This is a genomic window from Dactylosporangium sp. NPDC000521, assembly GCF_042898305.1.
Taxonomy (GTDB): domain Bacteria; phylum Actinomycetota; class Actinomycetes; order Mycobacteriales; family Micromonosporaceae; genus Dactylosporangium.
On sequence record NZ_JBIAYW010000006.1, the window covers coordinates 515,302 to 570,184 of the forward strand.

A 54,883-nucleotide genomic window follows, 5' to 3' on the forward strand; every position below is an offset into this window, starting at 1 on the left:
ATCAGGGCGCCCGGCGTCACCTTGCCGTCGGCGTAGTAGGTCGCGGCCGCGACCGGCTCGGCGACGAACTCCGGCTTCGCCAGGCCCGCGATCCGGGCCGCCTCCGCCAGGCGGCCCTGCGCCACCGGCCCCCACGCGGCCGGGTGGGTCAGGACGACCCGTGCCGGGGGCTGGTCCTGGAATCGCCGGCGCGCCTCCGCGACCATCTTGGCCAGGACGACGGCGACCACCTCGGCGGTGCCGACCGTGCGGCCGCCGATGCGGATGTGCGTCGAGGAGGCCAGGGCCCGCTTCGGCAGCCGCTCTGCCCGCTCGGGGAACTGCGCGGCGCGTGCGCTGGCGCGCTGCCCGGCCAGCATCGTTCCGTCGTGTTCGAGGTACACCACCGACGGCACATACCGCGAGTTGTCGACCTCGACGACCTCGATCCGGCCGTCGGGCGTGCGCACCGCGGCCGTGGTGTTGCTCGTGCCGAAGTCGATGGCGAGTTCCCAGTTGGTCATTGCACTCCAGACGTCAGGGCATGCGGGGCGGCCGGGTACGACAGCAGCCGCAAGCACCGCTCGAGCAGCGGCCGCACGAGCGCCAGCCGCTGCTCCGCCTCGGTTCGGGCCTGGGCGAGCTCGGCCGCGGAGATGTTGCGCGCCGCGGCGCTCTCGGCCAGGGTCTGCTCCAGTTCACCTCGGCGCGCGGCCAGCTTCGCGCTCAACGCCCCGTCGAACAGCGTGATGCGCTCCTCCAGCGCCTGGCTGACCGCCACCGGCACCTCGGTGCCGAGCTCACGGAAGACGCTCTGGACGAACCGCTGTGCCTCGACACGAGCCTGTGCGGCGTGTTCCCGGGCCGCACGTTGCTTGTGGATGCTGTGCCCGATGAACCCGCCGAGGCCGAGCAGCAGCAGCGGGTTCACCGAGCTCAGCACGATGTGGCCGAGGGCGAACGCGATGCTCATCCCCGGCCCGTACCGCTCCACCATGTGTATCGGGGTGAGGGGCGCACCGGTGTTGTCGCCGATCACCAGCGGCGGGAGGTCGCGCAGCCGCTCGGGGTAGGCGATGGTGCGCGACAGCGCGTCCACGCCCTGCTCGTCGAAGGCCCACGCCAGCTGGCCGGCCAGCTCGGCGAGGTTCTGCTCGATCGTGCTCTCCAGCTGCATCCAGATGCCGCGCATGCCGGCGTCGAGGTCGTCGGCGAGCGTGGCCAGCTCGTACGGGTCGGCGTGCAGGACCCGGTAGTCGGCGGCGTCGCGCAGATCGGCCGCGAGCCGCTGGTAGGTCAGGCGCAGCTGCCCGTCGAGCTTCTTGAAGTGATCGGCCAGCTGCCGGCGCCAGGCAGCGTCGGCGGCCTGCAGCTCCAGCAGGCCGGCCCGCTGGCGCTCGGTCGATCGCACCAGCTCCTCGTCACCTGCCAGGGCGCGCAGCCGCACTTCGTACTGGTCGACCAGGCGGCGGGCCACGATGTAGGCCGACTGCAGCAGGTTGTCCGAGCGCAGCTCGTCGGCCCGGCCGGCGACCCGCGCCTGCAACGCGTCGGCGAGCTCCGGCACGCCGCTGTCGGCCAGGTGGCGCCCCCCGGCGCCGGCCTTGCGCGCGCTCGCCGCGAACCAGGGCGCGTCCGCGTAGCGAGGTGCGTGCCGCGCCAGCAGCTCGCGGTTGGCGGCGAGCGTGTCGCGCCAGCTCGGGTACTTGTCGGTCTGGGTCAGCACGAAGATCACCGTCGCGATGCGTTCGGTGGCCCGCTGCAGGAAGCGGCACTCGGACGCGGTCAGCTCGCCGCTGCCGTTGACGACGAACATGAGCGCGTCGGCGGCGTGCAGGGTCGCCATGGTGATCGCGGCGTGGCCGGCGACCAGGCCGCCGACGCCCGGCGTGTCGATCAGCATCAGCCCCGACGCGAGCAGGTCGCTCGGCACGCCCACCTCGACACTGCGCACGCCGCCGCGGCGCACCCGGCCGGTGACGGGGTCCAGCGAGGCATATGCGGGCAGGTCGTCGAGGCCGATCGGAATGCCGTCCGGGTGTTCCTCGGTGAAGGCGATCGCGTTCGGCTCGGCCGCGTGGCGCACCACGAGGTGGACGGTGGTGGCGACGTCGGCCTCCACCGGCAGCAGGCCGGCCCGGCCGACGAGGGCGTTGATCAGCGAGCTCTTGCCGCGCTTCTTCTCGCCGACGACGACCACCGTCGCCCCGGTCCGGACCCGGACCAGCTCGTCGCGCAACGAGGCCGCGTCGCCGGCGCTGCCGAGCCGCTCGGCGACCGTGGCGATGCCGTCGGCGAGGTCGACGATCTCGTGCTCACGCGTCATCGCCGGCCCCCTCGGTCCGGTAGACCATGACCTCCGGCGACCGCAGCACCCGGCCGCGGTCGACGTACCCGGCGCGCTCGGTGCTGGCCACCGTCTTCTGCAGGTCCGCGTCGGCGGTCGGCTCCCGGCCGACCGCGTCGTGCAGGCGCTCGTCGTACGGCTGGCCGTCGACGATGACGCATTCGACGCCCACCTCGCCGAGGTGACGGTTGAGCCGCTTCCAGAGCGCGGGATCGCGGTCGCGGAGGCGGTCGCCGATGTCGATCATCGCGGCGACGAGGAGGTCGCGCTCGGGATTCGAGGGCGTCTCCCCGCGCCCCCGGCGCATCCGGCGCAGCCACGCCGGGGCGTTGGCGGTCATCCCTGCTCCCCTTCGAGCTCGAAGTACAGCGACTCGTACGCCTCGCGCACCGTGCGGGCGTGGCGGGCCAGGCTCCGCGACGGGCTGCCCTCCAGCGCCCGCCACCGCTCGATCTGCCGGTCGGCGGCGGCGCGCAGCTGTGCCGGGTCAGTGTCGGGCGGCTGTCCCAGCCGCGCGGCCGGGTCCTCGCCGGTCACCAGGGCGAGCAGTTCCTCGCCCGCTTCGGCGAGGGCGCCCTCACCGGCGGCGGTCAGCACCGTGGCGAGGGCCGCCCGCCGCAGTCGCGGGTCGCGACGCACCTGCGCCAGCTCCTCGCGCAGGCCGGCGAGGACGTCCCGCTCGTCGGCGTCGCGGCCGGTCCACGTCAACGGCTCGAGGTTGGACAGCACGCGGTCGACCCGCAACCAGTCGGCGCTGCCGGCGAAGTGCCGGTCGATTGCCGCCGTGAGCGCGTCGATGCCCGACAGCCGGCGCAGTTCGGCGAGGAGGCGGACGGTTCCGGTGACGCCGCCGTCGAGCGCCGCCAACGCCTGCCGGATGCCGTAGACCCCGAGGAGCCCGAGCAGTCGTTCGCGGGCCGCGGGCGGCAGGTCGGTCACGTCGCCGGCCCGGAAGTCGTCCGGTGAGAACAGCAGCTCGTCACGGTCCGCTTCGCTCAGCGGGACGAGCCGGCGCAGCAGCTGGGTGTCGTCCTCGGTGAACGTCTCGCCCAGCGCCGTCTGGGCCAGCAGCCCGACGATCGGGATCACCTCGGCGACCTGGGTGGTGAGGCGCTGGTGGTACCGCGCGGCGATGCGCCGGGCCACCGGCCACGGGTCGCCTTCGCCGTCGCCCAGCTGGTCGATGCGGCTGAGCACGCCGATGGCGTTGACCGCGCACATGCCCGCGCCGCCGGCGCCGCCACGGAACGCGGCGAGGGCCTCGGCGTCGCGCTCCCCGGGATGCGGCATCACGTACAGCAGGGCATCGGCGTCGGCCAGGGCGAGCATGGAGTACTCGTCCAGCCCCGACAGCGCGTCGAGGCCGGGGGTGTCCACGACGGTGTACTGCTCCCGCAGCCGCCGGTTGGACGTCGCGACGGTGAGGCGCGCGACGTCCTCCGGCGCCGTGCCGAGCTGAGCCGGCACGCCACCGCCCGGCGCCGTCGCGATGGCGTACGGCTCGCCCTGTTTCGGGGTGACCGTCACCCGGTTCTGGTCGCCGTAGACGAACCACGTCACGATCCGCGTGCACTCGGTGGCGTCGGTCATCGCCAGGCCCTGGCCGAGCAGCGAGTTCACGAGCGTGGACTTGCCGGCGTTGAGCCGGCCGCCGACCGCGACGCGCAGCCCGCCTTCGCTGAGCCGCACCTTGGCCGCGGCCAGGGCCTCACGGGCGGGGCCGGGCCGCAGCGCCGCCTCGGCGACCGCGCATACGTCGTGCAGCCGCTCCCGCAGCTGCGTCATCGGGACGTCTCGATCATGTGGACCCGGCCGTCGCCGGTCAGCGCACCATCCTGCTCCAGGTACACGACGGACGGCAGGTAGCGGGAGTTGCTGATCTCGACGACCTCCGGCGCGCCGGTCGCCGTCCGCATCGCCACGGTGGTGTTCGACGTGCCGAAGTCGATCGCCATTTCCCACGCAGCCACTGCCGCCTCCCGGCCGTCCCGCCCTGTCACGGTTGCACGTGATAAGACGCGCGCCGCGGGCGATCTGTGTCTGTGAAAGGCTAAATTTGAAGATTGCTATGCGACATCAGCGCATGATCGGCAGCCGTTGACCCTTCGGGCAGATTCGGACGGCTATTCGGTGCCGTCCAATGCCCGATTGACGTTGATTTTCAGTTCGTGCAATTCGTTGCCCCAGCGCAGGTCCGACTCGTTGCGACTGACGGAGGCGCGGATCCCGTCGGCGAGCTCCTGGCCCTGTATCCGCGCGTCGAGGTACTTGAGCTGCTCGGGGCTGGCCGGGTGGGCCGTTTCCGGATGGTCGACGACGTGCTGGGCGTCGGCGAGCACATTGTTGATCGCCCCAGTGAACGCGTTCATCTGCGGACCGGCCCCGGCGAGGTGGTCGAACCGACCGGGATCGGTGAAGCCACCATGCCAACCGGCACCTGACGCAGGCCAGCTCGACCCGGTCCCGGGATGCCCGTGCACATGCGGATCGGTCACGTGGGCGCTGTGCCCGGGGTGGACGATGTCGTCCACGAGATCACCCAGCCAGTCGAAGATGTTCACGGCGTCCCTCACGAGTGTCAACTTTGGATGGTCGCCCGCGGCCGCACCGGGCACAAGGGTCTCATCGAATTGGACGCGATCAGCTGCGGCCGTGTGCCGGACCTGGTCCCTACGATCCGGCAACGCCGCGTCCTGGGCGGCGTCATCAACGAGTATCACCGAGCTGCCTGATCCACCCGAAGTCCCCAGTTCACAGCCATCGGCCGGGTGCGACTGCGGTTGACGCGGTCATCACCCGGCCGGGCCGAACGTGGTGCTGTCTACCTGGTGTAGACGGGCACGTTTCCGCCGAACGCGACCATGCAGTTCCCCGGCGCTGCCGGCACGGGGTTGGCTTTGGAGCCGTAGTACCCGATCTGCCAGGCACTGACACGCTGTTTGGAAGTGCCGTGGTGGTCGGGAGCGTTCACATTGAGGTCGCCGATGACCGAGAGAGCATTGATGGCTTCTTCGACGTCGCCAGGCTCGAGCAGACCTTCCTTGTAGACGGTCCGTGCCCACACACCGCTGAAGCAGTCGGCCTCCAGTTCCGCGTTGGGGGGAGTGGTGGGGATTCGGAACGCCCCCTGCATCTGGAGCGCGTTGGCGATGTGGTGGCCGAACTCGTGCGCGACGATCGTCGCGGCAGCGAAGTCGCCCGGCCTCTTCGACTGCTTGTCGAAGATGTTGCCGTCCCACATCTTCAGGAACGTGTTCAGTGGCAGGACGATCGTGCCGTTGTACGTCCTCCCGTTCTTGCTGACCACGTCCGCAGGGCAGAAGAACGCGTTCGGGGAGTCGGTGTTGACGACCGTCGAACGTCCGTAAGCGTCGGCGCACTTGCTGATGTACGTGGAGCCCGGCCGGACGATGCGGTAGAAGATCATCGGCTCCTGCAGGCCAACCTGCTTGAACCATGCGGTCCACATGTTGTCCGCACTGTCCATGACCGCGGCGAGGTACTGAGCGGCGGTGTCGAGCTGGCTCATGCCTGGTTCCGGCGAAGTCAGCTCGGCGTAGCTCTCGATCCCATCGCCGTAGCTCTGGATACCCCCCTGAGTCTGGGTCCGAGTCGGTTCAGGCCTGGGGCTCGGCGACTCAGTAGGTTCCGGCGAATATACCGGCTCGGGGGACGTGGTCGGCGGCGGGCTGTAGGTGCTGCCGCTGGTCGGCTCACCGCTAGCTGCGGCATGGGTGCTGCTGGGCGAGCTTTCGCTCGAGCTGCCACCACACGCGGTGAGCAGCAACGAGGCGCCGAGGATGATAGCGGCAACAAAGCTGCGCCAAGGGGATCTGGTGCGCACGTTCGTCTCCATTGTCTCGCTTGTCAATACGGGACTAGCTCGAACGCCGTTCAGTCAGGCGGTTGGGTTGGTCGTCAAGGGTCGACGGTGATGATGTCGATGCCGGTGGTGGCTTTGTAGCCGTGTCGGTCGATGTTGGGGCCGCGGGCATGGCACTTGCTGTTGGAGCGTTTGATCCGGCGCGAACACACCCGACGCGACCACACACTCCCGCGTGATGACGCACCGATCCGACAACGAGGCTCCTCACGGTCCGGAGATCCTTGGTCGGACCCAGACCATCAACGAGCCCCGTTGCCCAACCGCACCAGCACACCCTTGACAAACCCGGCAAGCCGCTATTTGAACGGCGTTGGGGCCCGGTGGGACGAGCAGTGTCGGACTACTTGCCTCGCACCTTTGCGATGATCCATCCCACCACTCCGCAGGCTCCGCCAATCAACGCGGCCTTCCAGACGATGTCCATTGCCAGTCCCTTCAGCTCCTAGCATGTCGGCACTTTCAACCGACTTCGACGTTGCCCGGCCGCGCTGTGTGCCAGCCCGCGAATGTCCGGTAGGCGTCCTGTCGACGACGTTTCCGGTTCGCCGGCGCCGCGGCCGATGGCTTGTCGTCGGTGCTGGCTGCTGACAACGTCGGGCGCAGCGATGGACCGGCGGGCGTCCAACAGGGCAGGACACGTAGAAGGGCGTGCTACATGTGAGGTCGTCGACGAACGATCGCTGGTTCGCGCGTCCGGCCAGTGCCTCATGTATCCGACTGGAGATGTCCTTCTCGATCACAACGCCGCTCCCGGGGTCGTCGGTTGACCTCCTACTGACGGACAGCTCTTGACGGAGGTCGGCCAGTTGGCCCCGGAGACGTGTGCATGGCCGCAGAGGGTCCGTTACGTTGAGCCGACCTTGCGCCCGCCAGCCATTTCGCGCCCGCCACTCCCCCAGCGAACGAGATTGCCGCATCGGAAGTGGCTGCGGGTCGCGGCGCAAACCGCATCGAGCTGGCCACCTATCCGGAGAGGGTCACGCTGACCGGGCTGCTCGCGTCCGAACACTGTTGCTGAAGGGTGTACCCGTTGCCCACACCGATCGGCGTTTATGGGCTCTCAAAGAGCGGTGGTGCGGGGACCCGAACCCCGGAAAGCGTAGACCCTTGCACGCTTCGAAAATCTGCCTGGCATTGTCCGGCGATGTTCGGGCGTGGCGCCCCCGCCCGTGGATCGCGGGCGGGGGCGCTGTCGGCCCGGTGCGGAGGTCGCCCTGCGCCGTTACTCACAATCTCATCCGGGAAGGTGGCTCCAGCGCTGCGTGCTGTTGCCGTCGCAGAACCGCAACCCCACCGGCAGGCCGTCCTGCGATCCCGGTGTCGCGACGCAGTGGCTCGAGGAGCCGGAGATTCCCGATCCCAGCAAGTCGTTGCTGATGCCGTAGCCCCACCTCACGTTGGTGATGTTGGTGCAGAGCCACTGGTCGACAGTTGCTCCGTTGAAGGCCCCCTCCCTGACTTCCATGCAGAGGCCGCTGGCTCTGTTGCGCAGGCGGAAGCTCGTGGAGTTGACCGATTCCTGCGTCCACTGTTGAGCGACGACGCCGGTGCAGGGCATCTGAATGATCAGGTCCAGTGCGGCGTTGCCGGCGGGCTGGAGGCACTTGCCGTTCGCCTTGCTCACGAGCTTGACGATGGGGCTTTCGGCGTGGGCCGCGGGCGTGACCGCCAGACTTGCGATGATCGCTGCTGCCGCAGCGAGCAACAGCGTGGCGAGTCGATGTTGACGCATGTGCAGTTCCTCTCGTAGTAGGTGCGGTCAGCCTGACGTGGGCCGCTGAAACACCACTGAAATGTCCCGGCCGACTCGACCATGCGGCTGGCTGGGAACCCGGCGGCGACGCCATCCCCCAGCCGCGCTGACACGCCTGCGGCAACCGATGCGGGTCCACAATGGATGGTCATTGCGCTTCATGTGCAAAGTGTCACGTGTCGCACAGCGTCAGGTTGGGTAGGGCTTGAAGCGATTGGGACTGCGAAGCCGGCGAAACCCTGGGGTATCTGTATGCGTTTGCCTAGCCGTAGTGTGCTGTCCGCCGTTTCGTCTCTGCTGCTGTGTGGACTGCTCGCCGGCATGGTGGTGGCCGCTGCGACGTTCCCGGCGCTGGCCGTGTCAGGCCTGGCCGCCAAGGCCGGCGCCGACCACTTCGAGAGTCTGCCGGCCACGTTCGACGTGCTGCCGGCGCCGCAGATCTCGTATGTCTACGCCAGCGACGGCAAGACGCTGCTGGCGATGATGTACGACGAGAACCGGCGGGACGTGCCGATCACCGATGTGGCGCCGGTCATGGCGCAGGCCATCGTGGCCGCCGAGGACACGCGGTTCTACCAGCACCACGGGGTGGACGCCAAGGGTGTGGCCCGCGCGTTCGTGAACAACCAGAACGGCGGCGACCAGCAGGGCGCCTCGACGCTGACGATGCAGTACGTGCGGCAGGTCTCCGCCTACACTGCGCGCGTGCCGCAGGAGATCGTGGAGGCCACCGACAAGACGCCGGCCCGCAAAGTGCGCGAGATGAAGCTCGCGGTCGCGCTGGAGAAGAAACTCTCCAAAGAGCAGATCCTGGAACGGTACCTGAACATCTCGTCCTACGGCCACGGCGCGTACGGCATCTTCGCCGCGTCGCACGTCTACTTCGACAAGGACCCGAAGGACCTCACGCTGCCGGAGGCCGCGCTGATCGCCGGCCTGGTGAAGGCCCCGACGACCAACGACCCGGCCACGGCCGAGGGCCTGCCACGCGCGCTGGACCGGCAGAAGTACGTGCTGGGCCAGATGGTGATGATGGGCTACATCACCAGGCAGCAGGCAGACGAGGCGGCGGCCACCGAGCTCACGATCGTCGGCAAACGGACCCCCGAGGGCTGCGAGGCCGTCCGGCGCCCCGACCTCGGCGCCGGCTTCATGTGCGACTACCTGCGCCGGTGGTGGCTCGAGCAGCCGGCGTTCGGCGCCGACGCGTACGAGCGGCAGAACAAACTGCGCTCCGGCGGTTACACGATCGTCAGCTCGATGAGCGTGCAGGCCCAGGCTGCCGCGTTCAAGTACGCCCAGGAGCAGCCGGGCGCCGGCGACTCCGTCAAGATCGGCGACTCCGAGGCGGTCATGATCGCCGCGGTCGAGCCGGGTACCGGGCGGGTGCAGGCCCTCGCGACGAACCGCAGCTTCAGCAACGACCAGACCCACAACGGGCCCAGCACCAACCCAGCGAAGAAGGGACAGAAAGGCAACTATCCCAACACAACGGTCCCGCTCATCACCGGCGGCCCGGAGATCCCCGGCTACCAGGCCGGATCGTCGTTCAAGATCTTCTCCGCGGTCGCCGCACTGGAGGCGGGCCTGCCGCTGTCACACACCGAGAACGTTCAGAAACAGTTCGTGTCCGACTATCCGGTCGACCCCGCCAGCCCGACCGCCTGCAACGGTGCGCACTACTGCCCGAAGAACTCGGGTGACCAGGCCGGCGACTTCAACATGTGGCAGAGCTTCGGCATGTCGCTGAACACGTACTTCGTGCCGCTGCAGCAAAAGGTCGGCGCCGAGAAGGTGGTCGACGTGGCGCAGCGGCTAGGCATCCAGTTCCGGTCCCCGAACGACGCCAAGCTGGCCGCCGACGCCCACCAGTGGGGCGCCTTCACCCTGGGCGTGTCGGACACGAGCCCACTGGACCTCGCCAACGCCTATGCCACCCTGGCCGCTGACGGCAAGTACTGCACCCCGACCCCGATCGTCGAGATCCGGGACTTCAACGGCAACCAGATCGACGCCGGGAGCCCGCAGTGCAAGCAGGCCGTCGACCCGGACGTGGCCCGCGCCGCCGTGGACATGGCCCGCTGCCCGGTCGGCGACCAGTCCGCGTTCAACGCCTGCCCCGCCGGTGGTACGGCCGCCGGCGTCCACGGCCAGGTCGGCCGGCCCGTCGCCGGCAAGACCGGCACCACCGACAGCGAGAAGAGCGCGACGTTCGTCGTGATGGCCAAACAGCTCGCGGTCGCCGGCATCGTCACCGATCCCGACAACCCCCAGACCAACAAGACGATGTCGCACCCGGTCATCAACAACGCGGTCGCATACACGCTCAAGGGCGCCCTCGCCGGCGTGCCCGCGGTGAACTTCACCGCGCCGAGCCATGCCAAGGCGTTCGGCGGCTAACCACGTCTCGCTGAGGAGCAGCGCGGGAGCACAACGGCTCCCCGAACGGCGCCGAACCGAGCCGGCCACCGCGGCGACGGCGACGATCCGGCGACGGTGCCGAACCCGGCCGCGGGTCACGTCGACGACGGCGACGGCGACGGCGTCCGCGACGGGCGGTTGCCGAGCCGCGTCGCGTAGGCCTCCACGTCCCAGGAGGTGACGGTGGCCTCCGCGTCGAAGATCACGGTGTAGGGGCCGCCTTCGTGGGGGTTGTCGTCGTGGCGGGAGGGCGGGAAGAAGGTGCTGTCGAGCAGCCACTTGCCGGTGCATTGCGGCACTTTGCCCCACTGGTGGAAGGCCTTCCCGCGCACGCTGTACGACAGTGTGCCGGTGCCGGAGCACCGCGCTCGGAAGCGGAAGTCCCATTCACCGGGGGGCATCGGCTGCTCCAGCATGCTGCCCTCCAGGTGCAGGGAGTCGGTCATCGTCGAGTGCCACTCGCCGACCAGTTTCTCGTACGACGCGGGTGTCTGATCCGTTGTCGGCACCGGCACGGGCGGCGGCTGCACGGGCTTGCCGCATGCCGTCAGCGCGACGAGCGAGACGAACGCGACCGACGCAAGAGTTCGCATGTTCCTCCGAACGTGCACAGCAGGAGATCCTAGGTGGACGGGTGGAGCGTCAGCTACCGCTGGAGATGTTGGCGATCTCGCGGTCGTTGAGGATGCCTTGGTACAGGTGGACGTCGTCGATCGCGCCGCCGAACATCGATGGGTTGGTGGCGGAGCGGAAGCCGATCATGAGGCTCGTCGACGGGGTGATGCCGGTGGCGCCGTGGCCGGTGGACGCCTGCCGCACACCGTTGACATAGAGCTGCACGTCGCCGGTGGCGAGGTTGAACACGCCCGCGAGGTGGACCCATTCGCCGGGGACGGCGACGACGTCGGAGACCGACTCGATGCTGATCCAGCCGCCGGAGCCGTCGGATTTGCGGACGTTGAGGCTCCACTTGTGGTCGGTGCCGCGGTTGTACAGGTGGAAGTTGTTCTGGCTGACGACCTGCTGGTCGGTGCTCTTGAACGCGTCGAGCTTGACCCAGGCCGTGACGGTGCTGGACTGGTCGGTGCGCAGAACCGGTCGTTCGATGTCGTCGGCGGTGCTCAGGGTGCCCTTGTCGTCGCGGGTGGAGACGTAGCCGGAGACGCCGTCGAGCTGGACACCGCCGTTGCCGTCGTGGGAGTCGTTGGTCAGCCAGGCCGGGGTGGTGGCCGGGTCACCGCTCCAGGACGGGTCGAGGGTCCAGTTCGGCACCAGGGTCGCCTTGCGGCCGAACACCGAGCCGTCCGGGGTGTCGCCGCAGTAGCACTCCCCGTCGGGGAACAGCCACGTGCCGACCTCGAGGGGCCTGGTCAGGCCGTGTCTGGCCGGGACGCCCGTGGCGGGGTTGGCGTTGGTACCGGTGACGTCGTCGGCAACCAGTGACCGGTTCCAGATCCGGGCGTCCGCGATCTGCCCGCTGAACCGCCCGGCGTCGCCGCCGGTAGAGGAGCGGTAGCGGCCGAGGACGACGGGACCGGTGCCGCCGGCTGCCGCGTCGTGCAGCGTCACCCACCCGCTCGACGGGGTGGTGGTGTCGACCAACGCGCCGTCCACCCAGGTTTTGACCTTGTTCTGCGCCTTGTCGTACGAGACGACGACCAGCGTCCATCGACCCGGCACCGCTGTGCCGTCGGCCGTCGACACGCTGGTGAACGTCGGCGAGCTCGCGGCCGGGTCGGCCACGATGTCGAACTCCCACCGCAGCTTGACGCAGTCGAAGGTGAGCTTGAAGGTGCTGGGTCTGCCCGAGGGGCCGTCCATCGACATGACGCCGTACTCGGTGCCGGTCGCGCACAGCGACGGCGTCGCCCGGGACCACACGGCGATGCTGAACGACCCGGCGGTGCTCACGCCGGGCACCGTCTGGCTGGCCTGGCCCGTACCGTTGAACGTCGCCGCGTTGGCGCCGATGTATCGCGCGTCGGGTGTCCAGGTGACGCCGGTCGTGGTCAGGGATGCGCCGGTGACGGTGTCGGTGAGGCCGTGGTTGTCGATGCTGTCCAGCGGCCAGTGCGCGACGGGTGCGGAGGGGGCGGCGACGAGGATGTTGTGGACGGTGGTGGGGCTGGACAGGCCGCCCGCGTCGACGCTGTGGACGGTGAGTTTGTTGATGCCGTACCGGGGTGGGGTGAGCATGATGGTCGGGGTGGCGGCGCCGGCGGTGACGGTGACGGTGGTGGACGGCGTGTCCCAGCCGTAGACGTACTTGACGACGTCGAGGCCGTCGGGGCCGGGCGGTTCGCTGAAGGTGAACCCGCCGCTGATGCCGGGTCCGCCCTTGGGGGTGCAGGCGTTGATGTTGCCGGGGTCGCAGCCGGTGTACACCGGTGCGGTGCCGGACGCTGTCGGGGTGACGACGGGTGCGGGCGGTGCGGTGGTGTTGACGGTGAACGTGCACCACGGTGACCAGGGCGAGTAGTCGGTGCCGTCGTTGGTCCGGGCCCGGAACTGGTACTGCTTGCCCTCGGCGCCGCTGCCGAGGGTGACGGGCAGGCCGGCGTTGTTGTTGGCGGGTTTGGTCGGCCCGTAGGCGCTGTTCACGGTCCCGGACGGCAGTTGCTGCCATTCGAAGGCGGAGGTGAGGGTGTCGCCGGTGTCGGCGTCGACGAGCTGCGCCTGCAGGGTGGGGCTGGTGGTGCCGACGACACCACCGCAGGCGACCTGCCCCAGATGCGGGGACAGGTTCGCGGGCGCACCCGGCACCGTGTTGTAGGTGACGCTCATCGTCGTGCGGTGGTCGACGTAGAACTTCTTCCACCGGCTGCCGGCGGACTCGTTCGCGCCGTTGCTGTCACAGGCGCACAACCCCATCGTGTAGGTCTCCCAGTTGGCGTTGGCGGCGTTCTGCACGTCGACGCGCATGGCCTCGCCGGCGAAGGTCATGAGCATGTCGGGCTGGTTGGCGCCGCAGCCGCCGGCCTTGTTCGCGTGGCCGGTCGCCGAGGCCAGGTGGACCGCGCTCGCGCCGAGCGGCCGCGTGGCCCAGTTCATGCGGCCCGCGTTGCCGACGGTGATGCCGCCGCTGCGGAACAGGTTCGTCACGGTGTCGTTGCACGAGTACGAGTGCCACAGTTCGATGGAGAACGACACCCCGGTGACATGCTTGCCCTTGTACGTCTGGCCGTTGTACGTGGTCGGGAACTCGAAGTAGCCGCGGTACAGCTTGCCGTCACCGTCGTACTCCGGCGGGTTGTAGCCGACCCTTGCCTTGTCGTACGGGCCGTAGTTGGAGTCCTGAGACCGCGAGTACGCCCACCGCGTGGTCACCGGCCCGATCTGCGGGTCGATGAACAGCGGGAACACCGCGGTCGGGCTGCGCAGCAGGGCGGTGTCGGGGCGCAGCAGCATCCCGCGCCCGTCCGCGGCCGCGGCGACAGCGATCGGCGCGGTACGGGCCGTCACACCGGGCCCGTGCTCGGTGGACAGCAGCGCCGGCGTCGGCGCCTGCCGCAGCGCCGACAGGCTCGCGGGGTCGACCTTGATCTCGCCGCCCGCGCCCGGGTTCACCGTGGAGTCCCACATGGACGCCTCGGACGCGACGGCGACGGTGCGGCCCGCCGGGTTCCGGAACCCGACGCGCCCGTCGGCACCGGTCCGGGCCAGGGTGTCGCCGGTGACGTCGTACCGGATGTTCGCCAGGTCCGGGTTCGCCGCCGCGGTCGCCGTCTTCACGACGAGGACGTGGGTGAACCCGGCGGCGGTGGCCGTGGCCCGCAGGTCGACGTCGGGCAGCACGTCGCGGTAGACGGCCGACGACCCGTCGACTACCGGCTTCGGCAGCACGACCGGCAGCGCCAGCGACAGCGTCGACCCGCCGGTGCGGTACGTCACGAACGGTCCCTTGCCACCCGCGGAGAACACCACGTCGGTGACCGACGCACGCGGCACGAGCGAACCGTCCGCGCGCACCAGCAGGTTGGTGTCCACCGGCGTCCAGGTCTTGTCCGCGCGACGCACCCGCGCCGGGACCGCGCTGGACGTGAACGTCGTCGTGCCGTCCGGGTTCGCGAACACCTGCGTGTACTCGCTGCGCCCCGCCGCCACCTCCACCCTGCCGCCGCACGCCTTCGCCGCCACGCCGGCGGACCACTCGTCCGGCCGCTCGGCCACGCACGGCACCGGCGCCGCCGATACCGGAGCAGCCGCACCGCCCGCCACCAGCACGCCGGCGAATACCGACAACGCGACGGAACCCGTTGCCCAGGCGCTGCGCCCGGACCTGGACACGACCACGGTGAATCCCCGTTTCGCTCGTTTGCTCAGCATTGACGCCCGACCGTAATTCCGCCGCTTTCGGTTCGCTCTCAATCGGCTATCAGGCCGAAAAGCGCCGGGAAACTGCGTTTTCGGGCCGCCCCGGGCAATGCCGGAGCGACCCGAAACCATCGACTTCGAACGTCACTGCAGTGGGACGTCCGTTACGCCGCCCGGAAGGCACGCAAAGCACCTTACGGGCGGCGTACTTCCCTAGTGTTTCCCGAGTTCGTCGTCGTTGAGGATGGCGTTCGGAACGTTCTTGCCGGTCCAGCCGAGGGCGGGTGCTTTCTCGCCGGGGGCAACCGTCACGTCGTTACCGACGAAGCGGACCTTCATCCGGACCGCCGTCCCGACCACGATCCTCTCGCCCTTCGGCCCCTTCCTGGTGAGTTCGACCTTCTGCCAGGTCACCTCGACCCGCGGGGCCATGTACAGCTGGTGCCCCTTCGGGACCGCCACGTCGGCGCCGATCGCCAGGCTGTTCGACTCCGTCTGGCTCAACGTGTACGTGTACGACAAGCCACCACCGCCGACCGTGCCGGCCAGTGAGACTTCGGCGGAGCCCGACATCTCCTTGCTCCACTCCGTCGTCCTCGAGATGTCGACCCTTGCCGCCGGCACGTCCTGGCTGCTGTAGCTCTGCGGTGTCGTCAGCGCGATGCCCTCCAGGATCATGACCGGCAGCACGTTCTCGTCCACGACCTCCTCCGTGTACCGCTTCGGGATCTTGTCGGGGTCGCACTTGTAGTTGCCGCAGCTCGCCGCCTTCTTGGGACCTGCCAGCTTCAACGTGTCCTGGTACAGCTTGTTGCGGGCCAGGGCGCACTGCTTGTTACAGGGCTTCCTGATGTCGTAGACGGTGTCCCAGAACTCGCGGAGCTTCGGTCGCTCCTCGGCGTTGGCCTGGGCCCAGTTCTTGAGGCAGGAGCCGGTGCACTCGTTGTCCGGTCGCATGCCGCTGGGGTCGGCCGAGCTCACCGGCGTGTTGTTTGCATACCCGTATCCGTTCATGCTCGCCGGATCCGTCGCCACGAAGGCGGGGTCGACGGAGATGAACCGTCCGGCGGCCGGGTCGTACTCCCGGGCACCGATGTGGGTCAGGCCTGTCGTGTCGCGCTCACCGCCGATGAAACCCTTGCCGTTCGGCCAGGCGGGCGACCCGCCGCGCGGCGCACCGTAGGGGTTCTGCCGGCGGACGGTCACCGCCTGGGTGTTTGCGGTGACGGCGACCTGTTGCGTGTTCTGGTTGTCGCCGATGAACCACGTCACGGCGCCGCCGGTGGTGGACATGGCAAACGTCTGCCCGGCCCAGTCGTAGTAGCGGTTTGCCGTCGTCGTGCCGTTGGACTTGACCCGCCGGATCTCCATGCTGGGCAGGTACAGCGTGGTGTTGACCGGGTCCTCGGCGGCGAGCCGCATGCCGTTGGCGGCATAGGTGTAGGTGTTGAGGCCGGAGCTGCCGTTCACCGTCGCCAGACGACCTTCGGCATCCCAGCCCAGGCTCTGGCTGCTGGTGCCGATCGGGCAGGAGTTGGCTCCGGTGCCGGCCGGGCGGCAGGTCGTGTTGCCGAGGTTGTCGTACTCGTAGTTGAGCTGTGTCGACCCGGTCGTGATGGAGCTGACCGTGTGCGGCTTGGCGCCGCCGGCCGCCGGGTAGTTGTAGGTGGTGGTCGTGTTCCCGGCCGTCGTGTGCACGGTCTCGGTCTTGCGGCTGCCGGCAGCGTCGAACGTCCACGACTGCCAATAGGGTTCCGGGCCGCCGAGCGTGGACGCGGACCGGGTTGCCGGGTTGCAGTCGCCGTTGGACGGGGTCCACGCATCGCTCAGACGAGCCGCGTAGTCGTAGGCGAAGCACTGCTTGTCGGCGCCGGACGCCTTGCCGATGACGCTGCCGTCCTTGTCGTACGTGTAGTGCGTGTCGTCGACGGCCTGGGGCGCGAGCTGCCGGATGGTGACGGCGTCCTTCAGTCGGCGATCGATGTCGTCGTAGGCGAACGAGCGCTGCACGAAGTTGCCGGAGGCCTGCTTGTACTCCACGAACGTCGTCTCGCCGTACTCGGTGTAGTCGGTGTTGTTGACGTACGTGCCCTGGCCGTTGTTGGTCTGCAGCTGCTCCGGCAGGCCGGTCGCGTTGTCGTAGGTGTAGGTGATGGTCTCGGCGCCGAGACCACCGCCCGGCGGGTAGGTGACGGTCGCGGGCGATCCGTCGACCCGGTAGGTACGGCTCACGGTGTGGGTGGTGACCGTCCCGCCCGCCAGCGACGCCGGGACGATGTAGTCCTCGCCGGTGGACTGGTACATCGCCGTGTAGGCCCGGACCTTGACCTTGTACTCCTCGCCGCTGGGGAGCCAGCGGCTGGTGGAGCCGAGCTGACCCTTGAACCCGACCGGGTCCCAGGCCCACGTGGCGAGCTTGTTCGCCGGCGCCACCGAGCCGTTGTACAGGCCGATCTTGCGGCCGAGGGTGTCGTACTCGTACGCCGTGGTCACGTTACGGTCGTCCTTGACCGTGCTGAGCTCGCCGTAGGTGTTGTAGGTGCTGAAGACGTCGCCCTTGTCCGGGTCGTGGACCTTGGTCTGGTGCCCGAGCAGGTCGAACGTATAGGTCCAGGCGTTGCCGGCGTTGTCCGTGACCGAGTCCTGGTTGCCCTTGCGGTCGAAGTGGTACTGGGTCAGGTCATAGGTGCTGCGGATGTTGGAGCCGACATTGGCGGCGTTGTGGTACTTCCGCAGCTCCACGGTCCGGCCGCGACCGTCGATCACGGTCGTCGAGGCGCGCCCGGTCGGCTCGACGACGTTGACCCGGTCGCCGCCGTAGACGTTCGTGGTGCGGTACAACTCCGAGCCGACGGACTTGGCCACCGTCGCGATGACCCGGCCGGCCCGGTCGTAGACGCTGACCGTCTGCGTCTTCGGCTGCCAGTCGGCGATGGTGGACAGCGTCGTGCCGGGCTGCACGAGGTTGTCGTAGTGCTTGGACTCGCTCGCCACGCGGCCCTTGTCGTCGTACTTCGTCTCGGTGAACACGGTGCCGACGTTGCCGGTGGCCTGCGACTGCACCTGCGTCTGCCGGGACCGCATCAGCCCGTCGTACAGCTGGTACGAGGTCGTGTACTGCGGGTTGGTGGCGGTTGCCGCGTTCAACGTGGTGGTGGTGACCGCGTTGACGCCGCCGGAGTTGCGGACGGTGTAGTCGTAGGTGATGTTCGGCGAGGTCGGGTAGGCGGACTTGAGCCGGTTGGCCGACCACACCTGACGGGTCCGGCCCAGGGCGTCGAGCGTGCCCTCGGTGCGCTTGCCGTTGTGGTCCACGACCGCGGTCTTGGTGCCCCAGGACGGCTCGACGGTCGTGGTGGTGGTGCCCAGCGCCGTCGTGGTCTCGACCTTGGTCACCGGCCCGCCGGTGCTGGGCGTGTACACGGTCGTCTCGTGGTTGCCGCGGACATCGGTGATGTCCGTGCCGCGGCCGTAGACGTCGAACACCGCGGTCGAGGTCTGCTTCCACACCGAGCCGCCGGGCGCGACCCAGTCGACGGCGATCTCTGCCGCCGTGGCGTCGCCCTTGGTCGGCATGGCACCGTAGGCAAGCAGGTCGAAGCTGCTCCGGCTGTCGGAGATGACGTCGTCTTTGCTGGTCGGGTTGACCGAGCAACGCAGCGCGTAGGTCTCGACCCGGCCGACCGGGTTCAGCAGGTTGATGCCGGTGTTGCGGTTGTACGTGGTGCGCGCGCACGACTCGTCGCCGGTGACCGCCACGTCGCCCTGGTCATCGACCTCAATCTGCATGCCGTAGGCGTCGACGGTGTCGTCGCGGCGGGTGACCCGCCAGCCGCCGGCGGCCAGCTTCGTGCCGGTCCAGGTCGTCTTGTTCGCCTGGTGCCGCGCGTACACGATGGTTTGGCCCATGTTGCGGGTCGAGGTGGCCGCCGACTGCCACGGCTCGTTGACGGTCCGCGACAGCGGGGCCGTCTCGACGCCGTCGAACGTCATCGTCTGGCGCACCTGGCCCGAGTAGACGTCCTCGTCGTTGACCGCCGGCGAGTCCGCCGTGTCGGTGGTGTCGCCGTCGGCGTTGCCGTCGACGGCCGGGATGGTGACCGTGCGGGTGCCGCCGGAGCCGTTGAGGTCGCCGTGCATGCCGCGGAAGTACGTCGACTCGCTGAGGGTCTCCGAGCCGCTGCCCGGGTCGCCGACGCGGGTGTTGACCTGCGAGTAGCCGCGGAAGTCCGACCAGGTGCGCAGGTTGTCCTTGGTGAGGCCGTCGTCGTCGGTGTGCCGCCACGCCGGGTCGCCGACGTACTCGTAGGAGGTCACGACGTCGGGGCCGTTGCCGGTCCGATCGGCGGTGGTGACCTTGGTGACCAGGTACTTGTGGAAGTACTCGGTCTTGATCGACTTGTCGGGCTGCTCCTCCAGGACCGGGTAGCAGCGCAGGTTGTTCGTCTGCGGCGAGGCGGGCATGCGGCTGCCGCGCACGCAGTCCGGCGCGGTGTAGCGGACGTCGACCTTGCCGCCGGAGTCGGTCCAGATCGTCGACATCCGCATCCAGTTCATCGGGAACTTGCCGTCGGTGACGGTGTCGACGCGGTTGGGCATCTGCACCCAGTCGAAGTTCACCTCCGGCATCGCGATCGCGCCGCCGATGACGGCCGGGCCGGTCGCCTTGCCGTTGTGCACGATGGACTCCAGCCACAGCCCCGCGCGGGTGCCGTCGCCGGGGTCGGGGAAGTTGTGGGTCAGCACCCACTGGTCGACGTCCTTGTAGGCGCTGCCGCTCCACACCTGCGTCGTCACCGAGGCCAGGCGCTTCGTCGTCCAGAACGTCGGCGAGGTCTTGTCGGTGCACGGCGAGGCCGCGCAGCTCTGGTCCCAAGGCGTGTCCGGCCAGTGCGCGGCGTCGTGGGTGGCGCAGGACGACAGGCACCGGTCCTGCGGGTCGAACACGACCCGCATCGGCGCGGCCGTCGAGGTGTTCTCGGTGTCGGTGCCGGACCGGTTGTCGGTGCCGTAGTCGATGTGCTCGAGGTAGCCGCCGCGCACGTAGGACTGCACGTCGGTGGCGCTGTTGTTGCGGCCGTAGAGGTTGGTCTCCGCGCCGTAGAACAGCGACATCGTGTTGCCGTGCAGGTCCACGACGTAGTCCAGGTTCCAGCGCCACGCCTGGCTGCAGAACGACCCGGTGTAGGACGCCGCGTGGCAGGGCTCGCCCGAGTTGTTGCCGGCCACCGGCACGGTCCACGCCGAGCTGGTGGTCTTGTTCGCCGGTGCGGTGCCCGTGTACCCCGGCAGCCGGTTGCGGCCGAAGTAGTACTTGGTGCCGTTGGCGGTGGTCACGACCCAGTACTCGTTGTCGTTGTCGCCGTTGACGGTGTCAGTGCGCCGCTCGATCGTGGTGTTGTCGTCGTTCTTCAGCCGCCACACGCCGGTGGTGTCGTCCTTGACGAGCTCACCCGACGAGCTGTTGAGCGAGAGGGTGGCGTTGTCGGTGCCCCAGCACTGGTCACCGGTGTCGGTGGTGTTGTTGGCGCCGGTGCCGCCCTTGTCGTCCGAGCAGGACTTGTAGCGCCGCTCGATGTACCCGGGCCACCACTCGAAGCCCTCACCCACCCACGACGGCTGGTTGTTGGTCGTCTCGCTGCGCCCGTCGACCGACGCCGACGAGTACGCCAGCGCCACGGACGGCGACGGTCCGCCCAGCGACGGCGGCGTCGTCATCGGGTAGCTCCAGTTGAACCCGCCCGAGTTGCCGCCCGCGGTCCACGTCGAAGACGCCTGCAGCGGGGTGGCCTTGAAGTCGCCCGCGCTGCCCGAGGCGCCGGCCGTCAGGGCCATCAGCGTGCTCGTGCCGCGGACCGTCACGTCGGCGGTGACCTGCTGCTGTGTGGCGTCGTTGCGCGACTCGACCGGGACCGCGCGGCAGGCGGCCTCGCCGGGCGTGGTCAGCGCGCACGCCGGCAGCTCGACCAGGCGCAGGCGCGACGCCCAGTCGCCGCCGTACGCCTTGGCGAACCCGGTGTAGTCCACGGTGACCGCGACAGCTCCATCCGCGGACTGGCCGTCGGCCCGGACCACGTCGAAGACCAGGCCGTCACCGAGCCCCTTGGGGACCACGGCGCGGTCGCGCATGTTGACCCGCACCTTCGAGGCGCGGGCAGCCTTGGTACCGGTGGCCGGACCGACCCACACCGGCAGCGCGCCGGCGCGGGACTTGAAGGCCGTCTTCGACGTCTGCGTCTCGAGGCTGCGCAGCGTCGGCACCGCCGCCTCGCCGGAACCGGCGGGCCACGTCACCTGCACGGCCTGCGGCGCGCCGGCGCCCTGCGAGAGGTCCTTGGGCCGGGTCTGCGGCACCACCCGCTGGCCGTGGATCGGCTCCACGTGCTGACCCGACAGCGTCTGCGGCTTGACCGGGGCCGCCGCAGCGGCGTCCGCGACCTGCAGGCCGGCTATCACGAACAGGGCCGAACTCAGGGCTACCGCCCTGGTTCGGTCACGCAGAACTGGCATCCGAATTCCCCCCGAGAGAAATGGCCGGTCATCGGCCTGGGCTGCGATTCGCAGGGGGGATCGCTCGATTCCGTTTGAACCCCCGTCCACGAATCGATGAGCCGCTATAGCGTATGGCCGTTTGGGGTCCAGCACAATAGCCGTGATCTTCGATATCGCTTGACCCGATTTCGCCGAAAAAATCGGTACAGAGGGCTTTGGACACGAATGTGCGAGGGGAATTGCCGACCGGCGTCACTGCCTCTGAGCCTCGATCCACCGATGAGGTTTCGATGGTCGGCTGGCCAGATCTCGTAATTTTTTGGGTGTTGGTCGGGTGTGGTTGAGGGCCGGCCGGGCTGCCGGTGCGCTCGATGGCTCGGGGGTCTGGCGTTGCGGCCAGGGTCGCGACTGCGGCGCTGGTCAGTGCGGCGATGATGCCGTGGGTGCGGGCTGCGGTCAGGTCGCGGGTTGCGCCGGGCAGGGCCGGTGACAGCCAGACCAGGTGGTCGTGCGGGTCGGCGATGACCTGCACGTTCACGCCGTGCCGCTGGTGCTTGCCCGAGTAGTGGAGTCGGTCCTTGTGCCCGCGGATGCGGTCGATCGCGATCAGGGTGCCGTCGAGGATGACGTAGGAGAGCCGGCGGATGCGGCGCATCGCCTCGGCGAGGGTCGGTGCGGTGGCGGCGAGCAGGTCGACGGCTTCGCGGCTGTACCGCCAGGCGGTGGCGACACCGATGCCGAACCCGGCGGCGAGCTGGGCGTAGGTGTCACCGTTGCGGAGGTGGGCCAGAGCGAGCAGGGCCTGCTGGCCCGGGTTGAGGCGCCGCCACCGCGACCGCAGCGACCGTCGATGGCTGCGGATCAGGCCGGTGAGGTGGTTGAGGCTGCGGCTGTACAACGAGATCGCCGACGGGTAGGACAGCATCGAGAGGCCCCACGGAAGGGCAACGTCCTTGGTCGATTGCTGTCTTACCGGGAGCCTCTCCCCGTCTCGACACCAGTCCATGCCGTAGCGATGGCACCCCACCTGACCAGCATGATCAGGTTGGAAGAGGCTCCATGTCGAGGTCGGTCAACAACAGATTCCCCACCTCGGACAGGCGGGCGCCGCTGTTGTAGTACAGCCGGATCAGCGCCTCATCGCGCAAGTTCACGAACGACTTGCCCTTACACACCTCGAGCAGCTTCTTCGCGTCGTCGTCACGCATCACCGGGATGAGCTTCTTCGGCGTCTTCGGCTGCTTCACCCGGTCCATCGGCGAGCGGTCCATCTCGTCCTCGTCGACGAGGTACTTGAAGAACTGCTGCAGCCCTTTGTGCTTGTTCAAGGCGGTCGCGGCCGAGCGGGTCTCAATCACCCACGCTTGGAAATGTTCGATGTGCTTTCGTCACATCGGTCGGGTCCTCGGCCGCGTCCTCCGCGTCGGGGTCCGGGGAATGCTCGCCGACATACCGGCCGAGCTGCGCCGCGGCGAGCAGGTAGTTGTAGCGGGTGGTCTCCGGATGGTTGGCGGCGCGCAGGGTCCGGTCCCAGTCGCGGAGGTGTCCGGGCCAGTCACCGGCGAGGCCTTCGGTGAGCTTTTCGATCTTGAGCAGGGGCATCTCGTCACCTGTCGAGCCAAGGGGTCCAACAGCGGCGTGCTCGACCTGGACACCTTGCTCAATCACGAAAAAAAGGGCTCCCGCAGGCTTGTGACCTGCGAAAACCCTTGTGCTGTCGGGACGGCGGGATTCGAACCCACGACCCCTTGACCCCCAGGCCATTGGAGTAGGCAAATATGCACGTCAAGCACGGCATGCCCGCGATCAAGTTGTGCAGCCGAGCGCGCGATGTCCGTGAACGCGCACCACGCGTGGTCCCCAACTGGTCCCCGTGGCGGCACACGGCTTAGGAACGGAGAAGCGGCTCGATCGCGGCATGCGGCTGGCCTGCAAGAGCGTCGAAGGCGGTTTCCGCCATTGCAAGGCCATGACACGCATTTGCCAGACTTTGGCGGTGTGGCCCACCCGCAGCCTTCGGTGGCTCCGCGTGTCGCGGGCGCCGTCGTACGCCGATGCTGGTGTCGCCGTGGCTGTCGACTCAATGCCTCCGCCGGCTGCTTCCAGGCAGTCCACTTGGGATCTCCCGGGGATTACTGTCCGACCCAACGGGATACTCGTGTTCATTATCCCTTCGGGGAACGTCGCGCCACGACCCTTTTGGCGTCGTTCGGACTGCGGTCGGAGGTTGGAGACGCTGTCGCTCTTCTTCCTTCGCGTACCGCAGGAGTCTCGGCACGGCCTCCTCATCGCTCGTGGCTCCTGTCAGCGCCCGCGCGGCCTTGATGACGGCGGTATGCAATGCGACGAGTCGATCGGCCTGGTGCGGAAGTTCCAGGCTTTCCTTTTGCGCCTCCGGCGAGCGGTCAAACGACAGGAAGACCTTGCCGGCTTCATCGACCCGCACAAAAACACTCAAGTGCGGCCACAACGGATTCTTTGCCTCGGTCATGCACCGGACCCTAGACCAGACCCCTCGCTGCCGGTAGATGCCGGCGCCGAATCGGCGGATTGAGGCCGAGGTTGGCCTGAAAGGCTGCTGCACGTCGGGGAACACGGTTTAGGAACTGTCGCTGGGTGGTCGTAACGACGCCCGCTGACCTGCTCTGACCTCGGCCTCGATGCTCTGGTCGGCATTCCTCGGTGTCCCCGTTTGACCGTCGTTGACCGGCCTATCGGGGCACGCAGCGGGCATGGCAGACCCTGAACCTACGGATAACCCGCAGCGCCGGCCGGCGGTGCATCGTCCGAGGTCAGGACGTATGGTCGGAGCGCTCGTGCGGGCATTCTGGTGGGTCGGCTGCTGTACTTTGCTGCTGTACTTACTGGCCGTTCGCGAGTGCGTCAGCTGCCGGGATCCGTCGTCCGCAGTGGATGTACCAAGTGGTGTCCAAGACCCGAGGTTCGCCATCGCCCGGGTAAACGACGAGCCTCATCTGGTCGTCGACCTGGTAGACGTCGCCGGCCTTGAGGAAAGCAGGATTCTTCAAGCTGACGACGTAGGCGGTCCTGGCGGCATAGTCAGTGACGTCGAACTCGGTCACCAGCGTCAGCCGCTCAGCTGTGAATGCCTCGGTCTTCATGCCGCCACCATCCCACGACGACCCGCTTCGGGCCACCGCCTATCGGTGGGACCCCGTCGCCCCGGCTTTGCCTCTGGTGTCAACCTCTTGTTGACACCAGGCCTCCCCGCGTCCCCGTCTGCCGTCGACCTGCCCACCGGGGAGCACAACCTGGCATGCACACATGTAGGCATCTAACGCATGCGCGGGCCGAAGATTCAGAAGGTTCAAAACACGATCCGCCGTGCTGAAACCGAGGAAGCCGAGCTGGGCAAGTAATCGCTCTGATTCCTTGACCACCGGTCAAGGTGCGCTACACGAGTTGCACTTGACCGATCTGGTCCCCAGAACGCCAAAATGGGCCGACCCAAGAAGTGGATCAGCCCTCTGACCTGCGTCGGGACGGCGGGATTCGAACCCACGACCCCTTGACCCCCAGTCGTCGGAGGCCCCAGCGACGTGCTCAAGCACGTTCTCCCAGGTCACCGACAGCGTAAACCAGCCGAGTAAAGGGGTCCTATGGCACAGAAGCCGATCGTCGTGGTCTGCGGTCGCCCAGGACCGCACTCCTGCCACGCGGATTCCTGACTCACAGCGGCGGAGGAACTCGGCTGCCTGTGGCCTCCAATTCCTCGATCGCCCAGTCTCGGATTGGTTCCGGCCATTCATCTGTCCAGGAGATGAGTGTCAGCAGCACTCGCGAGTCACGACCGGCAGTCGCCAGGGCGTGCAAGCAACGCCGCGCATTGGGCAAATCTCCGCACGCGTACACGAAACGCCCGAGGAGGCTGCGAAACAGCTCGGCGGCTTCGTCACACTCGATCTGCGCCAGCACATCCACGATGCGGCCGGGACGCGGAGCTCCCGCATCAGACTCCAGCACCTCACACAACACCGGACCGACATCCACGAGCCCAGCCGCACCGGCCACCGTAATGACTGTGTCGAAATCCTCCCAGCGCGCCTCCGCGGCAAGCCTCCGCACCAAACCGGCTACCGCATCCCCGAACTCCGGCACTCGGGCGAGCAGAAGGCTCGCACTATCGGCACTTACCTGCCCCTTTTGCGCTATGTCAAGGAAACGCCGGGCCAAACGGTCCATTCGTTCAGGGTTCGGCACGGACCTGCCAAAAGACCGAGGACCGCCGATTTCGCAGGGCGGCATCCCCCAGTCGTCCACGTTCCACGCGGCTCGCCATGGCGACTCGATCTTCCCGGCCGCGATCAGGGCACGTGACACCCGATCGTTGCGGTACGCCAGCGGGATCACCGTCAGCGCAAGCGGCGCCCCCGTCGACCTGGAACGAGCGGCGACCGGCCGCACGTTTCGGGGGCCCGGGCCGGAAACCATCCATTCGGTCAATGAGCACTCGAGGTCGCCGAACGGGTGACTGATCACGAGCAGCACGTCGTCGGAGTCTCGCCCACCCTCGATCACGTTTACCCAGCCTACTCCGAGCCCTTGGGCCGGGCTCCTCTGCGGACCGACATTTGGCGGTCAGTCTGGTCACCGCGACGCACCGGTCCCGGCAGAGCCGGGACCGGTGCGTCGTGACAGCGTAGCCGTCAGCTAGCGCCTCCTGTACGGATTCTCCGTCCAACCGACCAGGAAACTGCCTAGATCGTGCCCATCGAACAGCTCTTCCGTCTCCTGCCCGGCCAGCTCGTTCTTCGGTGTAACCAACCTGTTCGACGGAACTCGGAAGTGACCGATGTCCGGAGCATTCTGAGTGATGTCTCTAAGTCCTGAATCTGTCGTTTGCGCGGCCCTCGCCGGGTCACGGGCGACCGAGACAAAAGGACTGAAAGTCTTGTCATTGTGCAATGAGTGATCATTAGCGATCTTGTCACGGAATTCCGGGTTGTCCGCAAAGACTTTCCTCGTTAAATCTGCGCGCTCCTCGGAGATCTGCGGCTGTAGGTCCGCCGGCCGATTGCGGTCCGTGAACCGGTATACATCAACAAGGTCTTCATCGCCGCCGACACCGCAGCCGGCGTTGTTGTTGTGGACCAAAACCGGTTTGCTCGCGGTGAGGACGTAGTACGTGTGGGTGTCGGCGATGGTGAGGTCGCGCATGTCCTGGGCGCCGGTGAAGTTGTGAACGTCGGTGACCTCGACCGTAGCGCCGTCGTCGGTTTTGAGTTCGTGGCCCGGGGTCAGGTCGGCCGCGTTGACCCAGGTGCTGGTGGTGCGGTCCCAGAACGGGTGGTGCTGTGTGGTGTGCAGGACGGTCGTGGTCGCCACTGCGATCGTCGCGGCCGCTACCAGGAGCGCTCCGGTCTTGGCGGCTTGCGGCGCCTTGCCGCTGTCGTCTGATTTTGCCGACGCCGTGGACCGGGATGTTTCCGATGACTGCACAGGTTCCGCGGATTTCACCGTGACTGTGACGTCGGTCAGGTCCGTGTCGTGGTTCAGCCACAAGGTTGTGACCGGTTTCGGTTGGGTCGCGCCTGTCGCAGGGTCGGTGGCGGCGACCTCGTCGCCGACTTTGACGTCTTCGATCTTCTTCGTCGAGCCGTCGGCCATGAGCACGGCCGTGTTCGGGTCGAAGCTGTGCCGTCCGCACGGCGCCCTGCGGCCGGCCTTGCCGCCGGTAATGGCACCCGTGATGCCGCCGACCACGGCGCTGCTGGCTACAGAGCCCCAGTCGACCTTGCCGTTGGTGCCGATCTGGCTGACGACGTCCTCGATGGCGCTGCTCACCGCGCCCGACAGCGCGCCGGAGATCGCACCGGCCACGACCTTGCCCACCGTGTTCACCGCGACACTGGCCAGCTTCGTCGCGGCGAAACACGCGACCTTCCCGCCGACCACGCCACCCAACGGACCGGCGAGACCCTGCATCGCACCGGAACCGGCCGAGGTCAGCGCGTCCTTCCAACTGTGGATGTTGCCCTGCGCCGCATCCTTCGCCAGGTTCACCAGCGCCGCGGCACCGACCATGCACGCCACCGCGCCCGCACCGACCGTCGCCGCGGTACACGCCATGCCTGCCAGGACACCACCGACGATGGCGAGACCCTCGATGATCTGGTTCTTGTGGTCCTTGACGAACTGGACGGTGGCCGTCTTGGCATCGGCGATCCGTTTGGCCGCCGCCGCCTTCGCGGTCTTGGCCACCGCGAGTAGGCCACCCTGTTTGTACGCCGCGGTCGCCTGCTGCTTCATCCGCGATATGGACTGGCTGGCGTTCGCCACCAGCTTGCGGCCGGCATTGACGACCGTGGTCGCGACCTTGACCAGCGGCGCCACGAACGGCGCCACGTAATTCCACGCCTCGCGGGCCAGGCTCGCCCCGTACGACACGACGCTGCTCACCGCGTTGTACACGACCGGAGGCACCACCGCCTTGGCGATGCTCTTGGCCTTGTCCCACAGGCTGCTCGGCTTCGGGATGCCCCAGTGCCCTGACGGGTCCGTCGTCAGCAGCGGGTTGGCGTCGCCGTAGGCGTACCGGTTCGCCGCCGCCGAGTTCGGCACCGGGCTGTTCGAGGCGGTGTCACGGGTGTCGAACTGGCCGGTGTCGGTGTTGTACCAGCGGGCCATCATGTTGACCCGGCTCGTCGACGTGTCCGTCCACTCCGACTGGTAGCCGAGGCTGCCCTGCATCCCCGTGGCAGCCAGGACCTTGCCGAGCGGGTCGTAGACCGTCGTGCCGCCCAGCGTCGTACCGGTGGCGGTGAACAGGCCGGTGATGTCGTCGTGCTGGTCGGTGAACGCGTACTGCGCCGAGGCGCCCTTCACCCCGACCACGTCGCCGACCGGGTCGCGGGTGTACGTGGCCGTGGTGTCGGCGGCGAGGTCGTTGTCCAGGCCGGTGTAGGACAGGCCGGTCTTCGTCTGCCGGCCGAGGCCGTCGTAGGTGTACGTGGTGGTGCCCTGCTGCAGCACCTGCCCGTACGCGTCGGTCTTCGTCTGCACCGCACCGGCCGCGGACAGCGTGCCCCGCGGCGTGTAGGTGTACGTGATGCCGCCGGACTGGGTCAGCAGCCGGTTGCGCTGGTCGTACGTGAAGGTCTTCGACCCGTTGGTGAGGCGGTTGCTGGCCTTGTCGTAGGTGTACGACGTCAACGTGGTGCCGTTGTTCCACGACGTGAGGCGGTTGGCGAGGTCGTAGCCGTACGAGTTGGTGACCGTGCCGCCGAAGCCCGCCGTCGACTTCGACGTCTCGTTGCCGTTGGCGTCGTACCCGTAGGTGATCTTCGCGACCGACGTGCCGCCCGACGTCTTGAGCTCGTCGGTGCTTAGCCGGTGCAGCGTGTCGTAGCCGAGACTGCGGACGTTGCCGGTGCCGCCGTAGGTGATCGTGTTGGGCTGGTTGAGGGTGTTGTACGTCCACTTCGCCTGCACCGACGTCGTGGTGTTGGTGATGGTGTCGAGCCGGCCGGCGGTGTCGTAGCTGTAGTTCGTGGTGCCGGCCGCGTCGGCGCGGCTGCCCATCTGACCGTCGGACGTGTAGCCGAACGTCGCCGCGCCCGACACGCCGCTGGTGGTGCGCAGCAGGTCGCGGTCGTCGTAGGTGAACGTGTTCGCGTTGCCCGACACGGTCGCCGACGTGAGCCGGCCGGCGAGGTCGTAGCCGAAACTGCGGGCGGCGGTGCTCACCTCCGCTCCGGCGCCGGTCTGGCCGGTGAGCTTGCCGACCTCGTTGTACGTGTTGGTGATCGTCACGCCGCCGGGCAAGGTCTGCGTCGCCGCGCGGGCCAGGGCGTCATAGGCCACCGTGAACGTGCGGTCGGTCGCGTTCGGGTGCGCCGTGGTGGCCGGCTCGATCTGCTCCTCGGGCAGGTTCCAGACGTTGTACTTCGTGATGAACGCGTTGCCGCGCCCGTCGGTGTACCGGGTCTGGTTCCCGGCCACGTCATAGCCGAACGAGGTGACGATGTTGTTGGCCGCCACGGCGTCGACGGGCTGGGTCTCCTGCTTGACCCGCCCCATCACGTCGTAGGCGAACGTGATGGTCGTGTTGCGCGGATCGGTCTTCGTCAGGACGTTGCCGGCCAGGTCGTAGGTCTGCGACGTCGTGGTCAGCGCCGTGCCGCCGCCGGGCGGGAACTGCTGGCTCATGACCGGCCGGCCCGCCAGGTCGTACGTGACGGTCGAATAGGACGTGTCGGCCAGGGTGGTCTTCGTCGGCCGGCCCGCCGCGTCGTACGCCGTCGTGGTGATATTGCCGGCGCCGTCCTTTGACGTGACCACGTCGCCGGCCGCGTTGTAGGTCAGCTCCTGCGTAACGCCTGACGGGGACGTCGTCTTCTTGAGCTTGCCGTCGATGCCGTACTCGAACAGCGTGTCGTAGTGGGTGCTGTCCTGCCGCACGACCGACGACGTGGTCAGCTTGCGGGCCAGGAAGTCGTACGTGTTCGTGGTGACGGCACCGGTCGGGTCGGTGACCGTGAGCTGGTCGCCGTTGAGGTCGTAGCCGAACGTGGTCACACCGCTGTCCGCGGCGACGGTCTTCGACACCCGGCCGAGCTGGTCGTAGGTGTACAGGGTGTCGCGGTTCAGTGCGTCGGTCAGCTTGATGAGCTGGCCGGTGTCGTCGTAGGCACGGGTCGTCGTCGGGGTCAGCGCCGTCGAGGAGCCCGGTGGCGTGTAGGCGGGCGCGACGCTGGTCAGCACCCGGCCGGCCGAGTCGTACGTGGTGCGGGTTATCCCGCCGCGCGGGTCCTTGACGTGTGTGCGCAGGCCGAACGTGTCGTAGCCCAGGTAGGTGACCGGGCGGGTGGGCACGGGTGTCCCGCCGTCGGTTTCGGCCATGACGGCCGGGCCGGTGATGACCGCGAGGCGGCCCGCCTCGTCGTACGTGTTGTCGGTGACGTTGCCCAGCGGGTCGGTCTCGGCGAGGACCTGGCCGGCGCGGCTGAGCTTCTGGGTGGTGCGGCTGACCGTGGCGCCGGCGGCCGGAGCGGTCCCGCCGTACACCTGACCGATCTCGGCGACGGTCAACGGCCGGGAGTAGGCCTGGACGTCACTGATCGAGCCGTTCCAGTAGTTGCCGTAGGTGGTGTTGCGGTTGCGGCCGATCGTGAACGGGCCGCGCGGTTTCCACGGCTGCCGGACCGTCGCGGTGGTGGGGGTGCCGTTGTTGACGTACAACGCCATCGTCTGGGTGTCCGCGTTGTACACGCCGACCAGGTGCGTCCACGTGTTCAGGGCGGCGGTGGACGCTGACTGCACCAGTGTGTTGACGTTCGTGCTGCCGTCGGCGCTGCGTAGCACGAGGCTCCACCGGCCGCCGTTGGTCGGGTCGTAGCGCAGCGTGAACGCCGTCTGGTCGAGGCCTTCCTGCGCCGCGATGGCCTGGTAATTGGCGCCGCCGGACGTCTTCACCCAAGCGGAGATGGTGAACCCGTTCGTGGTGTCCAGCACCGGGCCCGAGGTCGACACATAGGAGGAGACCCCGTTGAACACGGCCGAGCCTCCGCTGGTCGAGGTCGCCGGGTGGTCGGTCGTCCAGGCCAGGTACTGCCCGGTCGCGGAGGAGTTGCCGACCGAGTCCGTGGCTGTGACGCCGGTGGTCTCGTCGAGCTTCCAACGGGCAACGGGGGTCAGTCCGGCCGTGTTGTACGTCGTCTGCGACGTCTGCCGGCCGAGCTCGTCGTAGGTGTTCTCGGCACGGGTCATGACGTTGCCGGAGCCGTCGGTGACGACGCTGCCGATCACGCGGTCGTCACGCGACATCGTCAGCGTCGTGATCCGCTTGATCCCGGCCGGGTCGAACGTCTCGGTCTGGATCCGCGCGCCCCTGTCGAGGGTGTACGTCTTGGTCGCGGTGCCGTTGTCGCTGACCGTCTTGACGACGTTGCCGGCGGCGTCGAAGGAGTTGTCGACCTGGACGAAGTCCGGCTTGCTCGGGTCCGGGTTCTTGCGGATGATCTGCGCTTCGAGGCCGTTGTCGGTGTACTTGTGCACCGTCTGGAACCCCATCGCGTCGATCTCGACGACCAGGCGTCCGTTGCTGTCGTACTGCTTCTCGGCCAGGGTCAGCGTCGTCGGCGCCGAGGGCGCGTTCGGGTCGCCGGTGTAGTTGAGGACCTTGACGAACCGCAGCCGGTGCTCGGCGTCGTACTCGTTCTGGGTGATGCCACCGTCGGCGCCGATCTCCTTCACCATGTCACCGGAGACGTCGTACTCGTACGTCGTCGTCTTGCCGCCCTGCGTCTCGGTGACCGTCTGCCCGTAGGTGTTGTACGTGCTCGACGTGGTCCGCGAGGCGTCGCCACCGGTCGGGTCGGAGACGACCTGGGACAGCACGTGGCCGTCGACGTCGTACGTCGTCGTGGTGACGGTGGTGTGCGACGCGCTGGTGACCCGGTTCGTGACCGCCGTGCCGGTCTGGGTCAGCACCCGGCTCTGACCGTCGTAGGTGAGGGTGTGGCCGGCCCCGGCCGGCGTCGCCTCCGAGAACTCCAGCTGGGTCGTGATCCGGCCGAGGTTGTCGTAGGTGAACGTGACGATCTTGCCGGCCGGGTCGGTGACCCTGGCGACGTCGCCGTTGGCGTAGTAGTCGACGGTCTGCACCGCGCCCGACGGCATCGTGATGGCCCGCTGCAGTCCGTTGGGCGCGAACGTTCCCACCGGGCTGCCGAACGCTTGGGTGCTGGACGTGAGATCGGTCTTGGTGATCCGCCCGAGCGGATCCTTCGCGGACGTGCGGTTGCCGAGGCTGTCGTACTCGTACTCGGTCACGAAGTTGTCGTCGGTCGCGCTGGTCGAACGGCCGTCGCGCTGCTTACGCAGCATGTCGACCTTCCGGCCGTCGGCCTCCCCGTAGTACTCGAAGTACACGTTGCTGCAGACGTTGGCCTTCTGCACCTGGCACGTCGTCGTCGACACCACGTTGCCGCGCACGTCGTGCTCGTTCGTGGTGATGTTGCCCAGCGGGTCGGTCGTGGTGCGCAGGAAGCCGTTCTCGCTGTAGCCGTAGCGGGTCTCGTTGCCCAGCGCGTCGGTCTCGGCGACCTTGCGGCCGGTGCCGAGGTCGAAGGTGTACGTGAGGTCCTTGTTCTGCGGGTTCTTGACCGTCACGATCTTGACCGGCGCGCCGGTGTTCTTGCTCTTCTGCCAGGCCGCGTACTGGCTGGCGACCGTGCCTGCCGAGATCTGCTTGCGGTAGTAGGCGACGTCGGAGATGAAGCCGTTGAAGTAGGCGGCCTGTGCCGAGCTCGCGCCGTTCCAGCCGAACCAGGCGCCCGCGCCGATGGTGGCGTGCGTGGAGAGGTCGTCGGCGAGGGTGTTGGTGCCGGAGCCGATCTCGGCGCCGTCGAGGTAGAGCTTCTGGCTGGTCTTCGAAGCGGTGATGGCGGCGTGGTGCCAGTTGCCGTCGGTGACCGTGCCCGCCGATGTCAGCACCAGGCCATTGGCGGTTGTCCAGTACCCGCCGCGCAGTTTGCCGTCGGTGCCGATGTACAACCGCGGGGTGTGCCAGTTCGCCGTGGTGATGGTGTTGTCCCAGGTGCCGAACAGCACGCCGCCGGCGGTCTGGGTCTTGAACCACAGGCTGATCGAGTATGTGCCGTTCGTCGGGATGTCACTGCCCGGCCCGGTGTCCGGCAGGTTCACGATGGACGTGGAGCCGTCGAACTGGGCCGCCGTGGAGTCGTCGAACAGGCCGCTGGGCAGTCCGAGCGTCACGTTGCTGTACGTGGCCGGGTTGCCGTTGACCTCGTTCGTGGCGTATACGGCGCCGTCGCCGTCGCCGAACCGGTAGTAGTCGGCGGGCGTGCCGGCGAGCGCGGCGCTGGCGTACACCTTGCTCGAGCCCTGGGTCACCGGCGGGCTGAGCTGCCACACGCCGCCGTTGGAGTCGGTCACCGTCTTGACCGTCGAGTCCTTGGCCTCGTACGTGATCGCCGCGGTCGTGTTGCCCGACGGGCGCTTCACCGCGGTCAGCGGGCGCGCGGTCGCCTTGCCGGCCTTGTAGATCGACGCGATGTTCGCCGGCGTCAGTGGCCGGTCGAAGCTGGACACCTCAGCGATCGAGCCCTTGAACCAGCCCGTCTGCTCGGTGACGTTGGCCGCCGGCTGGTCGGGCCACGCGTGGCCCCAATAGCCGGAGCCGATCGCGACGTTCTTGAGCAGGTCCGCGAACGCCATGTTGAGGACGCCGGAACGGCTGCCCTGCCACTCGCCGTCGAGGTACAGCGACTGCGTGGCGCCGGCGCCGGTGAGCACCACGTGGTGCCAGGCGCCGTTGTCGACCGTGACGGTGCTGGCGATCGGGTTGACCGTGCCGTTCCACAGTTCGCCGTAGAGCTTGCCGCTGGTGCCGACGTACAGGGCAGGCGTGTACGTGCCGGAGGTGCCCCCCGGTCCCGGCCTGGTCCTTGGAGAAGCCGAGCAGGATGCCCCGGTCGTCCGGCGCCACCTTGAACCACATGCTGACCGACTGGTAGCCGCTACCGAACGGAAGGTCTTTGCTCGGCACCGTGACCATCGACGAGGTGCCGTTGAATGTCGGCGCAATCACCGCTGAGGCCGGCAGCGGGCCGGCGCTCGTGGTCGCCACACCGGCGTACGTGCCGTTGTCGGTGCCCTGGTTCTCGATGACCTCGCTGACCGCGGACGTCTCGCCGGCGGTCTCGCCGAGGCGCCAGTAGGCGCGCGGCCCGAGGTTCTGCACCGCCGACTGGTACAGCGACGCACTGCCGTAGGTGTAGGTGTGGCAGGCGGTCGTCGACGTCGGCGGGCAGACCTTCTGCAGCTGCCCGTTGGTGTCGTAGGCGTACGTCCAGGTGAGCGCGGTCCCTTGATCGCCCGCAACCACCGGGTCGGTGGCGACAGAGGCGACCTTCGCGGTGACGCCCGGCGGCGGCGTGGACATCGGCGTATACGTGATCTGCGTGTTGCTGGCCAGCACCGGCTGGTGGAACGAGTGCTGGACGGCTGCGGTGCCGGTTGCGTTCTCGATGCCGACAACCGCGGCCGCGCCCTTGTCCTGGTCATTGGCGGGATCGATGCCGTCGTAGCTGAAGGTGACGGTGCCGTTCTCGCTCAGCGCCGCCTTCACCGTGACCCGGGTCGCGCGACCGTACAGGTACGCGTTGTACCACTCGACGCTGTACACCCGGTTCGGTGCCGTGCCGCTGGTCTTGGCTGTGACCTTCGACTGGCTGTCGATCTGGAAGTCGTCCCAGAAGGGGTACAGGGCGCCGTTCGGCTGCGCCGCGCTCGGGATCGCGGAGTTGTCACCGTCTGCGGCGAATCCGGCGAACGCGATGACGCCGTTGGAGGACACCGTGGCGGTCGTGTAGCCCTGGCCGTACAGCGGGAACGAGAACGGCAGCGTAACGCCGGTCGACACGTCGTCGCCGGTCAGCGGCAGCAGCGTCACGTCCGGGTCGTCGGTCTGGTCGGCGAACGTCGCCGGGCTCGTGGACTCCGCGTAACCGGGTGTGCCGCCGGGCGCGGCCCAGGTCACGTGCAGCGACCGGCCGGACGCCGCGGTGACCTGGCTGATGAGGTTGTTGGTGTAGGAGAACGTCTCCTTGCGATCGGAGGAGTCGGTGATCGACGTGATGCCCCAGGTGTACGGCGTGGTGGCGCTGCCGGTCACGAGGGCCTGCCGGAACAGGTAGGCCGTGCCGTCCTTGTCCACGAACCTGTACCCGAGGCCGTCGCTCTCCTTGGTGAACGTGGCGAAGCGACCGGGCGGGGACGCGAAGGAGCCGTCGGTGTTACGGCCGAACGCGATCTCCTGACCGGTCGGGTACCGCACAGTCACGGTGTTCACGACCGGTGTCGCGTCACCGGACATGACCTCGGTGACCGACAGGTCGAACACGCTCGACCAGCCCTGACCGAACGCCGAATTGGTGCGCGGGTCGAGACTGTTGTAGGCGCGCTCCACGGTCAGCGCCGGACCGACGGTGGCGACGGTCGCGTCCGTGGCCGTGGTCGTGTAGTTGCGCACGCTCGGCTCGTAGCCGAGCTCACCGTTCTGCGACAGCGTCGAGGTGATGTCGGGCTGCGGCACTGACGTCGAGAACGTCTGCCAGTCCTGATAGAGCTGCGCGGAGTAGCCGTCGCTGGCGTAGGCGATCCAGTAGTACGTCTCGCCCCACTTGAGGCTGCCGGCCGGCACCCGCGCCGTCGGCGACGCCTGCGCGCCGGAAGTCCACTTGGTGACGCCGTCCTTGTCCTGGACCACGAAGGTGTACGACAGGTTCGCGTTCGGCGCGTGGTCCGGGTCGTAGGCCAGGACCTGCAGCTCCGGCGTCAGCGTCGGCGCCGCGTAGCCGTAGGGCGGCAGGTTACCGGTGACGACCGGCGTTTCGTACTGATACGTGATCTGCAGGAACGGCGCGTAGTTCGGGTTGTAGTTGGCGGTGGTGAACTTCTTCCAGTGGAACTTGTCGGTCTGCGACGTCGTCAGGGCCAGGCCGTTGTTGCCGATGTTGCGGGCCCAGTTGTTGAACGTGCCGACGCTCAGCGGGACCGTGACCCAGTTGCCCAACGCCGGGTTGCCGCCGGTGTTTCCGCAGGCGGTAGGGACGTTGGGCGTGACGGTGCCGATCGCGCTACCGAACGCGGGGCCGGGGTAGGTCAATGCGCCGGTGTTCCAGCCCACGGTGATGGGGTTGACCTCGAACGACTTCGGCGTGCACGACCACGCCCACCGGTTGAAGACGTTCAGCTTCGCCGCGGTCACGTTCACGTTCGCGAACGTGCTGTAGAAGCTGTTGAACTTGATGAACGAGTACGCCTTGACGCTGCCGTAGTCGGGACTGTTGTAGCCGATCGACATCTCGTCGGAGCCGGACTGGTCGCTGGTGCGGTCGTTGCGGACCGTCGTGTCCTGCGTCGCGTCCAGCGCGGTGGTCACCGATGGGTCTACCACGACCGGCCAGACCCGGGCCGGGTCGTCGAGCCACGCCTGGTCGACGGACACCTGCAGTGCTTGACGGCCATTGAGGTCGACGATGCGGTACTTCGCTTCGGTGGCCTGCTCGAACCCGCCGGATTGCGGGCTGAAGTTGGAGTCGTGCACGAGGCCGCTGGGAATCACGGCAGCGACGTTGCCGTCCTTGCCGACCAGTTCGATCGCGCCGTCAGTGCCGTTGCGCGCGGTCAGCTTCTCCAGATTGAGCGGGAAGACCCACGCGTTGCCGGCCTCGGCGCCGGCGACGACGAGGTCCTCCTTGACGCCGTCGCCGGTCGCGCGCAGCTGGAGGTCGACGCCGAGCTGGACACCCTTGTAGGTGACGGTGTCGCCCTTGACCTCGCCCGGCACCTTCGCGGCACCCTGCAGTGAGTACCCGAACGTGCCGCCGCCGACATTTCGCAGGGTCACCAACTGCGGATCGTCGGCGCTCTTGGCGATCGACACGTCCGCGGCGGAGACCTTGGGGTGCAGGCGCTTGCCGTCGTCCACCAGGTCGGTGTCGATGCGTTTCCAGGTGCCGTCCGCGGCCTTGACGTTGACCTGACCGGAGTACTCGCGGCGGGTGAACGAGCCGTCCGCGTTCTGGTACAGCTCCGAGTCCGCGGTGCCCTTGGCCGGGACCAGCGTGCTCGTCTTCTCGTCGAAGCTCTGCGGCCCGGACCGCACCGGCGCCTTGCCGATCTCGACACGGTGCTTCGGCGCCTCGTACGGCCCCACCGCCCCGATGCCCTTGCCGGCGGGATTGCCGGCACCACGCCCGACCCGGCCGAGCGCGTCGAGCTGCTCCCGGGTCAGTGTCCCCGGCTTGCCGGCCGACTGCTGCTGCGGCAGGCCGTTGAACGCCTCACGGCCCCAGTTGTAGTCCGGCTGCAGCCACGACGGCAGGTGCAGCGGGAAGCCGGAACCAGGACCGTCATGCACGACGCCCGGAGGAACCGCGGCGAACAGCGCCATCGCCAGCAGCGCTCCGACGGCCACCGGCCGCCGTACGCGCCGGGGAGCCCGTCTGAACAGGTTCCCGCTACGCGACGTAATTTCACACTCCGCACATGCGCAAACCAGCGACGAGCGTCATGCCGTGCCTCCCCGTGAGCAACATGTGGCGCACAGAGATTCGGTCAGGAAGCTCCCAGAAACAATGACCGATCAGTGGATACCCGGAAGGAATATGTCCGACTTCTGCCTCGAACAGCAAGATCGACCGAAGTGAGGCGACGAACACAGAAAGAGGCACCGACCAGTGAGAATATCATCAATGCGTGCGCGCGCGTGACGTGGATCACAACGCGGCACCGCTACTGTGGTGCCGCTGCCACGGCCTCGGCGATCAGCCGGACGACCCCGTCGTGCGACGCGGCGGCATCCACTGTGGACACATTCGGCGCAGCCACCGATGCACCGACAGTGACAAACCGCTCGGCCGGAAACGTCGACGCACCCTTCACGACCGCCTGCACCGGAAGGTCACCGGAGGCGAAGATTAGGTCGCAGTCACCTTGGGCCAGGCTGTTGAGGAACGTCACTGCGTTGTCGACCGTCTGCGCACCGCTGATCTCGAGGTACTGCGCCTTCGCCTGGGTCTGCAACGACGCATCCTGCATCGCCTTCCACACCGGCGCCGCCGCCGGATCCCGCACCCCGTCGGCCGGAGTGAGCAGGCAGGCAGTGAACTGCAGATACTCCCGCTCCCGCGACTCGGGCGCCGGATCCGGCCACAACGAGACCATGAGCACGATCGCGACCACCAGCACCGCCCCGCCGCCGGCAAGCCACCACTGCGGCGCCGTCAGCCGCCGCCACCACACGACCGGAGCCCGCTTCGTCGGCCTGCGCGCCATGACATCCTCCCCGTTACACCGCGAGCCGTGTCCGGTCCGCGGCGCACACGGTAGGAGACCACCGTCGGAAACTCCAGCGCGGAGACACCCACCGGCAGGGGTGGGTACCTGTCCGGAGGTCATTTTCCGTTTGAACATCTCTGGCATTCACGTGCGACGAGCGCAGTCCAGCTATTTCCAGCACGGCGCGGATCCCTTGACTCATGCAGACGCACAGTCAAGCCGCCTGATCACTCACCCACGCGCGGTCAAGGCCACGGCGCACCTAACGTGAGCAGCCAAAACACGCCCAGATCGCCCAGACCGTTCGGAACCGAACAAGCCGAGTCAAGGGATCCAACAGCGGCGTGCTCGACTCAGGCGAACTGCTCACACACGAAAAAGGGCTCCCGCAGGCTTGTGACCTGCGAAAACCCTTGCGCTGTCGGGACGGCGGGATTCGAACCCACGACCCCTTGACCCCCAGTCAAGTGCGCTACCAAGCTGCGCTACGTCCCGTGCAACCGGACTCGTCCGGAGCAGCCGCTACAGACTAGCGCATCGGGTCACCGCCGTGCGCAGGAGTATCCCCCCGTCCCGACTACGGTGGGGGGATGTGGCTGGATCTTGTGACGGTGGTGGTGGAGGAGTACGACCCGGCGATCGACTTCTTCACCGGAGTGCTGGGGTTTGAGCTGGTCGAGGACTCGCCGGCGACGGCGACGGACGGGGGTGCCAAGCGGTGGGTGGTGGTGCGGCCGCCGGGCGGGGGGACGGGGTTGCTGCTGGCGCGGGCGGACGGGGAGCTGCAGCGGGAGGCCGTCGGGGATCAGGTGAAGGGCAGGGTGGGCTTCTTCCTGAGGGTCGACGACTTCGCGGCGACGTTCGAGCGGATGGAGCGGGCCGGCGTCACGTTCGTCAGGCCGCCGCGATCCGAGGTGTACGGGCAGGTCGCCGTCTTCGAGGACATCGCCGGGAACCGGTGGGACCTGCTGGGACCCCCGGAAAAGCCGCAAGAACCGTAGAACCCGCGGGAGCCGCGGGAAGCGCAGGAAAGAGCAGTGACGTAGCGCACACAACCGGCCTGCAACGGAGTGGCCGCTGAAGCGCAGCCGGGCGCGGTGAACCTGATGGTCTCAGCCCGTCACAGGAGGTTTCCCAATGAACACGGCCATCGCGTCCGAGGCGCAGACCGCCAGGATTCTCGTCGTCGACGACGACCCGGATCTGCGGGGCATGGTGGCGTACAAGCTGGTGAAGGCGGGCTTCGAAGTCATCGAGACCGACAACGGGCTGGCCGCGGTCGACGCCGCGGTCGCCTGCCTGCCCAACCTCGTGATCCTCGACATCATGATGCCGGGGCAGGACGGGCTCACCGCGTGCGAGCAGCTGCAGGCGGACCCGGAGACGGCCCAGATCCCGGTGATGCTGTTGTCCGCGCTGTCGCAGCCCGACGTCGTGCGCAGCGGCGTGATGGCCGGGGCGGTGCACCACATGGTCAAACCGTTCAGCCCGGAGGCGCTGCTGCGCAGCGTGCAGTCGCTGCTGCGGGTGCACCCGACGCCGGTGGACCCGAACACCGGCTATGACCTGGGTCGCAGCTACCAGTGGTGACCTGACTCGGGCGCCACGGGCGTGGCCACGCGTGTCTGTCGTGTTGGCGCGGTCAACGTATCAATAGCGTGATCACGTGCTCTCTTCAAGTAATCACCCTTGGAGGGCACCATGGGATACCTCACCCCACCGGTGGACGCTCCGCAGCGTCCCGGCGAACCGCAGGACCAGGCCGACGAGAACCTGAAGGCCAGGATTCTCTACCTGCGCTCGTTCCTGCTGATGCGCACCCTGATCGGCGTCATGGGCGTCCTGCTGCCACTGACGCTCCTGCTCGGCGACGGCTTCCTGTTCGAGGGAGGGAAGCCGCGGGGGTCGCTGAGCGCGTACTACTACTCCGGCATGCGCGACATCTTCGTCAGCTGCCTGTGCGTGACCGCGTTCTTCCTGATCTTCTACAAGTTCTTCGAGCGGAACCTGGAGAACACGCTCAGCATCGTCGCCGGCGTGGCGGCGGTGGGTGTGGCGCTGTTCCCGACGGGGCTGCCCGGCGGCGGGACGGTGCCGCTGTCGCCGTTGCAGGAGAAGCTGGGCGAGCAGACGGTGCAGAGCGTGCACTACGTGTGCGCGGCGACGTTCATCCTCTGCCTGAGCGTGATCAGCTACTTCTTCGGCCGCCGCGAGGGCGCCAGGACGCAGCGCCGCGACGGGCACCGGGCGCGGTTCTCCCCCGCGTTCTGGCGGTCGTTCCACTACACGTGCGCGGCGGGGATCGCCCTTGCCGTGGTGTACATCGCGGTGACCCAGGTGTCCCACACGCTCGACGCGTACAGCCTGATCATCGGCGAGACGGTCGCGGTGCTGTGCTTCGGCGCGTCGTGGCTCGCGAAGGGCCTGGAGCTGAACATCCTGGCCAGCGCGACCGCGGCCCGCGACCAGATCGAGGCGGGCACGACCGAGGAAACGGCAGCAGCCTAGGTGCGTGACGGTGCGCCGCTCACCTGAGCGGCGCACCTGCCGAAGTCGCGGGCATGGGACTCACGATCTTCGCCGTGCTGGTCGTCGTGGCGGTGGCCGCCGAAGCGTTGCTGCCGCGGCGGGCACCGGCGAGACCTATTTCTTCCCGCGGGGGCTGTTCTTCTTGCGGGGCTTCACGCTGATGTGGATCGGCGTGCCGAGGAAGTCGAACTCCTCGCGCAGCTTGCGCTCCACGAACCGGACGTAGCCGGGGTCGAGCGCGCCCGTGGTGAAGAGCACGAACTTCGGCGGTGACACGCCGGCCTGGGTGGCGAACAGGACGCGCGGGGCGCGCCCGCCGCGGACCGGGTGCGGGGTCTGCTGCACGAGCGCCGTGAGCCACTGGTTGAGCTGCCCCGTCGGCACGCGACGCTCCCAGTTCTCCAGGGCGGTGCGCAGCGCGGGCGCGAGCTTGTCGACGGCACGGCCGGTGAGCGCCGAGACGTTGACCCTGATCGCCCACGGCACGCGGCGCAGCTCCCGCTCGATCTCCTTGCCGAGCTGGTGGCGCCGGTCCTCGTCGACGAGGTCCCACTTGTTGAACGCGATGACGAGCGCCCGGCCGGACTCGATCACCATCGTGATGATCCGCTGGTCCTGCTCGGAGATGACCTCGCTGGCGTCGAGGAGCACGATCGCCACCTCGGCCGCCTCGATCGCCGCGTTGGTGCGCAGGGAGGCGTAGTACTCCGTGCCGCTGGCGTGCGAGACCCGCTTGCGCAGGCCGGCGGTGTCGACGAGGTGCCAGGTCTCGCCGCCGAAGTCGACGAGGCTGTCGACCGGGTCGACGGTGGTGCCGGCGACGGAGTCGACGACCGCCCGCTCCTCCTTGGCCAGCTTGTTGAGCAGGCTGGACTTGCCGACGTTGGGCCGCCCGACGAGCGCGATGCGGCGCGGGCCGGCCTCGCGCGGGACGGCGGGCTTGGCGAGTGGCAGCGCCTCGAGGATCTTGTCCAGCAGGTCGCCGGAGCCGCGGCCGTGCAGTGCCGAGACGGGGAACGGCTCGCCGAGGCCGAGGCCCCAGAGCCCGGAGATCTCGCCCTCGATGCGCGCGTTGTCGACCTTGTTGGCGACGAGGATCACGGGCCGGCCGCTGCGGCGCAGCATCCTGACCGCGGCCTCGTCGTCGGAGGTCGGCGGGATCGTGGCGTCGACCACGAACAGCACCACGTCGGCGGTCTGGGTGGCGATCTCGGCCTGGGTGGCGATGGCCTTGGCCCGCTCCTTGGCGTCGGGCAGCCAGCCGCCGGTGTCCACGACGGTGAAGTGCCGCCCGGTCCACTCGGCGTCATAGGCGACCCGGTCGCGGGTGACGCCGGCCACGTCCTCGACGACCGCCTGACGGCGGCCCAGGATCCGGTTGACGAGGGTCGATTTGCCGACGTTGGGTCGGCCGACGACGGCGACGATCGGCACACTCAGCTCGACGTCATCGACAACGTCGACGTCGACCTCGGCACCTGCGGATGCCTCAGCGCTCACGGGGGTCCTTTGCTCCACGGCCGGGGGGCCGGCGCTCGCCTATGCGGTGACCTTGTCCAGCATCCGCTGGAGTCGCTCGACCACCTCGTCGATGCCGAGCGCGGTGGTGTCGAGCACAACGGCGTCGTCGGCTTGGCGAAGCGGATCGGCGGCGCGCGTCGAGTCAAGTCTGTCACGACGGGCCAGGTCGGCTGCGGTCGCGGCCTGGTTGGTCGCATTCTCGGTGCTCCGGCGCCTGGCCCGCTCGTCCGCGGAGGCGGTGAGATAGACCTTGAGGTCGGCGTCGGGGGCGACGACGGTGCCGATGTCGCGGCCCTCGACCACGATCCGCCCCGCCTCGCCGATGATGTCCCGCTGGAGCGCGACGAGCAGCGCCCGCACGGCCGGAACCGCGGACACGGCCGACACCGCCTGGGTGACCTCGGTGCCGCGGATCTCGCGGTCGACACCGACGCCGTCGACGCTGATATGCGGCTCGGCCGGGTCGGTGCCGATGCGCAGCGTCGCCGACGCCGCGACGGCGTGGATCTTCTCCGCGTCGGCGAGGTCGACGTTGTCGCGCAGCACGGCCCAGGTCACCGCCCGGTACATGGCGCCGGTGTCCAGGTAGCGGGCGTCGAGGGCCTGCGCCACCCGGCGCGAGATCGTGGACTTGCCGGACCCGGAGGGCCCGTCGATGGCAACCACCAACTGGCCGCTGTGTCCTGCCACGCCCACTCCTTCGAACTGACGACCGCTCTGACGAACGCCCTGACGAATGCCCTGAGCAACGTACTGGCGAACGCACTGACGAAACCCCGATGACGCCTGCCGTTCGACACTACTTGACCGGCCGGTGGCCCTACCTCACGGGAGCACGTCGCCGCAGGAGGATGGCACATCGCACGGTGAGCAGGGCTCGCTCGCCGTGAGCAGGTGCCGCGTCACCGTCTCGTTGATCTCGATGAGGGCGTCGACGTGCTCGGGGCCGAGCGCGTCGAAGAACCAGCGCCGCACGTGCTCGACGTGGCGGGGCGCGGCGGCGGTGATCGCGTCCCAGCCGGCCTCGGTGAGCACGACGAACGCGCCGCGGGGGTCGTCGGCGCACGGCTCGCGGGCGACCAGCCCGCGGGCGGTCATCCGGGTTATCTGGTGCGTGAGGCGGGTCTTCTCCCAGTCGGCGGCGACGCGGAGCTGGAAGACGCGCAGCCGCCCGCCGGGCGCCTCGGAGAGGCTGACGAGCACCGCGTAGTCGGCGCTGGACAGCCCCGTCTCCTGCTGCAGCTGGCGGGCGACGCGACCCCTGACCGCGGCGTTGACGGCGAGGAACCCGCGCCAGGCACGCTGCTCCCGCTCGTCGAGCCAGTTGGCATCCGTCACACCCGAAGTCTACGACCATGGGTGACACATCACCGTGGGACGAGCTAGCGTGACGGTGACACGTCACCCAAACGTCGCACGAGCAGAGAGTTGGGCCATGACCAAGATCGGGATCATCCTCGGCAGCACCCGCCCCGGCCGGAACGGCGAGGCGGTCGCCAAGTGGGTCTACGACATCGCGAGCCGCCGCTCCGACGCGGAGTACGAGCTGGTCGACCTGCTCGACTACAACCTGCCGCACCTCGACGAGGCGGTCCCGCCGTCCATGGGGCAGTACGCGCACGAGCACACCAAGCAGTGGTCCGCGAAGATCGCCGAGCTGGACGGCTTCGTGTTCGTGACGCCGGAGTACAACCACTCGACCAGCGGCGCGCTGAAGAACGCGATCGACTTCGTCTACAACGAGTGGAACAACAAGGCGGCCGGGTTCGTCAGCTACGGCTCCGCCGGCGGCACCCGCGCGGTCGAGCACCTCCGGCTGATCATGGGCGAGCTGCAGGTCGCGGACGTCCGGGCGCAGGTGGCGCTGTCGCTCTTCACCGACTTCGAGAACTTCTCGACGTTCAAGCCGGGCCCGCAGCACGAGGGCACCCTCGGCGTCGTGCTCGACCAGACGGTCACCTGGGCCAAGGCCCTGCAGGCGGTCCGGGGCAAGTAGTTCAGGAGGCCAGTAGGTCAGGCGGCCGCCCGCGCGAAGCGGGCGGCCAACGCCGCGGTCGCCGCCCGCAGCTCCGCCGGCCCCACGATCTCGACCTCGGCGTCGAACATCCCGAACCACGCGGCCAGGCCGGTCCACGACCACGACCCGGCGCTGACCCGGCACCGGTCGGGGCCCAGCTCCTCGACGATGGCCTGGCCCCGGGTCCACTCGGTGATCGCCGCCGCCGGCGCGTGCAGGATCGCCTCGCCGCGGCACGGCAGCGGGTCGTGGCCCTCGAACCGTTCCGCGACGAACGCCGCCACGTCCGCCGCCGGCAGCGGCCGGGGCGTGAACCGGGGGCCGTTGGGTGTGCGCAGGGTCATGCGGTCCACCCGGTACGTGCGCCAATCCACCCGATCGAGGTCGAAGCCGATGAGGTACCACCGGCCGCCCCACGTCACCACGTGGCACGGCTCGACCCGGCGGCGGTCGCCGGCGAGCCCGGCCGCGATCTCCCGCACGCCCGCGTAGTCGAAGCGCAGCACCTCCCGCGCCCGGACGGCCTGGCCGATCGCCAGCAGGACGGCGGTGTCGACCCGGGACGGCTGCCAGCCGGCCTTCGCCACCCGGGTCACCTGCAGCGCGTCCACCCGCTGCCGCAGCCGGGCCGGCATCACCTGCCGTACCGTCGCCAGGGCGCGCAGCGCCGCCTCCTCGACGCCCTCGACCGACATCGTCGCCGTCTGCAGTGCCACCGCGACCGCGACCGCCTGGTCGTCGTCGAACAGCAGCGGCGGCAGCTCCGACCCGGCGTCGAGCCGGTAGCCGCCGTCCGGCCCGCGGGTCGCCTGCACCGGATAGCCGAGCTCGCGCAGCCGGTCGACGTCGCGCCGGACGGTCCGCGGGCTCACCTCGAGACGGTCGGCGAGGGTCTGCCCCGGCCAGTCGCGGCGGGCCTGCAGCAGGGACAGCAACGCCAGGAGGCGGGCGGAGGTCTCCAACATGCGTCCAGTATCGCCCGGCGTTGAGGACAGAAGCTGTCCGCATCTTCCGGCAAGGTCGGCGCCATGATTCAGACGAGAGCGCTGACGAAGGACTTCGTCGTCAACCGCAAGACCACGGTGCACGCGGTCCGCGGCATCAGCCTGGACATCGCCCCCGGCGAGCTCGTCGCGGTGCTCGGCCCGAACGGCGCCGGCAAGACCACGACGCTGCGGATGCTCACCACGCTCATCGCGCCGACCAGCGGGACCGCGATCGTCGCCGGGCACGACGTGTCGACGCAGGCCGCGGCGGTACGGCGGGAGATCGGCTACGTGGGGCAGGGCAACGGAGCCGGCCACATCCACCGCGTCGCCGACGAGCTGCGCACCCAGGGCCGCATCTACGGCATGGACGTCCGCGCCGCCGCCCGGCGCACCGACGAGCTCCTGGAGGCGCTCGACCTCGCCGAGCAGCGCGACCGCAAGGTGTCGGACCTGTCGGGCGGCCAGCGGCGGCGCCTCGACGTGGCGATCGGGCTCGTGCACGCGCCCCGGCTGCTGTTCCTCGACGAGCCGTCGACGGGCCTCGACCCGCAGAACCGGGCGAACCTGTGGCAGCACATCCTGCGCATGCGCGAGGCGCACGGCATGACGATCGTGCTGACCACGCACTACCTCGACGAGGCCGACACCATGGCGGAACGGGTCGTGGTCGTCGACCACGGCGAAGTGATCGCCGACGACACGGCGTCCGCGCTGAAGGCCAAGCTGGCCGGCGACAAGCTGCTGCTGACCGGCGATCTCCCGCTCATCGCCAAGGCCGCCGATGCCGCCGGCATGCGCGACATGACCGAGATCTCGGACACGCTGACGTTCCGCGTCAACGACGGGCCCGCTGCGCTGCCCGAACTCATCGCGGCGGTGCCTGGCGCCGTCCGTACCGCCGAGATCCAGCGCCCCACGCTCGACGACGTCTTCCTGTCCCTGACCGGCCGCAACCTCCGGGAGAACGCATGACCACCCTGGCGCTCCGCGACGTCGGCATCGTCGCCGCCCGCGAGCTGCGGCCGCTGCTGCGCTCGCCGTTCTCGCTGATCTTCGGCATGATCCAGCCGCTCGTGTTCCTGGCGCTCTTCGGCCCGCTGCTCGTCGGGTCGCTGCGAGGGCAGGAAGGCGGGCTCGGCAGCGACGTGTGGCAGTGGTTCGTGCCGGCGATCCTCGTGATGACCACGCTCTTCGGCACGTCGACCGTCGGGGCGAACCTGCTCGGCGAGTTCGTCACCGGCTCGCACGAGCGCATGCTCGTCACGCCCCTCGCCCGGCACGCGCTGCTGGTCGGCCGCGCGCTGAAGGAGATGGTGCCGCTCGCCGGGCAGGCCGTCATCATCGTCATGGTGATGCTGCCGTTCGGCTTCGAGCTGCACCCGGCCGGCGCGCTGCTCGGCCTGGTGCTGCTCGCCGTCTTCGGCGTCGGGCTCGGCTCGCTCAGCTACGCCCTCGCGGTCGCGGTCCGGCGCACCGACTGGATGTTCTGGGTGGTGCACCAGACGCTGCTGTTCCCCCTGATGATCCTCTCCGGGATGCTGCTGCCCCTGGAGACCGGGCCGGGCTGGATGCGGGCGGTCGCGCACTTCAACCCGCTCGCGCACATGGTGACCGCCGAGCGTCTGCTCTTCGCCGGTACGGTCAGCGACCGCGCCGTCGGGTGGGGCCTCGCCGCGGCGGCCGCGACGGCCGTCGTCGGGCTCACGGTCGGCATCCGGGCGATGCGCCGCTCCACCTGACGCCCGCCTCGGGGGCCACGGCTCCGCGGCGGCCCGGGTGTGACTCCCCGGCCGCCTCGGGGCGCTACTCGCCGACGGCCTTGAACAGTGCGCCGATCTCCGCCTGGGACAGGTGTCGCGTCCTGCCCGGGCGGAGATCGCCGAGCCTGATCGGGCCGATCTGGGTGCGGATCAGCCGCTGCACCGGGAAGCCGACCGCGTCGAACATCCGCCGCACGATGTGGTTGCGCCCCTCGTGCAGCACGACCTCGACGAGCGCGACCTTCCCGTACGCGTCGACGACCTTGAACGAGTCGACCTTCGCCGGCCCGTCGTCGAGCTGCACGCCGGCCTTCAGCTCCCGGCCCATCGCCCGCGGCACCGGCCCGGCGATCTCCACCTGGTAGGTCTTCGCCACCTCGTACGACGGGTGCATCAGCTTGTGGGCGAGCCCGCCGTCGTTCATCAGCAGCAGCAGGCCCTCGCTGGCGAGGTCCAGGCGCCCGACGTGGAAGACGCGGGTCGTGAGGTTGGGCACGTAGTCGGCGAGCGCCTCGCGGCCCTTCTCGTCGTCCATCGTGGACACCACGCCACGCGGCTTGTTCAGCGCGAGGTACACCAGCCGCGTGTCGGTGATGAGCCGCGAGCCGTCGACGTGGATGGCGTCCCGCGTCGCGTCGGCCTTGTCGCCGAGGGTCGCCTCCTTGCCGTTGACGGTGACGCGACCCTCGTCGATCATCCGCTCGCAGGTGCGCCGGGACCCGAGCCCCGCGGCGGCCAGGATCTTCTGCAGCCGCTCCTCGTTGCGCGGCAGCACCGCGTCCGGCGGCGCGTCGAACGCCGATCCTTCGAACGCGAGCTGCGGGTCGGTCGCTGGGTTGGTGGACGGGTCAACGCTGGGCATCGGCGATCTCATCAATGTCGTCGGGAAGGAACGGGGCGAGCGGCGGCAGCTGGTCGACGCTGTCCAGGCCGAGTTTCTCCAGGAACAGCGACGTCGTCCGGTACAGGAACGCCCCGCTTTCGGGCTCACTGCCGGTCTCCTCGATCAGACCCCGCGTCACCAGCGTACGGACAACACCGTCGCAGTTGACACCGCGGATGGCCGAGATGCGCGACCTGGTGACAGGCTGCTTGTAGGCGACCACGGCGAGTGTCTCCAGGGCGGCCTGGGTGAGCCGGATCTGCTGCCCGTCGAGCACGAACTTCTCCACGTAGGGCGCGAACTCCGCCCGCGTGTACAACCGCCACCCACCCGCGACGCGCCGCAGGTCGAAGCCGAGGCCGAGCTCGGTGTACTGCCGGGAGATGTCCTCCAGGACGCCGCGGATCCGGTCGACGGGCTGGTCGAGCACCTGCGCGAGGGTGATCTCGGTGGCGGGCTCGTCGACGATGAGGAGGATCGCCTCGATCGCCCCACGCAGCTCGCTCTCCGACATGACCGGAGCCGGTGCGGGCTCGGGCTCGGCTGCCGGGGTCGCCTGCGCGGGGATGTCGAACAGGGCTCCGCCGCCGGAGGCCGGCTCGCCGGCGGACGCCTCGACCTCGGGCTCCGGCACCGACTCAGCCTCGGGTTCGAGCGTGGGCTCGGGCGCAGGCTCCGGCTCAGGCCCGGCCTCGGGCTCCTGATCTCCGTCCGGTTCCTGCTCGGGCTGCGGCTCCGGTTCCGGCTCGGGCTCCGGTTCCGGCTCGGGTTCCGGTTCCGGCTCGGGTTCCGACTGCGGCGCGGGCTCCGGCTCGGGCTGCGACTCGGGCTCCGGCTGTGGCACGGGCTCCGGCTGCGACTCGGGCTCCGGCTCGGGTTCGGGCTCCGGCTGCGGCTCGGGCTCGGGGGTGCTTTCGAGATCCGCGTCGGCCGTGGAGGCCTCATCAGATGCCGCCGAGACGGTCTCACCAAGGTCCGCAGGCCGCTCCTCCGCTGCCTCCGCTGCCTCCACGGCTGGAACGGCTTCGGCCGGGGGCTGCGGGCGAGCCCAGGGTGGGACCCAGTTCGCTGCCTGGTCGGCGAGCGACCTCGACTGGTCGTCCTGGCTCACTGGTCCACCTCGCTGTTCACTGCTTCCGCGTCGTCCGCTGCCGGTTCGTCCGCCGCCGGTTCGTCCGGTGCCGCCCCCTCGGCGGGCGGGGCTTCGGGCGGGGCGGGGCTGCCTTCGTACTCCTCGACCTCGATCACGGCGGCCGCCGCGTCGTCCGGTCCCGTCCACCGGACGAGGAGCTCGCCGAGCGCCTGGACCTGCTCGAAGGAGACGAGGTCCTCGCGGTACAACTCCAGCAGCGCCAGGAAGCGGGCGACGACCTCCAGGGTCGACTCGCAGTCGACGCACAGCGCGCTGAACGTCGCCTCGCGTTGTTCGATGAGGCGGTCGCGGACGATGTTGGCGTGCTCGCGGACGCTGACGCGGACCATGTGTATGTGCGCGATCGAGACGACCGGCGGGCCCGCCTTCGGGGTGAACGCCTTCAGCGCCAGCTTCAGCAGCCTCGCGGGGCCGACGCCGAGCACGAGGTCGGGCAGGGCCTCGGCGTACTGCGGCTCCAGGGACACCGAGCGCGGGTAGCGGCGGGAGCCGACGGCCTCCAGGCCCGCGATGTGCGCCGCCGCTTCCTTGAACGCCTTGTACTGCAGCAGCCGCGCGAAGAGCAGGTCGCGCGCCTCCAGCAGCGCCAGGTCCTCCTCGTTCTCGACGGTGGCCGACGGCAGGAGGCGGGCCGCCTTCAGGTCGAGCAGCGTGGCGGCGACGACCAGGAACTCCGACGCCTCGTCGAGGTCCCAGTCGTCGCCCATGCCGCGGATGTACGCGATGAAGTCGTCGGTGACGGTGTGCAGCGCCACCTCGGTGACGTCGAGCTTGTGCTTGCCGATGAGCTGCAGCAGCAGGTCGAACGGCCCGGTGAAGTTCGCCAGCCGCACCTGGAAGCCGGACGGCGCGGCGTCAGCCCCGGGCGGAGCGGTCGCGGCATCCGGTACAGGAGCGGCGACGTCCGCGGCGGGGACCACGGCGGCATCGGGAAGCGCGTCCACGGTGGAGGGATCCGGCGAAGGATTCGCGGAGTCCACGGTGGCTGGGTCGGTCACCGGAAGACCGTAGCGCAAAGGGTCCGGAAAACCGCTACAACCGCCGCTCGGCCTGCTGGGCGATGACCTCACGGGCGAGCTGCCGGTAGTTGCGGGCACCCGAGGACGACGGGTCGAGCGTGGTGATGGGCGCGCCGGCGACCGTCGACTCGGGGAACTTCACGGTCTTGGTGATGACCGTCTGGTACACCTTGTCGCCGAACGCCTCCACGACCCGCTGCAGCACCTGGCGGCAGTGGGTGGTGCGGCTGTCGTACATGGTGGCGAGGATGCCTTCGAGCTCCAGGTCGAAGTTGAGCCGCTCGCGGACCTTGTCGATCGTGTCGAGCAGCAGCGCCACACCGCGAAGTGAGAAGAATTCACATTCCAGCGGAATCATGACGCCGTGCGCGACGGTCAGCGCGTTGATCGCGAGCAGGCCCAGCGACGGCTGGCAGTCGATCAGGATGTAGTCGTACTCCTTCAGGACCGGGCGCAGCACCCGGGCCAGGGCCATCTCGCGGGCGACCTCGGTGACCAGCTGGATCTCGGCCGCCGACAGGTCGATGTTGGCCGGCAGCAGGTGCAGGCCCGCGATGTCGGTCTTGATCCGGATGTCCTCGACGGTCACGTCGGAGTCCATCAGGATGTTGTAGATCGTCAGGTCGAGGTTGTGCGGGTTGACGCCGAGGCCGACCGACAGGGCACCCTGCGGGTCGAAGTCGACGAGCAGGACCCGCCGCCCGTACTCGGCGAGGGCCGCGCCCAGGTTGATGGTCGACGTGGTCTTGCCCACGCCGCCCTTCTGGTTGGCCATCGCGATGATCCGCGCCGGGCCGTGCCGGTCCATCGGCATCGGCTCGGGGATCGGCTTGCGCATCGTGTACGCCGTCGGATCCGCCGGACCGAGCTCGGCGCCGAGGTCAAGCGATGCCTGCTCGGCGCGCATCTGCGTCGTCCACGACTCCGCCTGGTCACCCATGCCTGTCATCGAACCTCTTCGCCCCTCCCGGCGGCTCATCTCCACCCGGGGCCGATTCGTCGTCGGCGTTCTGGGGAAGCGGGACGGCCGTTGCCCGACTGTACGTCATCGCAGGGTACATACCCCACTCCGCGCGCCCGGCGTGTCGCGATCAGCTTCGTTGGGTACGGTCTTCGACGTGTTGGGACCAGGAGACGTGCTCGGCGACAGGTACCGCCTCGATGAGTTCGTCGCCAGCGGCGGCATGGGGCAGGTGTTCCGCGCGACCGACAAGACGCTCAACCGGACGGTCGCCGTGAAGGTGCTGCTGCCGGGCCTGACCAGCGACGCCGAGTTCGGCGTCCGGTTCCGGGCCGAGGCGCGGATCATGGCGTCCGTCGGGCACAAGGGCGTGGTCGGCGTCTATGACTACGGCGAGACGCCCGAGGGCACGATGTTCCTCGTCATGGCGTTCGTCGAGGGCCGCCCCCTCGGCGAGCGGATCACCCGTGAGGGTGCACTCCCGGCCGACGAGACCATGGCGATCGTGGCGCAGGCCGCCGACGCGCTGCACGCCGCGCACAGCAACGGCATCATCCACCGCGACGTGAAGCCCAACAATCTCCTGGTCGGCGACAACGGGGCGGTGACCCTCGTCGATTTCGGCGTGGCCCGCTCCGCCGACGTGACATCCGTCACGAAAGTGAATGCGGTGATCGGCACCGCCCTGTACATGTCACCCGAACAGGCACGCGGGAAGCCGATCTCGCCCGCCACGGACATCTACGCACTCGGCGCGGTCGCGTACCACTGCCTGACGGGCGCACCGCCGTTCACCGGAAACTCGCCGCTCGAGATCGCGATCAAGCACCTGCAGGACGACCCGGCGCCACTGCCCGACACCGTGCCCGCCGGCGTGCGGGCGGTGGTCGAGCGCGCCATGGCGAAGGACCCCGAGGACCGCTTCCCGACCGCGGCCGCCTTCGCCGCCGCCGCCCGCGACGCGCAGGTGTCCACCCTTCAAGATGAAGATCTGGCCCTGGTACCGGTGGCCACCCGGCGTTCCGCGACGGTGGCGTCACCACGGGTCGCCGTCGCCGGCCGGCCGGGATCGTCCGGCGCGAGGCCGGGCCGGCCCGCCTGGATCCCGGTCGCCATCGGCCTGGCGCTGCTCGTCATGGCCGGTGGCGTGGTCCTGGCCGCGATCGCGCTCAGCCGGGGCGACAAGCAGGGCGACATCCCCACCGGCGTCCCCGGCATGTCGCAGTCCCCCGCGGTCGTCACGTCGGCGCCGGCACCCGCTGGGGGTGGCGCCACCCGTACATCGGCGGCGGCGACGGCGAGCGCACCCACGTCGGACTCTCCGGCCCCCGTCACCAGCAGCGCCGCTCCCCCGCCGGCGACGAGCGAGCCCCCGCCGCCACCGCCCACGACGGCTCAGCCCGAGCCGACGACCGGCGGCACGACACCTCCTGTCGCCGGCTCGACCCCACCCGCGTAGCCGGTCGGCCAGATCCGGGGCCGGCCGGGATTTTCTGTCGTACCCACGTGCAACCCTTTCGTGGCGGGGCTTCGTCTACCCCGCGACGAAGGGAGCCCGATCGGGTGAACGAAGCCGACGAAGCGCAGTTCCGGGAGTTCGTCGCCGCACGGTTCGACGGCCTGCGTTCGCTCGCCTACCTGACGTGCGGGGACTGGCACACGGCGGAGGACGCCGTCGCCGCGTCCCTGGCGAAGCTCTACGTGCACTGGCACCGCGTCGACACGCCCCTCGCCTATGTGCGCCGGGCGGTCGTGCACGCGCTGGTTGACGAGAGCCGCCGGCCGTGGCGGCGCAGGGAGCGCTCGGTGGGCTACAGCCTGCCCGAGCTGCCCGGCCCCGACCACGCCGAGCAGGTCGACGAGCGGATCCGGATCCGCGCCGCACTCGCCCGGATGGCCCCCGGCCAGCGCGCCGTGCTGGTCCTGCGGTACTACGAGGGGCTAAGCGTTGAGGAGACCGCGGAGGTGCTCGGCCGTCAGCCGGGCACCGTCAAGAGCCAGACCGCCCGCGGGCTCACCGCCCTCCGTGCCCTGCTCGACGCGGAGCCTCGTGACGACCCCGGTGCCGTCGCCCCCGGCGCGCGAGCGTCCACTCCCCCGCGGCAGGCGACACCCGCTCACGAGATGGAGAACAGGAGGGAAGGGCATGGATCGCGACCTGCACAGTCTGCTGGCGGCGGCCAGGGACGACGCACCGCCACCGCGGCTCAGCATTGACGACATCACCACCGCGGGCCGCCGGCTCGCCCGGCGTCGCCGCCGCCGCACCCTCCTCGCCTCCGTCGCCGGCGGCGTGACCGCGGTGATCACCGGCGCCACCGCCGCGATCGCGCTCTTCAACCCGCCGGCCACCACGCCCACCGCGGACCCCAACGGCGCGCCCGCCCTGGTCGTCGACGCCTCCCCGTCCCCCACCCGCCGGGCCGACTTCGCGGCCGCCGGCCCCTTCCAGACCAACTACAGCGGCTACACCTCCGGGCGGTATGTCGTCAGCGACCCCTACCTGGTCACCTCCGGCTACCAGATGTCCACGATCGACTTCAACGCCGCCCCGTCCGCCGCCCCGTCCGTCTCGGTCTCCCACCCGTCCGTCTCGGTCTCCCAGACCGTCCCGGCGGGCGATCCGGCCCGCACCGCGTCCCTGGACAGTGTCGTGCCCCGTGAGGGCCGGCTCGTCGTCTACAGCACCGACGCCTTCGACCCCCGCGAGTTCAACGGCGGCACCAAGCTCACCATCGGCGGCCGGCAGGCCCGGCTGCTGCGCGCCGGCGGCTCGGTCTCGCCCACCGCCGCCGACAAGGACGGCTGCTGCACCGACCCGGTCATCCCGGCCATGGCCTGGCAGTACATGCCGGGCGCCTGGGCGGCGGTCTACTGGTCCCGGCCCGAGACCATGCCCACCCGCGACGAGCTGGTCGCCCTCGCCGAGGCCTTACCCGCCGCCGACCCTGCCCCGTTCCCCGTCGGCATCCGCGTCAGCGACCTGCCGAAGGGCTACCACCTGCTCGCCGCCAGCACCCGCACGTCCTCCTACGACAGCACCAGCCTGTCGGTGGTCCGCCTGGCCCAGAAACCCTTGAGCCGCCTGTCCACCGGCCCGGCCGACTTCGACACGTACCCGTCGCTCATCCTCACCCTCGGCATCGCCGACCAGGTGACCGACAAGGTGATCAACAAGGCCACCTGCCCGCCCGCCACCAACCGCTGCGCCACGCTGATCGAGGACGGCCAGTACTTCCTGCAGGTGGAGACCACGGGCGATCGGCCGTTGAGCACCAGCGAGCTGTCGCAGATCCTGAAGACGATGACGGCCGAGGACCCCTCCGACCGCACCTCCTGGCCCGCCGCCACGTCGGCGTTCACCCCCTGACCCCCGCACCCGCATGATCCGGTGGCCCTCACACCCCACCGGATCACCGGCGACCGGCACGACGGCAACCCCAGCGACCACGGGGTCACCAGTTCCGACAACGCCGACCGCGACGAAGACACCCGAACCAGCACCACGCACCACGACCTCACGCTCGACCTCACGACGCAGGCGCACGACCGGGCACTACCGGCACGCCACGACCTCACGCTCGGCCCCTCGTCCGCCCCTGGCTCCTTCGATGCGGACCTCTCGGCCGGCGAGCCGGCCCGCGCCGCGCCGCGCGCTGGGCGTTGGCTCCGCCCCGACGTCACCCGGCGCCCCTGGGCCGCATCGTGCGTGCACAGCGCGCCAGGTCGACCGCATGATCCGTCCGCTCCGTGGTCGCGCCCCGCCATCGCTCGCCGCCCCGACGCTGCCCGCACCCCACCCACACCGTTGATCCAAGGACGAATCCGGCCGCGCACGCAGCCACAGCCATCCTTGGATCACGTCAACAGGACCAGCACCCGCCAACCAGGACATTGACCAGCACCTCACGCATGATCCGTCCACCCCGGTGGCCGCGCCCCGCCATCGCTCGCCGCCCCGACGCTGCCCGCACCCCACCCACACCGTTGATCCAAGGACGAATCCGGCCGCGCACGCAGCCACAGCCA

36 protein-coding genes, 1 tRNA gene and 2 pseudogenes (1 of these 39 cut by a window edge) are annotated in these 54,883 nt (G+C 69.1%); 11 read left to right on the top strand and 28 right to left on the bottom strand.

Going from position 1 to position 54,883, the window contains the following annotated elements:
* From ACFY3L_RS22580 to ACFY3L_RS22615, 8 genes are all read right to left on the bottom strand, one after another.
* Positions 1-503: the 5' end (the start) of a PQQ-binding-like beta-propeller repeat protein gene (locus ACFY3L_RS22580; RefSeq protein ID WP_389327149.1), read on the bottom strand. It extends 1,747 nt beyond the left edge of the window; 503 of the gene's 2,250 nt are visible here — the first part of the coding sequence; the start codon lies at positions 501-503; its stop codon lies beyond the left edge, outside the window.
* The gene (locus ACFY3L_RS22585) at positions 500-2,305 is read right to left on the bottom strand and encodes a dynamin family protein (protein WP_389327152.1); all 1,806 of its coding nucleotides are present in this window, start codon (positions 2,303-2,305) and stop codon (positions 500-502) included. Before ACFY3L_RS22585 ends, ACFY3L_RS22580 begins: the two co-directional genes overlap by 4 nt.
* Positions 2,295-2,666, bottom strand: coding sequence for a nucleotide exchange factor GrpE (gene grpE / locus ACFY3L_RS22590; RefSeq protein WP_389327155.1), 372 nt, complete (start codon positions 2,664-2,666; stop codon positions 2,295-2,297). Before grpE ends, ACFY3L_RS22585 begins: the two co-directional genes overlap by 11 nt.
* Positions 2,663-4,111, bottom strand: a complete 1,449-nt coding sequence (locus tag ACFY3L_RS22595) for a dynamin family protein (protein WP_389327158.1) — start codon at positions 4,109-4,111, stop codon at positions 2,663-2,665. The genes grpE and ACFY3L_RS22595 overlap by 4 nt, the downstream gene beginning before the upstream one ends.
* Positions 4,108-4,296, bottom strand: coding sequence for a hypothetical protein (locus ACFY3L_RS22600; protein ID WP_389327162.1), 189 nt, complete (start codon positions 4,294-4,296; stop codon positions 4,108-4,110). Before ACFY3L_RS22600 ends, ACFY3L_RS22595 begins: the two co-directional genes overlap by 4 nt.
* 153 nt (positions 4,297-4,449) lie before the next feature.
* A complete protein-coding gene (locus ACFY3L_RS22605; RefSeq protein WP_389327164.1) occupies positions 4,450-4,887 on the bottom strand; it encodes a hypothetical protein in 438 nt (145 codons plus the stop codon).
* 260 nt (positions 4,888-5,147) lie between these two features.
* Positions 5,148-5,855, bottom strand: a complete 708-nt coding sequence (locus ACFY3L_RS22610; RefSeq protein ID WP_389327167.1) for a neutral zinc metallopeptidase — start codon at positions 5,853-5,855, stop codon at positions 5,148-5,150.
* A gap of 1,591 nt (positions 5,856-7,446) precedes the next feature.
* Positions 7,447-7,944 (bottom strand): RICIN domain-containing protein, encoded by a 498-nt coding sequence (locus tag ACFY3L_RS22615; protein WP_389327170.1) that lies wholly within the window; start codon positions 7,942-7,944, stop codon positions 7,447-7,449.
* Between the two features lie 279 nt (positions 7,945-8,223).
* Here ACFY3L_RS22615 and ACFY3L_RS22620 point away from each other — a divergent pair, with 279 nt between their 5' ends.
* Positions 8,224-10,365, top strand: a complete 2,142-nt coding sequence (locus tag ACFY3L_RS22620; protein ID WP_389327173.1) for a transglycosylase domain-containing protein — start codon at positions 8,224-8,226, stop codon at positions 10,363-10,365.
* Between the two features lie 116 nt (positions 10,366-10,481).
* Here the strand turns inward: ACFY3L_RS22620 and ACFY3L_RS22625 are convergent, their stop codons facing one another.
* The 6 genes and pseudogenes from ACFY3L_RS22625 to ACFY3L_RS22650 all read right to left on the bottom strand — a co-directional run bounded on the left by ACFY3L_RS22625 (position 10,482) and on the right by ACFY3L_RS22650 (position 22,794).
* The gene (locus ACFY3L_RS22625) at positions 10,482-10,979 is read right to left on the bottom strand and encodes a hypothetical protein (protein ID WP_389327175.1); all 498 of its coding nucleotides are present in this window, start codon (positions 10,977-10,979) and stop codon (positions 10,482-10,484) included.
* Between the two features lie 49 nt (positions 10,980-11,028).
* Positions 11,029-14,556 carry a LamG-like jellyroll fold domain-containing protein gene (locus ACFY3L_RS22630; protein ID WP_389327178.1) on the bottom strand — a complete coding sequence of 1,176 codons (3,528 nt, stop codon included), beginning with the start codon at positions 14,554-14,556 and terminating at the stop codon, positions 11,029-11,031.
* A gap of 357 nt (positions 14,557-14,913) precedes the next feature.
* A complete protein-coding gene (locus ACFY3L_RS22635; RefSeq protein WP_389327180.1) occupies positions 14,914-21,156 on the bottom strand; it encodes an RHS repeat domain-containing protein in 6,243 nt (2,080 codons plus the stop codon).
* Positions 21,157-21,586: 430 nt separating this feature from the next.
* Positions 21,587-22,117, bottom strand: a pseudogene (locus ACFY3L_RS22640) (transposase family protein); the annotation flags it as partial.
* A 115-nt stretch (positions 22,118-22,232) separates the two neighbouring features.
* On the bottom strand, positions 22,233-22,550 hold the full coding sequence (locus ACFY3L_RS22645) for a tyrosine-type recombinase/integrase (protein WP_389327183.1): 318 nt from the start codon (positions 22,548-22,550) through the stop codon (positions 22,233-22,235).
* The gene (locus ACFY3L_RS22650; protein WP_389327186.1) at positions 22,543-22,794 is read right to left on the bottom strand and encodes a hypothetical protein; all 252 of its coding nucleotides are present in this window, start codon (positions 22,792-22,794) and stop codon (positions 22,543-22,545) included. Before ACFY3L_RS22650 ends, ACFY3L_RS22645 begins: the two co-directional genes overlap by 8 nt.
* A gap of 625 nt (positions 22,795-23,419) precedes the next feature.
* On the opposite strand from ACFY3L_RS22650, the gene ACFY3L_RS22655 reads away from it, so the two are divergent.
* Positions 23,420-23,746, top strand: coding sequence for a hypothetical protein (locus ACFY3L_RS22655; RefSeq protein ID WP_389327188.1), 327 nt, complete (start codon positions 23,420-23,422; stop codon positions 23,744-23,746).
* A 307-nt stretch (positions 23,747-24,053) separates the two neighbouring features.
* Here the strand turns inward: ACFY3L_RS22655 and ACFY3L_RS22660 are convergent, their stop codons facing one another.
* The 6 genes and pseudogenes from ACFY3L_RS22660 to ACFY3L_RS22685 form a co-directional block, all read right to left on the bottom strand.
* Positions 24,054-24,314, bottom strand: coding sequence for a hypothetical protein (locus ACFY3L_RS22660; RefSeq protein ID WP_389327191.1), 261 nt, complete (start codon positions 24,312-24,314; stop codon positions 24,054-24,056).
* Between the two features lie 568 nt (positions 24,315-24,882).
* A complete protein-coding gene (locus ACFY3L_RS22665; RefSeq protein ID WP_389327194.1) occupies positions 24,883-25,731 on the bottom strand; it encodes a hypothetical protein in 849 nt (282 codons plus the stop codon).
* A 132-nt stretch (positions 25,732-25,863) separates the two neighbouring features.
* Positions 25,864-33,762: a LamG-like jellyroll fold domain-containing protein gene (locus tag ACFY3L_RS22670; protein ID WP_389327197.1), complete on the bottom strand. Its 7,899-nt coding sequence runs from the start codon at positions 33,760-33,762 to the stop codon at positions 25,864-25,866.
* Positions 33,763-34,993: 1,231 nt separating this feature from the next.
* Positions 34,994-37,135, bottom strand: a pseudogene (locus ACFY3L_RS22675) (DNRLRE domain-containing protein); the annotation flags it as partial.
* A gap of 341 nt (positions 37,136-37,476) precedes the next feature.
* Positions 37,477-37,986, bottom strand: a complete 510-nt coding sequence (locus tag ACFY3L_RS22680; RefSeq protein ID WP_389327200.1) for a hypothetical protein — start codon at positions 37,984-37,986, stop codon at positions 37,477-37,479.
* Between the two features lie 457 nt (positions 37,987-38,443).
* A tRNA-Pro gene (locus ACFY3L_RS22685) sits at positions 38,444-38,517 on the bottom strand.
* Positions 38,518-38,612: 95 nt separating this feature from the next.
* Here ACFY3L_RS22685 and ACFY3L_RS22690 point away from each other — a divergent pair.
* From ACFY3L_RS22690 to ACFY3L_RS22700, 3 genes are all read left to right on the top strand, one after another.
* Positions 38,613-39,023 carry a VOC family protein gene (locus ACFY3L_RS22690; protein WP_389327203.1) on the top strand — a complete coding sequence of 137 codons (411 nt, stop codon included), beginning with the start codon at positions 38,613-38,615 and terminating at the stop codon, positions 39,021-39,023.
* Between the two features lie 136 nt (positions 39,024-39,159).
* Complete coding sequence (locus ACFY3L_RS22695; RefSeq protein WP_389327206.1) at positions 39,160-39,612, top strand: response regulator transcription factor; 453 nt, start codon at positions 39,160-39,162, stop codon at positions 39,610-39,612.
* 111 nt (positions 39,613-39,723) lie between these two features.
* The gene (locus ACFY3L_RS22700; RefSeq protein ID WP_389327209.1) at positions 39,724-40,530 is read left to right on the top strand and encodes a hypothetical protein; all 807 of its coding nucleotides are present in this window, start codon (positions 39,724-39,726) and stop codon (positions 40,528-40,530) included.
* A 135-nt stretch (positions 40,531-40,665) separates the two neighbouring features.
* Here the strand turns inward: ACFY3L_RS22700 and der are convergent, their stop codons facing one another.
* From der to ACFY3L_RS22715, 3 genes are all read right to left on the bottom strand, one after another.
* Entirely contained in the window at positions 40,666-42,051 is a 1,386-nt protein-coding gene (der, locus tag ACFY3L_RS22705) for a ribosome biogenesis GTPase Der (RefSeq protein ID WP_389327212.1), read from the bottom strand.
* A gap of 39 nt (positions 42,052-42,090) precedes the next feature.
* Positions 42,091-42,762, bottom strand: coding sequence for a (d)CMP kinase (gene cmk / locus ACFY3L_RS22710; protein ID WP_389327215.1), 672 nt, complete (start codon positions 42,760-42,762; stop codon positions 42,091-42,093).
* 135 nt (positions 42,763-42,897) lie between these two features.
* A complete protein-coding gene (locus ACFY3L_RS22715) occupies positions 42,898-43,410 on the bottom strand; it encodes a MarR family winged helix-turn-helix transcriptional regulator (RefSeq protein ID WP_389327218.1) in 513 nt (170 codons plus the stop codon).
* Between the two features lie 97 nt (positions 43,411-43,507).
* On the opposite strand from ACFY3L_RS22715, the gene ACFY3L_RS22720 reads away from it, so the two are divergent.
* On the top strand, positions 43,508-44,068 hold the full coding sequence (locus ACFY3L_RS22720; protein ID WP_389327222.1) for an NADPH-dependent FMN reductase: 561 nt from the start codon (positions 43,508-43,510) through the stop codon (positions 44,066-44,068).
* 17 nt (positions 44,069-44,085) lie between these two features.
* On the opposite strand, the gene ACFY3L_RS22725 is transcribed toward ACFY3L_RS22720, so the two are convergent.
* Entirely contained in the window at positions 44,086-45,054 is a 969-nt protein-coding gene (locus ACFY3L_RS22725; RefSeq protein WP_389327225.1) for a helix-turn-helix transcriptional regulator, read from the bottom strand.
* A 63-nt stretch (positions 45,055-45,117) separates the two neighbouring features.
* Here ACFY3L_RS22725 and ACFY3L_RS22730 point away from each other — a divergent pair, with 63 nt between their 5' ends.
* Together ACFY3L_RS22730 and ACFY3L_RS22735 are read left to right on the top strand one after the other, a co-directional pair.
* Entirely contained in the window at positions 45,118-46,050 is a 933-nt protein-coding gene (locus ACFY3L_RS22730; RefSeq protein ID WP_389327228.1) for an ATP-binding cassette domain-containing protein, read from the top strand.
* A complete protein-coding gene (locus ACFY3L_RS22735; protein WP_389327231.1) occupies positions 46,047-46,817 on the top strand; it encodes an ABC transporter permease in 771 nt (256 codons plus the stop codon). Before ACFY3L_RS22730 ends, ACFY3L_RS22735 begins: the two co-directional genes overlap by 4 nt.
* 64 nt (positions 46,818-46,881) lie before the next feature.
* On the opposite strand, the gene ACFY3L_RS22740 is transcribed toward ACFY3L_RS22735, so the two are convergent.
* From ACFY3L_RS22740 to ACFY3L_RS22755, 4 genes are all read right to left on the bottom strand, one after another.
* Positions 46,882-47,700, bottom strand: coding sequence for a pseudouridine synthase (locus tag ACFY3L_RS22740; RefSeq protein ID WP_389327234.1), 819 nt, complete (start codon positions 47,698-47,700; stop codon positions 46,882-46,884).
* Positions 47,687-48,565 carry an SMC-Scp complex subunit ScpB gene (scpB, locus tag ACFY3L_RS22745; RefSeq protein ID WP_389327368.1) on the bottom strand — a complete coding sequence of 293 codons (879 nt, stop codon included), beginning with the start codon at positions 48,563-48,565 and terminating at the stop codon, positions 47,687-47,689. Before scpB ends, ACFY3L_RS22740 begins: the two co-directional genes overlap by 14 nt.
* Positions 48,566-48,828: 263 nt before the next feature.
* The gene (locus tag ACFY3L_RS22750) at positions 48,829-49,872 is read right to left on the bottom strand and encodes a segregation and condensation protein A (protein ID WP_389327237.1); all 1,044 of its coding nucleotides are present in this window, start codon (positions 49,870-49,872) and stop codon (positions 48,829-48,831) included.
* Positions 49,873-49,906: 34 nt separating this feature from the next.
* Complete coding sequence (locus tag ACFY3L_RS22755) at positions 49,907-50,842, bottom strand: ParA family protein (RefSeq protein WP_203853951.1); 936 nt, start codon at positions 50,840-50,842, stop codon at positions 49,907-49,909.
* A 169-nt stretch (positions 50,843-51,011) separates the two neighbouring features.
* Here ACFY3L_RS22755 and ACFY3L_RS22760 point away from each other — a divergent pair, with 169 nt between their 5' ends.
* The 3 genes from ACFY3L_RS22760 to ACFY3L_RS22770 all read left to right on the top strand — a co-directional run bounded on the left by ACFY3L_RS22760 (position 51,012) and on the right by ACFY3L_RS22770 (position 54,224).
* The gene (locus tag ACFY3L_RS22760) at positions 51,012-52,313 is read left to right on the top strand and encodes a serine/threonine-protein kinase (RefSeq protein WP_389327240.1); all 1,302 of its coding nucleotides are present in this window, start codon (positions 51,012-51,014) and stop codon (positions 52,311-52,313) included.
* A gap of 104 nt (positions 52,314-52,417) precedes the next feature.
* Positions 52,418-53,071: a SigE family RNA polymerase sigma factor gene (locus ACFY3L_RS22765; protein WP_389327243.1), complete on the top strand. Its 654-nt coding sequence runs from the start codon at positions 52,418-52,420 to the stop codon at positions 53,069-53,071.
* Positions 53,001-54,224: a hypothetical protein gene (locus tag ACFY3L_RS22770; RefSeq protein ID WP_389327246.1), complete on the top strand. Its 1,224-nt coding sequence runs from the start codon at positions 53,001-53,003 to the stop codon at positions 54,222-54,224. The genes ACFY3L_RS22765 and ACFY3L_RS22770 overlap by 71 nt, the downstream gene beginning before the upstream one ends.
* Positions 54,225-54,883 lie beyond the last annotated feature (659 nt).

Excerpts from the sequence above, each read along its gene's own strand:
- ACFY3L_RS22585 (WP_389327152.1), bottom strand. The coding sequence starts at position 2,305 with ATGACGCGTGAGCACGAGATCGTCGACCTCGCCGACGGCATCGCCACG.
- grpE (WP_389327155.1), bottom strand. The coding sequence starts at position 2,666 with ATGACCGCCAACGCCCCGGCGTGGCTGCGCCGGATGCGCCGGGGGCGC.
- ACFY3L_RS22595 (WP_389327158.1), bottom strand. The coding sequence starts at position 4,111 with ATGACGCAGCTGCGGGAGCGGCTGCACGACGTATGCGCGGTCGCCGAG.
- ACFY3L_RS22610 (WP_389327167.1), bottom strand. The coding sequence starts at position 5,855 with ATGAGCCAGCTCGACACCGCCGCTCAGTACCTCGCCGCGGTCATGGAC.
- ACFY3L_RS22615 (WP_389327170.1), bottom strand. The coding sequence starts at position 7,944 with ATGCGTCAACATCGACTCGCCACGCTGTTGCTCGCTGCGGCAGCAGCG.
- ACFY3L_RS22625 (WP_389327175.1), bottom strand. The coding sequence starts at position 10,979 with ATGCGAACTCTTGCGTCGGTCGCGTTCGTCTCGCTCGTCGCGCTGACG.
- ACFY3L_RS22650 (WP_389327186.1), bottom strand. The coding sequence starts at position 22,794 with ATGCCCCTGCTCAAGATCGAAAAGCTCACCGAAGGCCTCGCCGGTGAC.
- ACFY3L_RS22660 (WP_389327191.1), bottom strand. The coding sequence starts at position 24,314 with ATGAAGACCGAGGCATTCACAGCTGAGCGGCTGACGCTGGTGACCGAG.
- ACFY3L_RS22690 (WP_389327203.1), top strand. The coding sequence starts at position 38,613 with ATGTGGCTGGATCTTGTGACGGTGGTGGTGGAGGAGTACGACCCGGCG.
- ACFY3L_RS22695 (WP_389327206.1), top strand. The coding sequence starts at position 39,160 with ATGAACACGGCCATCGCGTCCGAGGCGCAGACCGCCAGGATTCTCGTC.
- ACFY3L_RS22700 (WP_389327209.1), top strand. The coding sequence starts at position 39,724 with ATGGGATACCTCACCCCACCGGTGGACGCTCCGCAGCGTCCCGGCGAA.
- ACFY3L_RS22720 (WP_389327222.1), top strand. The coding sequence starts at position 43,508 with ATGACCAAGATCGGGATCATCCTCGGCAGCACCCGCCCCGGCCGGAAC.
- ACFY3L_RS22725 (WP_389327225.1), bottom strand. The coding sequence starts at position 45,054 with ATGTTGGAGACCTCCGCCCGCCTCCTGGCGTTGCTGTCCCTGCTGCAG.
- ACFY3L_RS22730 (WP_389327228.1), top strand. The coding sequence starts at position 45,118 with ATGATTCAGACGAGAGCGCTGACGAAGGACTTCGTCGTCAACCGCAAG.
- ACFY3L_RS22735 (WP_389327231.1), top strand. The coding sequence starts at position 46,047 with ATGACCACCCTGGCGCTCCGCGACGTCGGCATCGTCGCCGCCCGCGAG.
- ACFY3L_RS22740 (WP_389327234.1), bottom strand. The coding sequence starts at position 47,700 with ATGCCCAGCGTTGACCCGTCCACCAACCCAGCGACCGACCCGCAGCTC.
- ACFY3L_RS22755 (WP_203853951.1), bottom strand. The coding sequence starts at position 50,842 with ATGACAGGCATGGGTGACCAGGCGGAGTCGTGGACGACGCAGATGCGC.
- ACFY3L_RS22770 (WP_389327246.1), top strand. The coding sequence starts at position 53,001 with ATGGATCGCGACCTGCACAGTCTGCTGGCGGCGGCCAGGGACGACGCA.